Source organism: Microbacterium sp. CFBP 8801 (assembly GCF_014839455.1).
Classification (GTDB): Bacteria; Actinomycetota; Actinomycetes; order Actinomycetales; family Microbacteriaceae; genus Microbacterium.
Genome location: NZ_JACYNU010000008.1, coordinates 114,433 through 171,827, shown reverse-complemented (window position 1 = coordinate 171,827; position 57,395 = coordinate 114,433). Strand labels below are relative to the sequence as shown.

The 57,395-nt window shown below is 71.8% G+C and carries 51 protein-coding genes (2 of these 51 only partly in view); 20 read left to right on the top strand and 31 right to left on the bottom strand.

The features are described from left to right. Positions 1-813: part of an LLM class flavin-dependent oxidoreductase coding region (locus tag IFR11_RS11400; protein ID WP_191916225.1), annotated on the bottom strand (this coding region is incomplete at its 3' end). Its footprint begins 152 nt before the window's first position; the window shows 813 of its 965 annotated nt. Then, entirely contained in the window at positions 810-1,526 is a 717-nt protein-coding gene (locus tag IFR11_RS11395) for a GNAT family N-acetyltransferase (protein ID WP_191916224.1), read from the bottom strand. The genes IFR11_RS11400 and IFR11_RS11395, both read right to left, overlap by 4 nt. Before the next feature lie 203 nt (positions 1,527-1,729). On the opposite strand from IFR11_RS11395, the gene IFR11_RS11390 reads away from it, so the two are divergent. Further along, the gene (locus IFR11_RS11390; RefSeq protein WP_191916223.1) at positions 1,730-2,248 is read left to right on the top strand and encodes a GNAT family N-acetyltransferase; all 519 of its coding nucleotides are present in this window, start codon (positions 1,730-1,732) and stop codon (positions 2,246-2,248) included. Positions 2,249-2,406: 158 nt separating this feature from the next. Here IFR11_RS11390 and IFR11_RS11385 read toward each other — a convergent pair whose 3' ends face one another. The 10 genes from IFR11_RS11385 to IFR11_RS11340 all read right to left on the bottom strand — a co-directional run bounded on the left by IFR11_RS11385 (position 2,407) and on the right by IFR11_RS11340 (position 11,262). Beyond that, complete coding sequence (locus IFR11_RS11385; protein WP_191916222.1) at positions 2,407-2,970, bottom strand: GNAT family N-acetyltransferase; 564 nt, start codon at positions 2,968-2,970, stop codon at positions 2,407-2,409. A 59-nt stretch (positions 2,971-3,029) separates the two neighbouring features. Continuing rightward, complete coding sequence (locus tag IFR11_RS11380; RefSeq protein WP_191916221.1) at positions 3,030-4,004, bottom strand: ABC transporter substrate-binding protein; 975 nt, start codon at positions 4,002-4,004, stop codon at positions 3,030-3,032. 154 nt (positions 4,005-4,158) lie between these two features. After that, a complete protein-coding gene (locus IFR11_RS11375; protein ID WP_191916220.1) occupies positions 4,159-4,941 on the bottom strand; it encodes an amino acid ABC transporter ATP-binding protein in 783 nt (260 codons plus the stop codon). Next, positions 4,938-5,984: an amino acid ABC transporter permease gene (locus tag IFR11_RS11370; RefSeq protein ID WP_191916219.1), complete on the bottom strand. Its 1,047-nt coding sequence runs from the start codon at positions 5,982-5,984 to the stop codon at positions 4,938-4,940. The genes IFR11_RS11375 and IFR11_RS11370 overlap by 4 nt, the downstream gene beginning before the upstream one ends. Positions 5,985-6,341: 357 nt before the next feature. Then, positions 6,342-7,658: a M20/M25/M40 family metallo-hydrolase gene (locus tag IFR11_RS11365; protein ID WP_191916218.1), complete on the bottom strand. Its 1,317-nt coding sequence runs from the start codon at positions 7,656-7,658 to the stop codon at positions 6,342-6,344. 8 nt (positions 7,659-7,666) lie between these two features. Further along, entirely contained in the window at positions 7,667-8,020 is a 354-nt protein-coding gene (locus IFR11_RS11360; RefSeq protein WP_055935442.1) for a carboxymuconolactone decarboxylase family protein, read from the bottom strand. A 320-nt stretch (positions 8,021-8,340) separates the two neighbouring features. Beyond that, complete coding sequence (gene hpxO / locus IFR11_RS11355; RefSeq protein WP_191916217.1) at positions 8,341-9,525, bottom strand: FAD-dependent urate hydroxylase HpxO; 1,185 nt, start codon at positions 9,523-9,525, stop codon at positions 8,341-8,343. 8 nt (positions 9,526-9,533) lie between these two features. Beyond that, positions 9,534-9,854 carry a hydroxyisourate hydrolase gene (gene uraH, locus IFR11_RS11350; RefSeq protein WP_191916216.1) on the bottom strand — a complete coding sequence of 107 codons (321 nt, stop codon included), beginning with the start codon at positions 9,852-9,854 and terminating at the stop codon, positions 9,534-9,536. After that, positions 9,851-10,378, bottom strand: a complete 528-nt coding sequence (gene uraD / locus IFR11_RS11345) for a 2-oxo-4-hydroxy-4-carboxy-5-ureidoimidazoline decarboxylase (protein WP_191916215.1) — start codon at positions 10,376-10,378, stop codon at positions 9,851-9,853. The genes uraH and uraD overlap by 4 nt, the downstream gene beginning before the upstream one ends. Before the next feature lie 224 nt (positions 10,379-10,602). Beyond that, entirely contained in the window at positions 10,603-11,262 is a 660-nt protein-coding gene (locus tag IFR11_RS11340; protein WP_055832035.1) for a helix-turn-helix domain-containing protein, read from the bottom strand. A gap of 159 nt (positions 11,263-11,421) precedes the next feature. On the opposite strand from IFR11_RS11340, the gene IFR11_RS11335 reads away from it, so the two are divergent. From IFR11_RS11335 to IFR11_RS11300, 8 genes are all read left to right on the top strand, one after another. Continuing rightward, positions 11,422-13,194 carry an NCS1 family nucleobase:cation symporter-1 gene (locus IFR11_RS11335; protein WP_191916214.1) on the top strand — a complete coding sequence of 591 codons (1,773 nt, stop codon included), beginning with the start codon at positions 11,422-11,424 and terminating at the stop codon, positions 13,192-13,194. Then, the gene (locus tag IFR11_RS11330; RefSeq protein WP_342030291.1) at positions 13,191-14,069 is read left to right on the top strand and encodes an aspartate/glutamate racemase family protein; all 879 of its coding nucleotides are present in this window, start codon (positions 13,191-13,193) and stop codon (positions 14,067-14,069) included. The genes IFR11_RS11335 and IFR11_RS11330 overlap by 4 nt, the downstream gene beginning before the upstream one ends. 51 nt (positions 14,070-14,120) lie before the next feature. After that, the gene (gene allB / locus IFR11_RS11325; RefSeq protein ID WP_191916213.1) at positions 14,121-15,455 is read left to right on the top strand and encodes an allantoinase AllB; all 1,335 of its coding nucleotides are present in this window, start codon (positions 14,121-14,123) and stop codon (positions 15,453-15,455) included. Between the two features lie 101 nt (positions 15,456-15,556). Beyond that, a complete protein-coding gene (locus IFR11_RS11320) occupies positions 15,557-16,711 on the top strand; it encodes an acetamidase/formamidase family protein (protein WP_191916236.1) in 1,155 nt (384 codons plus the stop codon). 175 nt (positions 16,712-16,886) lie between these two features. Continuing rightward, a complete protein-coding gene (locus IFR11_RS11315) occupies positions 16,887-18,632 on the top strand; it encodes an AtzH-like domain-containing protein (protein WP_191916212.1) in 1,746 nt (581 codons plus the stop codon). 265 nt (positions 18,633-18,897) lie between these two features. Next, the gene (locus IFR11_RS11310) at positions 18,898-20,085 is read left to right on the top strand and encodes a pyridoxal-phosphate-dependent aminotransferase family protein (RefSeq protein ID WP_181016019.1); all 1,188 of its coding nucleotides are present in this window, start codon (positions 18,898-18,900) and stop codon (positions 20,083-20,085) included. Between the two features lie 76 nt (positions 20,086-20,161). After that, positions 20,162-21,445, top strand: a complete 1,284-nt coding sequence (locus IFR11_RS11305; RefSeq protein WP_191916211.1) for an allantoate amidohydrolase — start codon at positions 20,162-20,164, stop codon at positions 21,443-21,445. Between the two features lie 126 nt (positions 21,446-21,571). After that, entirely contained in the window at positions 21,572-22,429 is an 858-nt protein-coding gene (locus tag IFR11_RS11300; RefSeq protein WP_191916210.1) for a PhzF family phenazine biosynthesis protein, read from the top strand. 224 nt (positions 22,430-22,653) lie between these two features. Here IFR11_RS11300 and IFR11_RS16795 read toward each other — a convergent pair whose 3' ends face one another. From IFR11_RS16795 to IFR11_RS11285, 3 genes are all read right to left on the bottom strand, one after another. Continuing rightward, positions 22,654-25,599: a molybdopterin cofactor-binding domain-containing protein gene (locus IFR11_RS16795; protein ID WP_191916209.1), complete on the bottom strand. Its 2,946-nt coding sequence runs from the start codon at positions 25,597-25,599 to the stop codon at positions 22,654-22,656. 67 nt (positions 25,600-25,666) lie between these two features. Continuing rightward, positions 25,667-26,500, bottom strand: coding sequence for an FAD binding domain-containing protein (locus IFR11_RS11290; protein WP_191916208.1), 834 nt, complete (start codon positions 26,498-26,500; stop codon positions 25,667-25,669). A gap of 1 nt (position 26,501) precedes the next feature. Then, positions 26,502-27,116, bottom strand: a complete 615-nt coding sequence (locus IFR11_RS11285) for a pyridoxine/pyridoxamine 5'-phosphate oxidase (protein WP_191916207.1) — start codon at positions 27,114-27,116, stop codon at positions 26,502-26,504. A gap of 108 nt (positions 27,117-27,224) precedes the next feature. Between IFR11_RS11285 and IFR11_RS11280 the strand changes: the two genes are divergently transcribed. Then, positions 27,225-28,247 (top strand): methylenetetrahydrofolate reductase C-terminal domain-containing protein, encoded by a 1,023-nt coding sequence (locus tag IFR11_RS11280; RefSeq protein WP_191916235.1) that lies wholly within the window; start codon positions 27,225-27,227, stop codon positions 28,245-28,247. A 382-nt stretch (positions 28,248-28,629) separates the two neighbouring features. Here the strand turns inward: IFR11_RS11280 and IFR11_RS11275 are convergent, their stop codons facing one another. The 4 genes from IFR11_RS11275 to IFR11_RS11260 form a co-directional block, all read right to left on the bottom strand. Next, on the bottom strand, positions 28,630-29,625 hold the full coding sequence (locus tag IFR11_RS11275) for an antibiotic biosynthesis monooxygenase (protein WP_055935463.1): 996 nt from the start codon (positions 29,623-29,625) through the stop codon (positions 28,630-28,632). 2 nt (positions 29,626-29,627) lie between these two features. Then, positions 29,628-31,121, bottom strand: coding sequence for a guanine deaminase (guaD, locus tag IFR11_RS11270; protein WP_197978634.1), 1,494 nt, complete (start codon positions 31,119-31,121; stop codon positions 29,628-29,630). 104 nt (positions 31,122-31,225) lie between these two features. Beyond that, complete coding sequence (locus IFR11_RS11265) at positions 31,226-31,933, bottom strand: SDR family NAD(P)-dependent oxidoreductase (RefSeq protein ID WP_055935465.1); 708 nt, start codon at positions 31,931-31,933, stop codon at positions 31,226-31,228. A gap of 126 nt (positions 31,934-32,059) precedes the next feature. After that, positions 32,060-32,545, bottom strand: coding sequence for a pyridoxamine 5'-phosphate oxidase family protein (locus tag IFR11_RS11260; protein WP_191916206.1), 486 nt, complete (start codon positions 32,543-32,545; stop codon positions 32,060-32,062). A gap of 193 nt (positions 32,546-32,738) precedes the next feature. Here IFR11_RS11260 and IFR11_RS11255 point away from each other — a divergent pair, with 193 nt between their 5' ends. The 3 genes from IFR11_RS11255 to IFR11_RS11245 all read left to right on the top strand — a co-directional run bounded on the left by IFR11_RS11255 (position 32,739) and on the right by IFR11_RS11245 (position 36,399). Then, positions 32,739-33,770, top strand: coding sequence for an alpha/beta hydrolase fold domain-containing protein (locus IFR11_RS11255; RefSeq protein WP_191916205.1), 1,032 nt, complete (start codon positions 32,739-32,741; stop codon positions 33,768-33,770). A 184-nt stretch (positions 33,771-33,954) separates the two neighbouring features. Continuing rightward, positions 33,955-35,331, top strand: a complete 1,377-nt coding sequence (locus IFR11_RS11250; protein ID WP_191916204.1) for an amidohydrolase family protein — start codon at positions 33,955-33,957, stop codon at positions 35,329-35,331. Between the two features lie 273 nt (positions 35,332-35,604). Then, entirely contained in the window at positions 35,605-36,399 is a 795-nt protein-coding gene (locus tag IFR11_RS11245) for an alpha/beta fold hydrolase (protein WP_191916203.1), read from the top strand. Between the two features lie 75 nt (positions 36,400-36,474). On the opposite strand, the gene IFR11_RS11240 is transcribed toward IFR11_RS11245, so the two are convergent. The 11 genes from IFR11_RS11240 to IFR11_RS11190 all read right to left on the bottom strand — a co-directional run bounded on the left by IFR11_RS11240 (position 36,475) and on the right by IFR11_RS11190 (position 48,386). Then, the gene (locus tag IFR11_RS11240; RefSeq protein WP_191916202.1) at positions 36,475-37,698 is read right to left on the bottom strand and encodes an MFS transporter; all 1,224 of its coding nucleotides are present in this window, start codon (positions 37,696-37,698) and stop codon (positions 36,475-36,477) included. Between the two features lie 103 nt (positions 37,699-37,801). Further along, entirely contained in the window at positions 37,802-38,581 is a 780-nt protein-coding gene (locus IFR11_RS11235; protein ID WP_055935478.1) for a creatininase family protein, read from the bottom strand. After that, positions 38,578-39,909, bottom strand: coding sequence for an FAD-binding oxidoreductase (locus IFR11_RS11230; protein ID WP_191916201.1), 1,332 nt, complete (start codon positions 39,907-39,909; stop codon positions 38,578-38,580). The genes IFR11_RS11235 and IFR11_RS11230 overlap by 4 nt, the downstream gene beginning before the upstream one ends. Positions 39,910-40,051: 142 nt before the next feature. Beyond that, complete coding sequence (locus IFR11_RS11225) at positions 40,052-41,230, bottom strand: ABC transporter substrate-binding protein (protein WP_191916200.1); 1,179 nt, start codon at positions 41,228-41,230, stop codon at positions 40,052-40,054. Between the two features lie 146 nt (positions 41,231-41,376). Further along, positions 41,377-42,267, bottom strand: coding sequence for an ABC transporter permease (locus tag IFR11_RS11220; protein WP_055832005.1), 891 nt, complete (start codon positions 42,265-42,267; stop codon positions 41,377-41,379). Then, positions 42,264-43,040 carry an ABC transporter ATP-binding protein gene (locus IFR11_RS11215; RefSeq protein WP_055832004.1) on the bottom strand — a complete coding sequence of 259 codons (777 nt, stop codon included), beginning with the start codon at positions 43,038-43,040 and terminating at the stop codon, positions 42,264-42,266. Before IFR11_RS11215 ends, IFR11_RS11220 begins: the two co-directional genes overlap by 4 nt. A 29-nt stretch (positions 43,041-43,069) precedes the next feature. Then, positions 43,070-44,338 carry an amidohydrolase family protein gene (locus IFR11_RS11210; RefSeq protein WP_055832001.1) on the bottom strand — a complete coding sequence of 423 codons (1,269 nt, stop codon included), beginning with the start codon at positions 44,336-44,338 and terminating at the stop codon, positions 43,070-43,072. Between the two features lie 214 nt (positions 44,339-44,552). Next, positions 44,553-45,500: a PDR/VanB family oxidoreductase gene (locus tag IFR11_RS11205; RefSeq protein ID WP_191916199.1), complete on the bottom strand. Its 948-nt coding sequence runs from the start codon at positions 45,498-45,500 to the stop codon at positions 44,553-44,555. Next, positions 45,497-46,129, bottom strand: a complete 633-nt coding sequence (locus IFR11_RS11200) for an XRE family transcriptional regulator (protein WP_055935486.1) — start codon at positions 46,127-46,129, stop codon at positions 45,497-45,499. Before IFR11_RS11200 ends, IFR11_RS11205 begins: the two co-directional genes overlap by 4 nt. Continuing rightward, positions 46,126-47,424, bottom strand: a complete 1,299-nt coding sequence (locus IFR11_RS11195; RefSeq protein WP_191916198.1) for an amidohydrolase family protein — start codon at positions 47,422-47,424, stop codon at positions 46,126-46,128. Before IFR11_RS11195 ends, IFR11_RS11200 begins: the two co-directional genes overlap by 4 nt. Beyond that, the gene (locus IFR11_RS11190; RefSeq protein ID WP_191916197.1) at positions 47,421-48,386 is read right to left on the bottom strand and encodes an XdhC family protein; all 966 of its coding nucleotides are present in this window, start codon (positions 48,384-48,386) and stop codon (positions 47,421-47,423) included. Before IFR11_RS11190 ends, IFR11_RS11195 begins: the two co-directional genes overlap by 4 nt. 51 nt (positions 48,387-48,437) lie before the next feature. On the opposite strand from IFR11_RS11190, the gene IFR11_RS11185 reads away from it, so the two are divergent. The 5 genes from IFR11_RS11185 to IFR11_RS11165 all read left to right on the top strand — a co-directional run bounded on the left by IFR11_RS11185 (position 48,438) and on the right by IFR11_RS11165 (position 54,626). Continuing rightward, a complete protein-coding gene (locus IFR11_RS11185) occupies positions 48,438-49,007 on the top strand; it encodes a nucleotidyltransferase family protein (RefSeq protein WP_191916196.1) in 570 nt (189 codons plus the stop codon). A 193-nt stretch (positions 49,008-49,200) separates the two neighbouring features. Then, positions 49,201-50,322: a multiple monosaccharide ABC transporter substrate-binding protein gene (gene chvE / locus IFR11_RS11180; RefSeq protein WP_191916195.1), complete on the top strand. Its 1,122-nt coding sequence runs from the start codon at positions 49,201-49,203 to the stop codon at positions 50,320-50,322. Positions 50,323-50,511: 189 nt separating this feature from the next. After that, the gene (gene mmsA, locus IFR11_RS11175) at positions 50,512-52,041 is read left to right on the top strand and encodes a multiple monosaccharide ABC transporter ATP-binding protein (RefSeq protein WP_055831992.1); all 1,530 of its coding nucleotides are present in this window, start codon (positions 50,512-50,514) and stop codon (positions 52,039-52,041) included. 5 nt (positions 52,042-52,046) lie between these two features. Continuing rightward, positions 52,047-53,267: a multiple monosaccharide ABC transporter permease gene (gene mmsB / locus IFR11_RS11170; RefSeq protein ID WP_055831990.1), complete on the top strand. Its 1,221-nt coding sequence runs from the start codon at positions 52,047-52,049 to the stop codon at positions 53,265-53,267. Positions 53,268-53,414: 147 nt separating this feature from the next. After that, on the top strand, positions 53,415-54,626 hold the full coding sequence (locus IFR11_RS11165) for an ROK family protein (RefSeq protein ID WP_055935490.1): 1,212 nt from the start codon (positions 53,415-53,417) through the stop codon (positions 54,624-54,626). A gap of 74 nt (positions 54,627-54,700) precedes the next feature. Here IFR11_RS11165 and IFR11_RS11160 read toward each other — a convergent pair whose 3' ends face one another. Then, positions 54,701-55,804, bottom strand: a complete 1,104-nt coding sequence (locus tag IFR11_RS11160; protein WP_191916194.1) for a glycosyltransferase — start codon at positions 55,802-55,804, stop codon at positions 54,701-54,703. Between the two features lie 258 nt (positions 55,805-56,062). Here IFR11_RS11160 and IFR11_RS11155 point away from each other — a divergent pair, with 258 nt between their 5' ends. Together IFR11_RS11155 and IFR11_RS11150 are read left to right on the top strand one after the other, a co-directional pair. Beyond that, the gene (locus tag IFR11_RS11155) at positions 56,063-57,292 is read left to right on the top strand and encodes a glycosyltransferase (protein WP_191916193.1); all 1,230 of its coding nucleotides are present in this window, start codon (positions 56,063-56,065) and stop codon (positions 57,290-57,292) included. Next, positions 57,289-57,395: the 5' end (the start) of a glycosyltransferase family 2 protein gene (locus tag IFR11_RS11150; RefSeq protein ID WP_191916192.1), read on the top strand. The gene runs 889 nt beyond the window's last position; only the first 107 of its 996 coding nucleotides appear in the window; its start codon is at positions 57,289-57,291; the stop codon falls past the right edge of the window. The genes IFR11_RS11155 and IFR11_RS11150 overlap by 4 nt, the downstream gene beginning before the upstream one ends.

Genomic DNA, 57,395 nt, shown 5'->3' with positions numbered 1-57,395 from the left:
GCGGGGACCCTGGGGGATGCCGACGCGTCCGCGCCGCGACTCGGCGTAGGCCTCGTATCGCCGACGCTGGTCGGGGGTGGCGGTGTCGGTGGGGACCACCACGAGACCCTGTGACACGCGGGCGTTCTCGCCGTCGGCGTGCGTGTCGCGGTACAGGCGGATCTGCGCGTACTGCTCGGTGTCGAAGTCGGTCGACGTCGTCGATTGGATGACGCTGCTGGTGAGCAGGTGGAAGTCGTTCTCGGCCGCCCAGGTCGTCGAGGTGGGGCTCCCGGCGCCGTACCAGAGCCGGTCGGCGAGACCCGCGGAGTGCGGTTCGATCCGCTCGGAGTATTCCTCGATGCCCTCGGTGCCTGCGAACGGGCTGACGGCCTCGCCTGCGAGGAAGCGGCGGAGCCGCGCGAGGCGCCCGTACCCGAAGTCCTCGTGGTCGGACGTGTCGGGGTACAGCGCGGCGGCGATCTCGTCGAGCCGGCGCGGCGGACCCACCGAGAAGCCCGGCTCCAGGCGTCCACCGCTGAGCACGTCGACGGTGGCCAGGTCTTCGGCGAGGCGGAACGGGTTCTCGTAGCCGAGCGGGATGACCGCGGTTCCGAGCCGGATGCGACTCGTGCGCTGGGATGCCGCGGCGAGCACCGCGACGGGGGAGGACAGGCCGTACTGCAGGTGCCGATCACGCAGCCACGCACTGTCGAAGCCGAGGCGCTCGCCGCGCTCGATGATCGACAGGGTGGTCTCGTGCCCGGCGCGCGGGTCGTCGCGGTCGAAGAGGCCGATGGTGAGGAAGCCGAGGGAGCGGAGCGCGCGGGTCACGCCGGCGTCCGCACCGAGACGAACCGGTTCCGCCGCCGCAGCGCGAAACCCAGGCGCTCGTACGCCGCGATCGCACCGACGTTCGTCGCCGCCGCGTGCAGCAGTGCGCGGTCACCGCGCTGCTGGATGTGGAACGCCACGTCGAGCACGAGGCGCGAGGCGAGGCCCTGGCGCCGGTGATCGGCATCCACCGCGACGGCACTGATCTCGGTCCACCCCGTGGGGTGGAGGCGCTCGCCGGCCATGGCCACCAGACGGCCTTCGCGACGGATGCCGATGTATCGACCGAGCTCGTAGGTGCGGGGCCGGAAGGGGCCGGGCTGATTGCGGTCGACGATCGCGATCATGTCGGCCGCGTCCGCGGCATCCAGTTCGATCGCTTCGTCATCGGGACGCGTCCGCAGGGCGTCGGTCTCGACGAGCTGCACCCCCTCGCCCCCGCCGAGGTACTCCCACCCCTCGGGGAAGCCGCCCTCGTAGCCCGACAGGCCGACGTCGGCGCCCGGTCCGACGAGGTCGCGCAGGGCGTCCCAGACCTCGGGTTCGTCCCACGTGCGCACGGCGACGAACGGCGCGACGTCCTCGGGATACCGGCGGACGAGGTCGCCGCCGATGGCGAACGAGGAGTGCGGGCCGGCCAGGGAGTGCCAGGCGGCGTTGTCGAGGACGGTGGCGTCGGCGTGGGGGATGTCGAGGAGCGATGCGGAGGTCACCGGGACACTCTGCGCCGGTCGCGGCGGCCGTGCAAGCCGGGGGTCACGAGACGCAACGGGACCACCCCACGATGACGTGTGTGAAGACGTTCGACGCCCGGTGACGGTCGCCGACTCCGCGTTGCGAGTGGCGCCCGCCGAAGTGTTACCCGCGGTTTCCGGTGCCGGGGGAGAGTCGCGAGGAGCGGGGAGATACTGACGGGATGACGGCGGTGGACAGCACGTGGACGATCGAGCGGGTCGACTGGCACGACGAGCGTGCGGTGGCGTTGCGCGCCGCGATGGATGACGAGATCGCCCCGCGGTACGCCGACGCGTTCGCGGCGTTCGATGACCACACGCGCGCCCTGCTGGCCGAGGACTTCGCGGTCGATCCCGCCACGATCGTCGACGTGCTGCTCGTGCACGACGGGTCCGGCGAGCCGGTCGGCCACGCGGCGCTCCGCGCCCTCGGCGGCGAGCTCGAGGTCAAGCGCGTCTTCGTCGATCGCCGCGCCCGCGGGCAGGGGGCGAGTCGCGCGCTCATGGCCGAGCTCGAGCGCATCGCCCGGCACCGGGGCGCGTCCCGGCTCATCCTGCAGACCGGCGACCGGCAGCCCGAGGCCATCGCGCTGTACGAGCGCATCGGGTACCACGCCATCGACACCTTTCCGCCCTACGTGCGGTTCCCCGCCTCGCGGTGCTTCGCGAAGCCGCTGGCCGCGGGATCGTCGGCCGCGTGACCGACGAGACCCTCGACGTCGCCGTCATCGGCGCGGGCGCGAGGCGGCCCGCCCGAGCGCGGGGGTTCGGGGCGCGAAACGTGCAGTGGGGCGGGCACTGACCGCCCCGCTGCACGAACCCCGCCCCGGACGGTGCGGGGCGGGTCGCACCAGCGCCGTCAGAGGTCGTACGCGAACGCCCGCAGATCGAGGAAGCGCCCGGGCTCGACCTCGACCGGATGCTCGCGCTCGGTCAGCCGGCGGAAGCCGAGCTTGAGGTACAGCGCGTGGGCGCCGAGCATCTCGGGGCCGCTGTTCATCACGACGCGCTCCGCCCCGCGCGCCCGGGCCAGCCCGATCACGTGACGGGTGAGGGCCTCGCCCACGCCGCGCCCCCGGGCCGTCGGCGCAACAGCGAGCTGACGGAAGTCGAGCTCGCCCTCGACCGCGAGCGGAGACAGGCGTTCGCCGGGCCGGGGTGTCCAGACGGTGCCCACGATCTCGTCGCCGTCGAGGGCGACCCACACCTCGCCCTGCGCGACCCGGGTCGCAACGTCGGCGAGCGACGCGAGGTAGCCCGCGGTGAGCCCCTCGTAGCTGTGGCGGTAGGCGTCGGCGGTGAGGCGCCCGGCATCCGCGTGCTCGTCGGGCGCGACGAGGCGGATGGTCAGGGCGGGGGCTTCGGCCGGCGCGAGGGCGTCGCCGGCGCCCGCGGCGCGGTCGGCGGGGAGCGAGGTGGTCATGGCATCCCTTCGAGGAAGCGAGAACGCGGCCCGGTCTCGAGGACCGGGCCGCGTTCAGGTCAGGACTTCGGGAGTCCGGGCGGGTTGATCTGCGAGGTCTCGATGCCCTCGGACTCGAGGTTCCACACCTTCAACACGTCGGCGTACTTTCCATTCCGGATGAGCTCCTCGAGCGCGACGTTGACCGGCTCGACGAGCCCATTGCCCTTCTTCGTGCCCGCGGCGATGTCGGCCTGCAGCGGCCAGCCGCCGGGGACGATCCCGACGATCTTGGTCTCGCCGGTCTCTTTCGCTGCCCACGCGGCGGTGGCGTTCGGACCGAAGGTCGCGTCGACGCGGCCCGACTGCAGGGCGAGGGTCGCCGCGGCATTGTCGTCGTAGTAGTTCAGCTCGGCGGGGGCCTTGCCCGCGGCCGTCAGCTCGGCGTTCCAGCTCAGCAGCACCTTCTCTTGGTTCGTGCCCGAGCCCACGACGACCTTGAGGCCCGAGATGTCGTCGGCCTTCTCGATCTTCTCGATCGCGCTGTCGGAGCGCACGGCGAAGCCGAGCAGGTCCTGCCGGTAGCTGGCGAAGTCGTACAGTTCCTTGCGCTCCTCGGTCACGGTGACGTTCGAGGTGATGAGGTCGTACTTGCCCGATTGGATGCCGAGGGGCCAATCCGCCCACGCCACCACGACGGGGTTGTACTCGAGGCCGAGGCTCTCGGCGATGAGCGAGCCGATGTTGGGCTCGGTGCCGGCGGGCAGCGTCTCGCCGTCGGGCACGTAGCTGAGCGGCGGCACGAAGGCTCCGACGGCGACGGTGAGCTTGCCCGCCTCGATGGGCGTGAAGCCGCTGGCTTCGAGCGCGGCGACGGCGTCGGGGATCGGATCGGTGTGCACCCACTCGACGGCGGGGGCGGATGCCGAGGGCTCCGGCGCCGCGACCGCTTCGGCCGGGCGGTTGATGCCGAGGGCGACGCCGCCGCCGACGACGGCGACGACCGCCGCGGCGATCACGCCGATCGCGATGCTCTGCTTCTTGCTGAGGGCCATGCTGTGTCTCCTTGTGAGGGGTGGATGCCGTGGCGCCGGTGTCGCGTCACGGACGGCGGTGTGATGCGATGCCTCCGGCGGGCGCCGGACGGCGTTTCGGGTACGGGTCGGAGCGAGCGCGCGGGCGACGCGACTCGGGGGGCGGGGCCCGGGTTCAGCCGAGGACTTTGGCCAGGAACTCGCGTGTCCGCGGGTGCCGCGGGTGTTCCAGCACCTCGTCGGGCGTGCCCTGTTCGACGATGCGTCCCTGGTCGAGGAACACGACGCGATCGGCCACCTCGCGGGCGAAGCCGATCTCGTGCGTGACGATCACCAGCGTGGTGCCGAGCTTCGCGAGGTCGCGGATGACGTCGAGCACCTCGCCGACGAGTTCCGGATCGAGCGCGCTCGTGGGTTCGTCGAAGAGCAGCACCTGAGGTGTGAGGGCCAGCGCTCGAGCGATGGCGACGCGCTGCTGCTGGCCGCCCGAGAGCTGCCTCGGGTAGGCGTCGGCCTTGTCGGCGAGACCGACCCGGTCGAGCAGGCTCCGGCCGAGCCCGCGCGCCTCGTCTCTCCCCAGCCGTTTCAGGGCCAGGGGCGCCTCGGTGATGTTCTCGAGCGCGGTGAGGTGGGGGAAGAGGTGGAAGTTCTGGAACACGATCCCCACCCGCGTCCGCCGCTGCAGCACCTCGCGCTCGTGCAACTCGTGCAGCCTGCCGTGGCGCAGCTCGTAACCGATGAACTCGCCGTCGACCGTGATCGAGCCGGCATCCACCGTCTCGAGGTGGTTGATCGTGCGCAGCAGCGTCGACTTGCCGGAACCGCTGGGTCCGAGCAGCGCCACGACCTCGCCGGGCTCGACCGTGAGGTCGATGCCGTTGAGCACTTCGACGCCGTGGAAGCTCTTGTGCACGTTATGGATCTCGACGAGCCCGCGCGTCGCGGTGACGGCGGTCATGCGCGGCCCCCCGTCGACGTCGCGGCGGGCTCGGTGGCATCCGTTCGCCCCGGCGGCGCCGGGGTGTCGCCGAGGCGCGCCCACTGGACGCCGGCCCAGGTGCGCGCCCGCTGCACCGGGGTCGGCGGCAGGGCCCGAGCCGCGCCCCGGGCGTAGTGGCGCTCGATGTAGTACTGGGCGACGCTGAGGATCGTCGTGATGAGCGTGTACCAGACCACCGCCACCAGCAGCAGCGGGATCACCCGGCTGTTGCGGTTGTAGATGACCTGCACCGCGTAGAAGAGCTCGGGGATGGCGATCACGAAGACCACCGACGCGCCCTTCACCAGACCGATCACCTCGTTCGTGGCGTTGGGCACGATCGAGCGCATGGCCTGCGGGAGGATGATGCGGAACAGCCGACGGGATGCCGGGATGCCCAACGCCGCCGCCGCCTCGTGCTGACCGGGGTCGACCGAGACGAGACCGCCGCGGATGATCTCGGCCGAGTAGGCCGCCTGATGAAGACCCAGCCCCAGGATCGCCGCCGCGAACGCGCTGACCAGCTGCACCGTCGGGAACTCCACGATCCAGAAGTCGGTGGTGAACGGGGTGCCCAGGCCCAGCGTCGGGTACAGGTAGCCGAGGTTGTACCAGACGATGATCTGCACCACGAGGGGCACCGAGCGGAAGAACCAGATGTAGCCCCACGCCGCGGCGTTGAGCAGTGGCGACGCCGACAGGCGGCCGAGGGCGAGGACCGTGCCGAGCGTGAACCCCACGACCGTCGAGATGGCGGTGAGCGAGAGCGTGTAACCGATGCCGATGAGCACGGGCTCCGAGAAGAAGTACTGCGCGAAGGTGTCCCACATGTAGCGGTCGTTCGTGACGAGGCTCCACGCGAACTGCGCGACGACGAACACCAGCAGCGCGCTGAAGATCCAGCGCCACCAGTGACGCGTGGGGACGACGGCAATCGTGCCGAGGTCGATGCGGGCGGCGGCGGGCGCGCCGGCGGGCTCGGCGATCGGGCGGGCGGCAGACGCCGGCGCGGTGGTGGTCATGGGTGCTCCTCGGACTCCGGACCGGCGGGGACGCCGGTGGGTGACCGAAACGCTATGACGGGGTCGGAGGGCGCGTGCGGCGCGGTTTCACACGCCGCAATGCCCCGATACGCACCGCAACCCCGCGCCACGCGGGGTAACAGGCTGGCGCGTGACGGCTCGTCGAGGTACGGCGGGGACAGGCCGGGGGCGGGCTGGATTACCGGGCCGGTGCGGGCCGAACTCCTGAGGATCGCGACGGCGGCGCGGCGCGCGGCGCGGCCTTCCGCGGCGGAGTCGGCCTCGGCGTCCGGTTCCTCAGGAGTTCGGCACGCCGCAGCGGGGGCGCTGCGGCGACTCGCGGCCGCCAGCCCGGCCTCACGCCTCCCGCAGGATCCGAGCCGTCACCCGCGTGCCGAAGTGCAGGGCGTCGACGGGCACGCACTCGTCGGCGGCGTGGAACTGCCCGAACACGTCGAAGTCGGCGGGCACCCGCAACGGCACGAAACCGTAGCCCCGGATGCCGAGGTGCGCGAGGTGCTTGTTGTCGGTGCTGGCCGGCAGCAGGTACGGCACGACCGTGCCCTCGGGGTCCTCCGCGGTGATGGCGTCCTGCAGCACGTCGACGAGCCGCGCGTCGACGGGCGACTCGATCGCGTGCACCGCGCGTCCCCACGCGATCTCGATGTCGGGTCCGACGAGCGCCGTGAGCTCGTCGCGCAGGGCGTCGTCCTGCCCGGGCAGCACGCGGATGTCGAGGCGCGCCGAGGCCGACGAGGGGATGACGTTCGTCTTCGTGCCCGCCTCGAGCACGGTGGGCGAGGCCGTGGAGCGGGTGCTCGCGCCGATCAGCGAGGCGGCGAAACCCAGCCGCTCGAGATCGTCGTCGAGGTCGGCGCCGTCGAAGGGACGACCGCTGGCACGTCCGTAGACCTCGAGGAAACGCTCGAGGGTGGCCGTGCGCACGAGGGGGAAGCGGTGCGCGCCGACGGCGGCGACCGCCCGCGACAGCCGCACGATGGCGTTGTCGGCGGTGGGCCGCGAGCCGTGGGCCGCGTGGCCGCGCGCGGTGAGGGTGGCCCAGGTGACGCCCTTCTCGGCGGTGGCGACGAGGTAGGCGCGGCGGTCGTCGGGCAGCGGCAGCGAGAAGCCGCCCACTTCGCTGAGCGCTTCGGTCGCTCCGGCGAACAGCTCGGGGCGGTTGTCGACGATCCACCGTGCGCCCCAGACGCCCCCGGCCTCTTCGTCGGCGAAGAACGCGAAGATCAGGTCGCGCCGCGGCACGATGCCGTCGCGGCGGAAGGCGCGGGCGATCGCGAGCAGCATCCCGGCGAAGTTCTTCATGTCGACGGCCCCTCGGCCGTACAGGACGCCGTCGTGGATCTCGGCCCCGAAGGGCGGGTGCGTCCAGTTCTCGGCCTCGACGGGCACGACGTCGAGATGGGCGTGGGCGACGAGTGCTCCGGCATCCGGATCCGACCCCGCCAGACGCGCGATCACGCTCGCGCGTCCCGGCACCGGCTCGACCAGCGTCGTGTCGTACCCGGCGTCGCGCAGCTGCTCCTGCACGAACAGGGCGGCCCGGGTCTCGCCGTCGCCGATGGTCGCGGCCTCACCCGTGTTGACGCTGTCAATGCGGATCAGGGCGCGGATGAACTCGAGCGCCTCGGCCTCGAGGGGGGATACGTCGGCCACGGCGCGGGTCAGTGCTGGTGGTCGGGACGGGCGTCGTCGGCGAGTTTGAACGCCAGGCGTCCGTGCGCGTAGCCGCCGCCGGCGCGGATGGCGGTGGCGACCCACGCCGCCTCGGCGAGCTCGGCCTCGGTCGCGCCGGCCTTCACGGCGTTCTGCGAGTGCCCGTCGATGCAGTACACGCACTGCGTCGTGATGCCCACCGCCAGCGCGATCAGCTCGCGGTACTTCAGCGGGATCGCGCGCCCCTCGGGAGCGAAGACGGCCTGGTCGAAGGCGGCGAACGCGGCGAGGATGTCGGGCGTCTCGGCCTTGTAGACCTTGGTGTAGGTCTTGTCGGCGGTGCGGTCGAAGTACTCGGACATGGTGCCTCCCGAAGGCAGTGCGGGGTCGGTGTGCGTCGGTCCCACGGTGCCACGGCCCTCCGCGCTCGTCCCCGTCCCGCCGTCACGCGAGGTCACACGCCCGGTTCGGCTCCGCGTCTCGTCCGCGCGGACCGTGTCCCGCTTTTGGCGGACCGTGTTCCAGAAGTGGCTGCCTGCGCGGCTCCCAGGCCGCCGAAAGTGGGACGAGGTCGCGGGCGTCGGCGGCGAATCGACGTCCCGCTATTGGTGGACCGTGTCCCCGAAACGGCTGCCTGCGCGACTCCTAGACAGCCGAAAGCGGGACGAGGTCGCGGCGAGGCTCAGCCCAGCACGCTCGCCCCGAGTTCCACCGGGCTGCCCTCGATGTTGCCGACGATGCCGCGGATGACGCCCGTGCCGTCCTCACGGCGCAGGCCGTCGTACCAGGCCTGGGTCGCGTCGATGTCGAAGGCGTGCGTCTCGTGGGCGCGCCTGCGGGCGCGCAGCACCAGGTCGCCCGCCCGCTCGGTGCGGATGCGCTCGTACCGCTTCAACGCGTCCTCCACGCCGAGGGTCGAGGTCGCGAACACGATGCCCAGGGCGAAGCTGTCTTCCAGGGCAGAGCAGGCGCCCTGACCGATGTCGGGGGCGGTGTTGTGCGCCGCGTCGCCGAGGATGGCCACGCGACCGCGCACCCAGGTGTCGAACGGGTCGATGTCCCAGATCTCCACGCGGTTCAGGGACTCGTCGGCGTCGATGCCGTCGAGGAGCGCGCGCACCCCGGGGGCGCCCCACGAGCCGAACGCGGCCTCGAGAGCCGACATGCGGTCTTCGACCACGCCCGAAGGCCCGGGCACATCGACGAAGAAGTAGAAGCGGTCGCCGGCGACGGGCATGACGGCGCACCGTTTGCCGTCGCCGACGTAGGTCGTCCACTGGTCGAGGGGCCCGATGCGCTCATCGGCGGCGACGAGGCCGTTGTAGTTGACGTAGCCCGAGTACGAGCGTTCGGGGCGGATGCCGGTGGGCTCGGTGACGTAGTCCCGCACGATCGAGCGCGCCCCGTCGGCGCCGATGAGCAGGTCGGCGGTGTCGGTGGTCCCGTCGGCGAACGTGGCCGTCACCGTCTCGCCGTCGTCGGACACCCCGACCAGTTGACGGCCGAGGCGGATGTTCGCCGGGCCCACGGCATCCATCATCAGCTGCTGCAGGTCGGCGCGCGCGACCGGGTACGGACGCTGACCGGTCTGGGTGGTGACGGGGGCGAGGCTGAAGCGGCAGAGCTCGTCTCCGGTGTGGCCGTCGTAGTAGGCCATGTCGTCCATCTGCCCGCCGAGGGCGGCGACCTGGGGTCCGAGGCCGAGCCAGTTGAGCACCTTGACGCCGTTGGACCACAGCGACAGGGCTGCTCCGACCGGACGGTTCTCGCGCATGCGGTCGTAGACGACGACGTCGTGGCCGAGCTTCTGCAGGGCGAGGGCGGCCGAGGTGCCGCCGACGCCGGCGCCGATGACGATGACTCTCATGGTGCTCCTCAGCTGCCGCGGTAGGTCGAGTAGGCGAACGGGCTCAACAGCAGCGGCGCGTGCAGGTGGGCCTCCCCCGACACAGTGAAGGCGACGGCGACCACGGGGTGGAACGACGCCACACCCCGGCCGCGGAAGTACGCGCCGGTGGCGAAGGTCAGGCTGTAGTCGCCGTCGTCGAGGCGGTCGGGCCCGAGGGAGAGGCGGCCGTCGGCGTCGGTCTCGGCCGCGTCGATCGTCGCGCCGTCGAGATGGGCCAGCGTCACGGCGACACCGGCTGCCGGGGTGCCGGCCGTGGCATCCAGGATGTGGGTGGTGAGGTGGCTCATTCGGCGGCCTCCGGTTCGGTGGGGGCGTCGTCGGCGAAGGTCGTGCGCAGGCGCAGCAGGGCGATCTCGGCGAGCTGGCGCGTGGCTTCGATGGTCTCGCTGTCGGGGTCGCTGCCGAGGCGGCGCTCGAGCTCGGCCCGCAGCTCGCCCGGGGTGCGGCCGGCGGCGCGGATGAGGAAGACGCGGCCGAAGCGCTGCTCGTACGCGGCGTTGCCGGCGGCGATCGCGGCGACGTCGTCATCGGCGGCGGCGGCCATCGAGCCCTGTTCGCGACGGGATGCCGCGGCCTCGGCGCCGTCGCCGGAGACGTTCGCCCCGATGCGGGGGTGAGCGTGCAGGGCGGCCTCGAGGTCGGCGGGCGACCACGTTGCGGCGAGGTCGGCGGCGTAGGCGGCGAGGGCGTCGACGCTCGCGTACGGGCGGCCCTCGACGACGGCGGCGACCCAGCCGGGTACGTCGGCCCAGACGCGGACGACCGCCGTGGCATCCGCGTCGTCGAGGGCATGGAAGTCGTGCAGGTGCATGTCGGCCAGGTTAGGGGTGCTGCGTTACGGGGCTGTGGCGCGATGTGTCGGCGATGTTGCTGTGGGGAACATTCCGGTGGCGGAGGCGCGGGTCGGACGCCCCGCTGCGGGGCGCGTTCCGTGCACCGGGGCGCGCAACGACCGCCCCGGTGCACGCATCGCGCCCCGGACCCCACCCGGCCGCGCCCGAACCCGACCCGGCCGCGCCCGGCCGCGCGGCGGACTCAGCCGTGCACGATCAGCCAGTGCGCCACGGCATCCGCGTCGCCGGTGTTGTGCAGGCGGTGGGGGACCGAGCAGGGGTAGCTGATCGCGTCGCCGGCGCGCAGGATCACGCGCTCGGCCTCGAAGTCGATGGTGAGCTCGCCCGCCACGACCGTGCCGACCTCGTACCCCTCGTGATGGAAGAGGCCGTCGGCGCCGTGGGCGGCGGCTCCGGGCGGGTAGATCGATTCGAAGTAGTCGATGCCCGGTGACGAACCGGGGGTGAGGCGGCGGAACGACACCCCGCTGTCGAGCACGATGTCGGGCGTCTGCCCCGCGCGCTGCAGCGTGAATCCCGAGGGGCCGGCGGGTTCGACGGGGCGGTCGGATGCCGGGTCGAAGGCCGCCACGAGCGGAACCCCGAGGGCGTCGGTGATGGCGATGAGGCGCGAGACGCTCGGCTGCATCACTCCCCGCTCGATCTGAGAGACGGCGCTGGGGGAGATGCCGAGGGTCTTCGCGAGAGCGCGTGCGGAGATGCCGCGGGACTGGCGCAGGTCGCGGATGCGTCCGCCGACGGATGCCTCGGCGGGTACTCCCGCGTCCGTCGTGGGCGCGACGTCGGTGCGGGCGGCGGTGGGCGTGGCGCGGGCGTCGTCAACGGCGGCGGGCTGCGTCATGCCCCGAGTCTAAGGACGCCTCGCTCGTGAAGACCTGACTTCACATGTCTGTTACATGAGCGAAACCCAGCGCACGATGTGAACCCATAACTTCACATCAGAGGTCCACTCCGGCCGCGGACTCCACGTCGTGGCATCCATCGTCCTGAGAGGAATGACATGACCACGACGCCGCTCACCGGCCCCCACGATCTCGTGGAGGCCGCCGGCCACCCCCACGGCGGGGGCAACATGAAGCCGCACTACGACGACCGTCTCGCCAACGAGGACCTCGCGCCGCTTCGCAAGCAGAAGTGGTCGAGCTACAACATCTTCGCGTTCTGGATGAGCGACGTGCACTCCGTCGGCGGCTACGTCACCGCGGGCTCGCTCTTCGCGCTCGGACTGCAGTCGTGGCAGGTGCTGGTGGCGCTGATCGCCGGCATCGTCATCGTGCAGATCTTCGCCAACCTGGTCGCCAAGCCCAGCCAGAAGACGGGCGTGCCCTACCCCGTGATCAACCGCGTGGTCTTCGGCATCCGGGGCGCGAACATCCCCGCGATCATCCGCGGCCTCATCGCCATCGCCTGGTACGGCGTGCAGACGTTCCTCGCGGCCGAGTCGCTGAACATCGTGTTCCTGAAGTTCATCCCCGGCTCCGCGGCCCTGCTCGACGTGTCGTTCGCGGGTCTGTCTGCCCTGGGCTGGATCTCGTACGCCATTCTGTGGACGGCGCAGTTCCTGCTGTTCTGGAACGGCATGGAGGTCATCCGCCGCTTCATCGACTGGGCGGGGCCGGCGGTCTACCTCGTGATGATCGTGCTGGCGATCTACCTCGTCTCGCAGGCCGGCATCCAGAACATCTCGTTCACCCTCTCGACGACCCAGCTCGACTTCTGGGCCTCGATCCCCGTGATGTTCGCCGCGGTCGCGCTCGTGGTGTCGTACTTCTCGGGCCCGATGCTGAACTTCGGGGACTTCGCCCGCTACGGCAAGAGCTTCGCCGCGGTGAAGAAGGGCAACTTCTGGGGTCTGCCGATCAACTTCCTCTTCTTCTCGCTGCTGACCGTCATCACCGCCTCGGCGACCGTGCCGGTGTTCGGCTCGCTCATCACCGACCCGATCGCGACGGTCGAGCGCATCGACACCCCCTTCGCGATCCTCCTCGGCGGCCTGACCTTCGTCACCGCCACGGTGGGCATCAACATCGTCGCCAACTTCATCTCGCCCGCGTTCGACTTCTCCAACGTCGCCCCGAAGAAGATCTCATGGCGCGCGGGCGGCATGATCGCCGCCGTCGGTTCGACGTTCCTCATGCCCTGGAACTGGTACTCCAACGCCGACGCCATCCACTACTCGCTCGGCGTGCTGGGCGCCCTGATCGGTCCGCTCTTCGGCATCCTGATCGCCGGGTACTACATCGCCGCCCGCCAGCGCGTGAAGGTCGATGCGATGTTCACGATGGACACCGCCGGCCCCTATTGGTACCGCAACGGCTTCAACCCGAACGCGGTCAAGGCGGTCATCGCCGCGGGTGTTCCGACGGTCGCGATCGGGATCTTCCCGAAGCTGTTCGCCGATCTGGCCCTCTTCAACGTCTCGTGGATCAGCGACTACAGCTGGTTCATCGGCTGCGGCCTGGGCTACGTGCTGTTCCTGCTGTTCGAGCGTCGCGACCCCCGCATCCCGACGTTCGAGGGCGAGACGGAGGGCATCTCCGACGGCACCGTCGACGCGGTCGCCGAGGTCGCGGCATCCGAGGCTCCGGTGCTCGCGCAGACGGTTCCGGATGCCGGGACCGCAGCGTCGGCGTCGGGTGTGGCGCTCGCGCAGAACGCTGCGGCCGCGCCGGACTCGGCGCCGGTGCTCGCGAACGAGGTTCCGGATGCCGCGACCCCCGCGTCAGTGCTCCGACGACCGACCGCCGGCCCCTCCCGCGAGGCGCTCGCGTGAGGATCCTGCTGATCAACCCCAACACCTCCCGGGCGATGACCGAGAAGATCGCCGACGCCGCCCGGGAGGTGGCGGGACCCGACGTGCTCATCGAGGCCGTGTGTCCCGCCACCGGAGCCGACGCGATCGAGAGCCACACCGACGAGATCGCCGCGGCGGCGGCCGTCGTCGAGGCGATCGCGGCCGATCGCGACGGCCACGACCCGGCCGACGCGTACGTCATCGCGTGCTTCGGCGACCCGGGCCTCGATGCGGCGCGCGAGATCGTGGAAGTCCCGGTGGTCGGCATCGCCGAGGCGGCGATGCATCTGGCGGCGGTGTCGGGTCGGCATTTCGGGGTCGTGACCACACTCAGCCGCACGCTGGGCCGTGCCGAAGACCTCGTCGCCCGGTACGGCATGGAGCGCGCCTGCGTGTCACTGGCGGCGACCGGCATTCCGGTGCTCGATCTCGAGGACACGGGGTCCGAGGCGGTCACGACCATCGAGCGGTACGGTGCCCGTGCCGCGGCCGCCGGCGCCGACGTCATCGTGCTCGGCTGCGCCGGCATGGCCGATCTCTGCGCGGAACTCACGGCGCGCATCGGGGTGCCGGTCGTCGACGGGGTCGCGGCGGCTGTGGGCATGGCATCCGGGATGGTGCGCATGGGGCTTCGAACCAGCAAACGCGATGAGTACGCGCGGCCGCCGCGGGAGCCCCGCCCCGCGGGGGTGTCGGGTGGCGCGGGCAGCCGCGAACGGGGCGCGTTCCATGCACCGGGGCGGTCCGTGGACGCCCCGGTGCACGGCGAGCGCCCCGGTATGGCGGCGGACGGCGCGGCGGGGTCGGTCCCCGCCCCTTCTCCCCACGCGGGCGATTTCGCGGTTTTCGCATGAATGTTGATGACGGTTACATTCAGGAAATGCGGGGCGCCTAGCGTGAACGACATGAGCACACGGATCGCCGCCCGACGGGTCTACCTCGACGGCGCCTTCAGCCCCGCCACCGTCGTGATCGACGACGGCGTGATCACCGCCGTCGAGCCCTTCGACGCCGCCGCCGCCACCGTGCTGCCCGGCGACGCGGTGCTGCTGCCCGGGCTCGTCGACTCGCACGTGCATCTCGACGAACCGGGCCGCACCGAGTGGGAGGGGTTCGCGACGGGCACCGCCGCCGCGGCGGCCGGTGGGGTCACGACGGTGGTCGACATGCCGCTGAACAGCCTGCCCGTCACCACCACCCCCGAAGCTCTGGATGCCAAGCGCCGGGCCGCGGCGGGAAAGCTCGCCGTCGACGTGGCGTACTGGGGCGGCGCCGTCCCCGAGAACCTCGGAACGCTGCGCACGCTCTCCGAGGCCGGCGTCGTCGGGTTCAAGTGCTTCCTGTCGCCGAGCGGCATCGACGAGTTCGGACACCTCGACACCGACCAGCTCGAGCGGTGCCTCGCCGAACTCGCCGAGTTCGACGGCCTGCTCATCGTGCACGCCGAAGACCCCGCGCACCTGCACCCCGAGGGCGCACTCGGGCCCCGCTACAGCGACTTCGAGGCCAGTCGCCCCCCGCTCAGCGAACGGGCCGCGATCCGCCGGGTGATCGACGCCGCACGCCGCACGGGCGCCCGCGCGCACATCGTGCACGTCTCCGACGGCGGCGCGCTCGACGACGTGCGGGCGGCGAAGGCCGAGGGCGTGCGCCTCACGGTCGAGACGTGTCCGCACTACCTGACCCTCGAGGCCGAAGACGTGCCCGACGGTGCGGGGGCGTTCAAGTGCTGCCCGCCGATCCGCGGCGGCGCCAATCGCGACCTGCTGTGGGCGGGGGTCATCGACGGCACCATCGACGCGATCGTCAGCGACCATTCGCCGTCCACCGTCGAGCTGAAGGGCAATCCCGACTTCGGCCTCGCCTGGGGCGGCATCGCGGGGCTGCAGACCGGCCTGTCGGCTGTGCACACCACCGCCCGCGAGCGCGGGCTGGCCTTCGAGAGCCTCCTGCCGTTGCTCACGACGGGCCCCGCGCGTATCGCGGGCCTCGAGGGGCTCGGCGTCATCGAACCGGGAGCGCCGGCTCACCTCGTCGCCTTCGCTCCCGACGAGACCTTCGTGGTCGATGCCGCGGCGCTGGAGTACCGCAACCCCGTGACGCCGTGGCACGGCAAGACCCTCACCGGCGTCGTACGCGAGACCTGGCTGCGCGGTGAGTCGGTGTACCGCCGCGGCGCCGCCGTGACCGAGCGTGAGGGCCGCGAGATCCTGCACACCCCCGCGGCGGTGGAGGCGTGAGCGCCCCCGTGGCCGGGGTCCCCGCCGCGACCCGTGCTGCGGCCGGGGCCTACGCCGGGGCCAGGGTTCAGGCCGAGGTCCCTGAGCCTGTCGAGGCGACCGTGCCCGGTGCCGCGTCGCCGGTGCCCATCCTCCAGCCCGGCGTCGGCGCCGTCCCCGGCGACCACTACCTCCGCGCCACCCCCGATACCGTCCTGTGGGGGCGCCTGCCGTGCGCGGGCGACACCGCCGTGCTCGAGATCGCGTCGGGTGCCAGCGTCACGTTCGACACCGTCAGCCACGAGGGCATCCTCGACGACCAGGGCAAAGACCCGGCCGCCTACTTCGCGGCACACGGTGTTCCGCGGGAGCAGGTGCTCGACGACGCCGTCGAGATCGCGGCATCCGTCTCGCGCGATGCGATGGCCGACGGACCCCACGTCGTCGTCGGTCCCGTGCACGTGCGCGATGCGCACCCCGGCGACCTGCTCAAGATCACCGTCGAGACGCTCGTTCCGCGGGTGCCCTACGGCGTCATCTCGAACCGGCACGGCAAGGGCGCGCTCGTGGGTGAACTGCCGCGCGGCGAGCACAACGTCAGCGTCTTCGCCGCCGTCGCCGAACGCGATGGCATCCTGCACGGCACGCTCCCCGTCGTCGAGGGCGGCGACCCGGTCGTCGCGTTCCCCCTCGCGCCGTTCCTCGGCACGATGGGTGTCGCTGTCGCAGGTGAGCAACGCCCGCACTCGGTGCCGCCGGGCACGCACGGCGGCAACATCGACATCAACCTCCTCGTCGAGGGGACGATCCTCTACCTCCCCGTGCAGGTCGAGGGGGCGCTCGCGTACGTCGGCGACCCGCACTTCGCCCAGGGCGACGGCGAGGTCGCGCTCACCGCGCTCGAGGCGTCGTTGCGTGCCACGCTGCGCTTCGAGGTGATTCCCGCGGTCGCGGCCCGCGCGGCGTTCGGCGAGGTCGCAGGTCCCCTCGTGCGCACGCCCGACTACCTCGTGCCGACGGGGATGGATCCCGACCTCGATGCGGCCATGCGCGCCTGCGTGCGCTCGTCGCTCGCGCTCCTGCGCGGCCGCTGGGGCATGGACGAGCACCTGGGCTACGCCTACCTGAGCGCGGCGACCGACTTCGACATCTCGCAGGTGGTCGACATCGTCTCGGGCGTGCACGCGCGCATCCGCGAGGCCGACTTCGCGGGTGTCCCGGCCGTCGAGCCCGAGCCCCTGGCATCCAGCCCCATCCCCGACGGAGGCACCGCATGACCCCCGCACTGGCCGCCGCACTCGCCCGCGTCGAGTCCGCCCTCCAGCCCGCCCTCGACCCCACCCTCGAGCCTGCTGAGGGTCGAGTGTCCACCACACGCCGTGAGGCGCCGCCCCGGAACGGCGTGTCTCGGACACTCGACGGGCGCGACGACAGAGGGCGTGGGGTCGCACGATGACGGATGCCAGCAACCCGGCCACCGGAACCGGCGACGCCGGCACCGCGCCCGCCGCCCGGACGGCCGAGACCGCGCCCGAAGCCGCCGTCCCGGCCACTCGCCCGACCGAGACCGCGCCCGGAGCCGCCGGCGCCCCGCCTCTCCCCGCCGACCTCCGTGCGGCCTTCGACGCGTACGAGCGCGCGATCGTCGCGAACGACCTCGACGCCCTCGACGCGTTCTTCGCGCCCGGCCCCGACACCCTCCGCGGTGATACGGCGGGGCTCCTGATCGGTCACGACGCGATCAGCGGTTTCCGCTCGCTTCGCGGCGGCGTCCCCCCTCGCGACATCGCCGAGATCCACTACCGGCCGCTCTCGTCCGCGACCGAGGGGGAGAGCACCGATGGCGACGCCGCCCTGCTGATGTCGGTCTCGCACTTCGTCGGCGGTGGGCGCGGCCTGCAGACGCAGGTGTGGCAGCGGATCGACGGACGCTGGCTCATCACCGCCGCGCACGTCACCCCGCGTACCCCGGCGCTCGACCGCACGATCTGGCGCAGTGTCGGCGATCCGTTCTTGCAGGGCGCGTGGGAGGGGCCGCTGGCGGGGCTCACGGTCGCGGTCAAAGACCTCTTCGCGATCGCCGGGTTCCGCATCGGCGCCGGAAACCCGACCTTCCTCGAAGGGGCGCGCCCCGAGAAGGCCACGGCTCCCGCGGTCGCCGACCTGCTGCGGGGCGGTGCGTCGCTTCGTGGGATCGCCCGCACCGACGAGTTCGCCTACTCGATCGCCGGAGACAACGCGCACTACGGCACCCCGCCCAACGGCGCCGTCGTCGGCGCGCTCCCGGGGGGATCGTCGAGCGGACCGGCATCGGCGGTCGCCTCGGGACACGCCGACATCGGCCTCGCCACCGACACCGCGGGTTCCATCCGTGTGCCGGCGTCGTACCAGGGCCTGTGGGGTCTGCGCACGACCCACGACCTCGTTCCTCGCCAGGGGATGCTGCCGCTCGCGCAGTCCTTCGACACCGTCGGGTGGCTCACCCGCGACGGAGCGACGCTGCAGAAGGTGGCCGACTGGTGCCTCAGTTACGACGGCTCCGACTCGACCGAGAACGTCTACGGAGCTTCGGGTGCCGACCTGCCGTGGCGCTTCCTCGTGCCCGAAGAGATCCTCGACCACGTCGAACCCGCCACCCGCGCGGCGTTCTCGCGTCTGTTGGCCGCGCTCGCGGCATCCGATGATCCGCCCCCGTTCCGTGCCGTGCACACGGGCGATCTCGATGCCACATTCACGGCGTTCCGCACCGTGCAGGGCGCCGAGGCGTGGCGCAACGACGGCGACTGGCTGCGCGCGCATCCCGGCGCCGTCGGCCCGGCCGTGGCCGAACGTTTCGAGATCGCGTCGCGCATCACACCCGAGGCGGAGGCGGGAGCCCGCGCCGACCTCGAGCCCCTCGCCGAGCACCTCGCCGAGCTGGTCGGCGACGCCGTGCTGATCTTCCCCACGGTGCCGGGCCCCGCTCCGCTGCGGACGGCCGACGTCGAGGCCGTCCGCGCCGCGACGTTGCGCATGACGGCCCCGGCGGCGGTGGCGGGGCTCCCCGCCGTCTCGGTGCCGTTGCTGACGCTGCCGACATCGGCCGGTCCGGCGCCGGTCGGTATCTGTCTGGTCTCGCGCGCGGGCACCGACATCGCCCTTGTGCGCCTCGCGCGTCGGCTCGCCGCCCTGGTGGGCGCGGGCGTGGGCGCGTCGTGAGAGTGCGGGTGTTCTTCCATGACGGCGCCCCCTCCCGTGCGAAACTCCTGAGAAAACGCGTCGAGTTCAGCACCCGACCCCATGACGACGGGGCGCGAACCGCGGGCGCCGTCGGAAACTCAGGAGTTCTGCGCGGCGCGTCCCTCCGCCCCGGCCCCTCCCGCTCCCGTCGCCCCCGTCCCTCCCGCCTCTGCCGCTCCCGCACCATGGAGACCTCGTGAACACCCAGATCCCCGGCCCGATCGACCCGCCCGCGCGTCTGCTGATGGGCCCCGGGCCCATCTCGGCCTACCCCAGCGTGCTGCGCGCGATGGGCGCGCCGCTCGTGGGCCAGTACGACCCCTTCATGACCGCGACCATGACCGAGACGCAGGATCTGTACCGCCAGGTCTGGGGCACCGACAACGACGCCACCGTGCTCATCGACGGCACGAGCCGCGCGGGCATCGAGGCCGCGATGATCTCGCTGATCCGTCCCGGGGACCGGGTGCTGGTGCCCGTGTTCGGGCGCTTCGGCCACCTGCTCGCCGAGATCGCCGAGCGCGCGCTGGCCGAGGTGCACACGATCGAGGTGCCGTGGGGGCAGGTGTTCCCGGTCTCGACGATCCGCGAGGCGATCGAGCGGGTGAAGCCGCACCTGGTGGCCTGCGTGCAGGGCGACACCTCGACGACCATGCTGCAGCCCCTCGACGAGATCGGCGAGATCTGCCGCGCCCACGGCGCCCTCTTCTACACCGACGCGACCGCTTCGCTCGGCGGCAACGCCTTCGAGATGGATGCCTGGGGGCTGGATGCCGCCACCGCCGGCCTGCAGAAATGCCTCGGCGGCCCCTCGGGGTCGGCGCCGCTCAGCCTGTCCGATCGCGCGGTCGAGATCGTGCGGTCCCGCGCGCGCGTCGAGGCCGGGATCCGCGAGGAGGGCGATGCCGTGGCCTCCGACTTCATCCGCTCGAACTACTTCGACCTGGCGATGATCCTCGACTACTGGGGCCCTCGGCGCCTCAACCACCACACCGAGGCCACGACCATGCTCTACGGGGCGCGGGAGTGCGCGCGCGTGCTGCTGCTCGAGGGCCGCGACGCCGTGATCGAGCGGCACGCCCTGCACGGTGCCGCGATGCTCGCCGGTGTCGAGGGCCTGGGGCTCACCGTGTTCGGTGACGTGGCCCACAAGATGACCAACGTCGTGGCGGTCGAGATCCCCGATGCCGTCGTCGGCGACGCCGTGCGCAGCGAGCTGCTGAGCGACTTCGGCATCGAGATCGGCACGTCGTTCGGCCCGCTGCACGGGCGCGTCTGGCGCATCGGCACCATGGGCTACAACGCCCGTACCGATGCGGTGCTCACCACCCTCGCCGCCCTCGAGGCGGTGCTGCGTCGACACGGGGCAGCGGTGCCCGCGGGCGGCGGTGTCGAGGCGGCGCAGGGCGTGTACGCGGGGGCGGTGGCATGAGCCGCGCTCTCGTTCCCGGTGCGGCCGACGTGGTCGGCCGCGGTCGCCGCGGCCCTCGTTCGCGCGGGGAGCGATCGTGACCGCCGCCACGCGCCTCGCCGTCGATCCCGCGCACATCGACGCGGCCGCCCGGCGCGTCATGGGGCGGTGCGAGGAACTGGCGCGCATCACCGCGACGCCCGGCAGCATCACGCGCGTCTACCTCTCGCCCGAGCACGCTCGCGTCAACCGCCTCGCGGCTGAGTGGATGCGCGAACTCGGCATGACGACGCGACAGGACGCGGCGGGCAACCAGGTCGGCCGACTCGCCCCCGCGGGGGCGCCCGACGCCCCGGCGCTGTTGATGGGCTCGCACCTCGACACCGTGCCCGACGCCGGCCGTTTCGACGGCATCGTCGGTGTGCTGATGGCCCTCGAGGTCGTGCGGCTCGTGCGACGCATCGACGACGACGGCGTGGCATCCAGTCCCTTCCCGTTCGCTCTCGAGGTCGTCGCGTTCTCCGACGAGGAGGGCACGCGCTTCGGCAAGGCGCTGCTGGGGTCTTCGGCGGTGGCCGGCCAGTGGGATGCCTCGTGGTGGGAGCTGACCGATGCCGACGGCGTCACTCTGCGCGACGCGTTCCGCGACTTCGGTCTCGACCCCGGCCGTATCGGCGAGGCCGCCCGCGAGCCCGACCACCTCGTCGCCTACCTCGAAGCCCACATCGAGCAGGGACCCGAACTCCACCGCGCCGGGCAGGCGCTCGCCGCGGTGTCGTCGATCGCGTCGGCCAGGCGCTTCCAGCTCGTCGTCGAGGGCGAGGCCCGGCACGCCGGCGGCACGCCCTACGACCTGCGTCGCGACGCGCTGCTCGGCGCGAGTGAAGCCGCCCTCGCGGTCGAGCGCATCTGCCGCGGCGAGCACCACATCGTCGGCACCGTCGGGCAGCTCGAGGCGTTCCCCGGTGCGGTGAACGTCGTGCCCGGTGAGGCGCACCTCTCGCTCGACCTGCGCGGTGAGTTCGACACCACCCGCGACGACACGTGGAACGCGATCTCGGCCGAATTGGATGCCATCATGGGCCGCCGCGGTCTGCGGTGGAGCGCCCGCGAGGTGCACAGTGCGCCCGCGGTGTTCTGTGCCCCGCTGCTGCAGGACGTCGTGCGCGCGGGCATCGGCGGCGAGGCCCCCACCCTCTTCAGTCGCGCGGGGCACGACGCCATGGCGATCGGCGCCATCACCGATGTCGGCATGCTGTTCCTGCGCAATCCCGACGGCATCAGCCACCATCCCGACGAGGCGGTCGCGGGCGGCGATGTGGCGGCGGGGATCCGCGCACTCGCCGAGGCGGTGCTGCACCTGGGGGCGGAGCCCCGCTGAGGCGGTACGGCGATCGCGTGCGCGGCGAACGTCACCCGACGTGCGGCGTCGCCGGAGCGCGGCGACCGATCCACTCACCCTGGATTGGCTGTCAGACGATCGCTGGTCCTGCACGAGAATCGTGGCATGACCGACACCCCCGGCATCCTGCAGTTGCTCGCCTTCGCGGCCGAACCCGGCGGCGGCAACCCCGCGGGTGTCGTCCTGGACGCGACCTCCCTCGACGACGCGCAGATGCAGCGCATCGCGGCTGACCTCGGCCACCCCGAGACGGCGTTCGTGACCGCGCGCGAGGGCGACCGCGTCGCCGTGCGGTACTTCTCGCCCGACGACGAGGTGCCCTTCTGCGGCCACGCCACCATCGCGACGGCGGTCGCGCTCGCCGAGATCGAGGGTGCCGGCAGCTACGTCTTCGACACCGCCGCGGGCGCGGTCGACGTGGTCACCGAGCGCGACGCCGAGGGCGCCCTGGTCGCCGGGTTCACCAGCGTCGAGCCGCGGGTCATCGATCTGGAGCCCAAGGTGGCCGACCGCCTGCTCGGCCTGATGGGCCTCACCCGCGACGACCTCGACGAGCGGATGCCGCTGGCGCAGTCCTTCGCCGGCAACCTGCACCCGGTCGTCGCCGTGACCGCGCGCGAGGTGTTCGACACGTTCACCTTCGATCCCGGTGGGATGCGGGAACTCCTCGATGAACGCGGATGGAAGGGCACCGCCATCGTGGTGCACGTCGAGGGCGGCCTCGCCGACGGCCTGGTCGCCGAGGCTCGCAACCTCTTCCCCGTCGGCGACATCACCGAAGACCCCGCCACCGGCTCCGCCGCCGCCTCGCTGGGGGCGTATCTGCGCGACCGCGTCGGCGTTCCCGCTCCGTTCGGCTTCACGGTGCGGCAGGGGCGGCACATCGGCCGGCCGAGCGTGCTGAAGGTCGACGTCCCGGCATCCGGCGGCATCGTCGTGCGGGGCGGCGCGACGCCGCTCTGACCGCGGGGCGGGCCGCGGCGGTCGCGGGCGGCGACCCACGCCTCAAATGGGGCGGCAACGGTGCACCGGGGCGGGTCAAGGACGCCCCACTGCACAATGCGCGCCCCGAACCCCGCAAGCGCGCCACGCTGACCCTGCCCCAACGGCGAGCCCCCGTGTCCCACTTCGTGCAGGTTCCGGGGGCGTGAGTCGCACGAAGTGGGGCACGCCGAATTCGGCCCCGCTCAGGCCCCGCCCGCCAACCTCCACACCCGGTCACGCGAGAACGGCAGCTCGTACCCCCGGCGTCCCAGGGCCCGCGAGACCGCGTTGCCGATGGCGGCGCCGACCGGGTTGTAGGGCGACTCGCTCATCGACTTGGCCCCGAACGGCCCCAGGCTGTCGTCGGTCTCGGCGAAGTACACCTCCGTGTCGGGCACGTCGGCGAACTGCGGTACGCGGTACGTGCGGAACACCGGGTTCTGCACGACGCCGTCCTCGAGCAGCACCTCTTCGTAGAGCGCGCCGCCCAGGGCCTGGGCGGCGCCGCCCTCGATCTGCCCGCGGCACTGCGCCGGGTTGATGACCACGCCCGCGTCGGCGGTCTGGATCGACTGCAGCACGGCCACCGTGCCCGTCTCGGGGTCGACGGCCACCCGCACGGCGTGCACGTTGAACGCCAGCGAGCGCAGGTCGCCGAACTCCGCGCCGTCGGCCGTGAGGCCCTCGGCGTCGACGTGGTCGGCGGGGGCGGCCGCGATGATCCGCTCCCACGTGACGACCTCGTTCGCGACGCGAATTCCGGATGCCGTGAACTCCACGTCGTCGATCGCGTCGGCCGCGGCGGATTCCCCGCCCGCGAGCTCGGTCGCGAGGGCGATCATGCGACGGCGGAGCGCGGTGCACGCGCCGTGCAGGGCCTTGCCGGCCACGACGGTTCCGGCCGAGGCGAAGGCACCCGTGTCGTGGCGCACCGCGTCGGTGTCGGCGGCCCACAGCTCGAGGCGCTCGGGAGCGGCGTCGAGCACGGTCGCGGCGATCTGGCGGTGCACCGTGGAGGTGCCGTTGCCGAACTCGGCGGTACCGACGCGCAGCAGGTAGGTGCCGTCGGGCCGTAGCGTCGCCGTCGTGTGGGCGATGTGCCCGCGCGGGGCCATCGTCGCGATCATCGCGGCGGCCATGCCCTCGCCGACGACCCAGCCCGCGGGGGCCTCGACGCCGTTGCCGCGACGCAGGGCGTCCTGCGCGAGGTCGAGACACTGGTCGAGGCCGTAACTGCCCCAGATCAGGTCTTCCTCGTACTTCTCGTCGTCGTCGGGGTGCAGCGGGTCGCCCTCCTTCACCGCGTTGATGCGGCGCAGGTCGAACGGGTCGATGTCGAGCCGCTCCGCGAGCGCGTCGAGCGCCGACTCGACGGCGAAGACCACCTGCCCGAGGCCGTACCCGCGGAACGCCCCCGACGGCGGGTTGTTCGTGTACACGGCCTCGGCGTCGATCCACTTCACCGGAACGCGGTACAGCGTCGTCGACTCGGCGCACGAGTGGAACAGCACGCCGATCGCGTGGTTGCCGTACGCGCCGGTGTCGCTCAGCAGGTCGAGCTTCATCGCGGTGAGTGTGCCCCCGGCATCCGCCCCCACGCTCACGCGTACGCGCATCGGATGCCGGAGGGACGCCCGCACGAACTGGTCGGTGCGCGAGAACTCGTACGCGACGGGCCGGCCGAGTCTCAGCACGGCGAGGGCCGTGAGGTCTTCGGTGAACAGCTCCTGCTTACCGCCGAAACCGCCGCCGACACGGGTGGCGTAGACGCGCACGCGGTGCGGCTCGAGGCCGAAGATGTGCGCGAGTTCGTTGCGGGCGAGGAAAGGCACCTGGGTCGACGAGCGCACGACGAGGCGCCCCTCGTCGTCGAGCCATCCGACCGAGCCGTGCGTCTCGAGCGCGGCGTGCGTGACGCGCGACGAGCTCCATTCGCCGGTCACGGTCGTGTGGCTCGCGGCGAGGGCGGCATCGATGTCGCCGCCGTGCCCGGTGTGGAAGCCCGCGACGACATTGCGTTCGGCCGCCATCACGCGCTCCGCGGGCGTGCGGTCGGGGTGCAGCAGCGGGGCGCCGGGGCTCCGCGCCTCGTCGGGGTCGAAGACGGCGGGCAAGACGTCGTAGTCGATGCGGACGGCCCGGCATCCGGCATCCGCTGCTTCCGCCGTCTCGGCGACGACCGCGACGACGCGCTGGCCGACGTGGCGCACGACGTCGTCGAGCATGCGAGTGTCGTCGGGATCGTCGGTGCGGTGCTCGTGGCGCCCGGTGGAGTAGCGCACGTCGGGGACGTCGGCGTGGGTGAACACGGCGACGACGCCGGGTACGGCGAGGGCGGCGGCGGTGTCGATGGAACGCACGCGCGCGTGGGCGTGCGGCGAGGTGACGACGCGCAGGATCAGCGGCGGGCCGCCCGGCACGGGCTCGTCGAACGTGAAGGGTTCGCGGCCCTGCACGATCCGCCGCGCCGCTTCGGGGACGACCGAGGTGCCGATGCGTCCCGCTGCCGCGGCGTCGACCCCCGGCTCGGCGTGGGCGTCACGCGGCGAGGTCGCGCCGTGTCCCGCGCACGATCCGGCACCGGTCGCGGGGGCGCACGAGTCCTGCGCATGCGGCTGCCCCAGCGATCCCGGCACGGTCGGCGACGGTACCGCCGGAGTCGTGCACGTCGACCGCGACGCGCGCGTCTCGGCGACCCCACCCGTCTCGCGCACGGGACCCAGCACCGACGCCCGGATCGCTTCGCGGATCGGACGGTACCCCGTGCACCGGCACAGGTTGCCCTTCATCCGGCGGTCGAGGTCGGGGAGGTCGTCGGGGGTGAGCGTGGATGCCGTGACACTCATCCCCGGAGTGCAGAACCCGCACTGGAACCCGAAGCCGGCGGCCAGGGCCTCCTGCACCGGGTGGAGCTCGTCGCCGGGGGCGAGGCCCGCCGCCGTCGTGATCGACCGGCCCTCCAACCGCACGGCCGGCACGATGCACGAGTGCGTGGGCGCGCCGTCGAGCAGCACCGAACAGGCGCCGCAGTCACCCGCGTCGCAGCCCTTCTTCACCTCGACGTGGCCCGTCTCGCGCAGCAGCGTGCGCGCGCTCTGCCCCGGGCGGGGATCGGCCTCGACCGTCGCCCCGTTGACCTCGAATCTCACGCGCGGCCCCTCCGTCGAGCGATCGAAACCGTGACGGTCGCGCGACGCGCGGGCAACGCCCGGGCCCTCACGCGGCACCCGCCTGCAGATCCCGCGACAACGCCGTCCGCAGGCGCTCGGCGAGCACGACGCTGACCCCGCGCCGCCAGTCGGCGCTGCCGAGCGGGTCGGTGTAGAAATCGGGGGCGGAGGCCACGGCATCCCGCAGCTCTCCGGCGCCGGGCAGGCGGCCGAAGCGCAGCACGCGCGGTCGACGCACCGCGGCGGTCACGACGAACACGGCCGCCCCGTCGGGGTCGACGCGGGCCGTGACGACGGCGCCCGAGCGCCCGAGCTCGGCCAGGGCGATCTTCTGCAGCCCGACCCGCGAGCGCAGCGCGTGCGCGGGAACGTCGAGGGCGCGCACGACCTCGCCCGGTGCGAGCGAGGTGGCGGCGTTGTCGATGACGAGATCGGCCACGGCGATCACGCGCTCGCCGCCGTCGGGCGTCCACACCAGGGCCGTGGCATCCAGGGTCGAGAGCAGGGCGATCATGGCCCCCGCCGCGAACGCCTGGCACACGTTGCCGCCGACGGTCGCGGTGTTCCAGATCTTGAACGAGGCGAGAAGCGCGTCGGCGGCCGGGCGGGCGAGGGCGAGCGAGGTCCAGTCGAGCGGCGCTTCGTGCTCGGCCCACGCGAGCAAGCGCGCGATCGTGCAGGTCGCACCGATGCGCAGGCCCTCGGCGGTGATCTCGAGGTCGGGCCAGTCGAGGGTCGTGAGGTCGACGAAGCCGGTGGTGCCGGGCTGCGGCTCACTCATGATCCAGGTGCCGCCCGCGATGACGGCCTCGCCGGGGGCGAGGGCGAGGTCGGCGCGCGTGCGGGCGGGGCGGTACGAGGTGACGGTGGTGATGTCCATGTCAGCCCGCCAAAATCCGGCCCGACCAACGGCCGTCGTCGAGCGTGTAGTGCTGCCGGGTGCTCTGGCCGAGGGGATCGCCGCGCCAGAACGTGAGGGTGAGGGGACGCAGGCGGAATCCCACCCAGCGCGCGGGCGGCTCGAGCTGGGGGTGCGCCTCGTCGAACTCGGCCCAGAGGTGCCGGCGGGCGTCCGCGGGAAGGTGGGCGTTCTCGCGCGTGTTCACCCAGGCCAGCAGCTGCAGGTACCGCGAGCGCTGGGCGTACACGGTGGCGGCCTCGGCGGGCGTCACGCGCTCGACGATCCCGCGCACGACGAGCTGTCGACCGAGCTCGGGCCACGCGACCGCCATCGCGGCGACGGGGTTCGCGCCGATCTCGGCGACCTTCGCGCTGGCGGCGTCGGTGTGGAACGTCAGCCCCGCGGCATCCCGGTCGCTGATGAGCACGTGCCGCAGCGACGGGAGGCCGTCGACGCCGAGGGTCGAGAGGGCGGCGAGCGGACGCAGCTCGCTGTCGTGGGGAGGAAGCCACTGCACCATCAACGCGAGCGGATCCTCGACGAGCGCGTCGGTGTCGTCGACGTCGAAACCGAACGTGGTGCCGGCCGTGATCATGGGGTCCTCCGGGAGGCTGCGGGTATCGCCGAGCGTAGGCATCGCGCATTTCGGTGATGTTGCCGCCATGAACATTCGTGGAAACACGCGCTCCGTACACTCCCCGCCATGACCTCGCTGCCCCTCATCGACGCGTGTCCCAAGCGCATGGAGTACGGCCCGTGCGGCGGTGTCGGCTTCGACGGTTCGTGCGAGATCGACGCGGATCACCGCTGCGCGTTCCTGCACCGCCCGACCGTCCCCTGGACCGGCATCGACCGATCGACGGTGCCCGCTCCCGCCCCGCGCACCGCCGGAGCCCTCGCGACGCTGGACGCTCTCGGCACGCGGCCGTGGGTCGTGGCCGATCTTCCCGCGCGCGCGTTGAGCGTGGCATCCATCGACGCGTGCGCCGCCGTGCTCGCCGGAGAAGTGGATGCCGTCCTCGCCGGCGACGCGGGGAGCGCCCGGGTGCAGTTCCCACCCGCGTACCGCGCGTCGCTGGTGCAGCGCCGGGGACTGCGCGTCTGGACCGGGCTGAACATGCGCGACCGCAACCGCGTCGCGATCGAGGGGGAGCTGGCGGCGCTGGCCGTCGAAGGGGTGGCCGGGGTGCACTGCGTCACCGGCGACCACACCGAGACCGGGCATCGACCCGATGCCGCGCCCGTGTTCGACCTCGACTCGACCGAGGCGACGGCCCTCGCGCGTGCCGCCGGGCACGTGGTGTCGGTCGCCGCGTCTCCGGCCGCGCCGCCCGTCGAGCGCCGGGCCGCCCGACTGCGCGAGAAGCTCCGGGCGGGTGCTGACGTGTGCTTCGTGAACCACGCCGGTGGCGCGGCGCCCGTGCGCCGGTTCATCGACGAGGTCGCCGCGGAGGCGATGTACATCCCGTGCGTGCCGATGGTGGTCGATCACGCGTCCGCCGCGCTGCTGGAGTCGTTCACCACGCTCGTGCTGCCCGAGGACTTCCTCTCGCGGGTGCGAGACGCCCACGACCCGCGGGCCGAGGGCATCGCCCTGGCCGTGGCGCTCGCCGAGGAGATGCTGGCGCTCCCCGGCGTCGTCGGGGTCAACCTCTCGGGCGGTCGCGAGGGTGCCGAGGAGTCGTTCGCCGAGGCGATGGCCGAGGTGTCCCGGCGGCTGTGCTGACGCGTTCGTTCGCGCGGCGGCACGTCGCGGCCGCGCCGCGCCGCGGGCGACACCTCGCCGCCGAGCGCGCTTCGTCGCCCCGCTCCCGGGCGACACCTCTCTGTTGAGTGTCCAGGACACGCCGCGCCGACGCGCAGCGATGCGGCGTGTTCCGGACACTCAACGCCTGGGGGCGGGGGCGCGGCGCCGACGTGCGGTCCGCGGGCACTTCGCTGTCGAGCGTGCCGGCGCGGCCGCGTCGCCGTGCCGAGCGCATTGCCCCGGCGACACCTCTCGTCGAGAGTCCAGGACACGCCGCGCCGACGCGCAGCGATGCGGCGTGTTCCGGACACTCAACAGGGGGGAGACGCGGGAGAGGCGCGGGGTCGGCGCGGGGGTGGGACTACGCCGCGAGCGACAGCAACCAGGCGTAGAGCGCCATCGATGCGCCGTAGACGACGATCAGGATGCCGAACCCGAGGAGTTGCGCGCGCCAGCCCGGCTTCGGCTTCAGCCACCAGGCGAACATCTTGAACACCCGGGGCATCACGAACCAGCCGAGAAGTTGCGTGCTGACGAAGTTGCCGACGAACAGCGACAGCCAGAACGGGATGGCGTGGGGTCCGTCGAAGAGCGGGGTGCTGACGAAGTAGCCCCACCCGAACACGATCGGATACAGCGCCGCCAGCACGAGGAGGTTGTTCTTCATCACCGATTCGCGCGCGGTCTCGCCCTTGGGCGTCCAGAAGTCGAAGCCGAAGCTCGACGTGGCGACAGCGAGGTCGGCGTTGAACCGCTCGCCCTCGCGCAGCAGACGTTTCCGCTCGGGCGAGTCGATCCAGACCGCGAGATTCTCGGCCGAGTCGAACGTGAGGATGACGACCCACTCGTCCTGGACGCCCGGCACGGGGCGCTGGATGCGGTGCCCTCGAAAGCCCCGGAACTGCGCCTCGGTGTCGGAGATGCGTTTCTGCCACGCCAGGTAGTCCTGCTCGAGCGCCGCGGGAACGGTGGACGAGATGAGCACCGAGACCTCGTCGCCGTGCGTCGGGTCCTCCCGGAACAGCGTCACTTCTTCGTCGAGCACCTGTACGTCGGCGATCTGGGCGTAGAGCGAACGCCGAGCGGGGCCGTCGAGCCAGGCGCGCGCCGAGGCGGCATCGGTGAAGCGCTGCACGAGCGTCCAGTCGCCTCGCGCGTCGGTCGGCGTGATCACGGTGCTGCCGAGGTACCCGGGCGTGCCCGTGAGGGACCGACCCGACTGCTCGACCCATCCCTCGAAGGCGTCGACGTCGTGCGCCGCGACCTTCCGGTGGGTCACGAGAGTGACGGCGGTGTCGTCGGCGCCCGACACCTCCCCGGCGACCGGTCGGCCGTCGGTGACGGCGAGGCGCTCCACCCCTAGCTCTTCTTGTAGCGGCGGATGCCGGAGACCCAGGTCTCGTCGACGTTGCGGTCGTCGCCGACCATCATCACCGCGAACAGTGCGTGCGCGGCCTGTTCCATCGTGGTCGGGCCCTCGTCGCCGAAGAACAGAGACTGGTGCCACGGCATCGCGGACGGACCGGCGTTCCAGTCGAGCGCCACGAAGTCCGCGGACTTCCCGACCTCGAAGTTGCCGACCTGGTCGTCGATGTACAGACCCTCGGCGCCGCCGAGGGTGACCGACCAGAACGCGCGGTAGGGCGAGAGCTTGCTGCGCTCGGCCGCGGCCAGATCCTGGGTGATGCGGTTCGTCGTGCCGTCGAGCAACGTGTTGCCCAGCATCCCGACCTTGTAGGCCTCGTCGAGCACCTGGATCATGCTGAACCGGTTTCCGCCACCCATGTCGGTGCCGAACGACATCTTGACGCGCTTGTCGGGGTCGGTCGCTTTCGCCAGGCGGAAGATGCCGCTGCCGAGGAAAAGGTTCGAGCACGGGCAGAAAACCACCGCGCCGCCGCTGTCGGAAAGACGCCCGAATTCGTTGTCGGAAAGCCAGACCGCGTGCCCTCCCGAGAATTTCGGGCCGACCAGATCGTATTTCTCGTAGACGCCGAGATAATCCGTGCAGTCCGGGTGCGCCAGAAGAAGGTTGGAGATCTCCAACGGGTTCTCCGAGATGTGGGTGTTCACCCAGAGATCGGGGTGCTCCTGCTTGAGCCGCTGGCACGCCTTCAGCAGGTCCTTGCTCGCGCCGAGGGCGAACCGCGGGGTGATCGCATAGCGGTTACGGCCCACGCCGTGGTACTTGGCGATCATCGCCTTGCTGTCGTCGTAGAACTCCTCGGGCGTGCTCGTCGAGCCCTCCGGTGCGAACTGGTCGATACCGGTGACGCCGCTGATCACCAGCATGTCGCGCCGGGCGGCGGCCTCGAAGAACTCCTCGACCGCGACGGTGGAGGTCGTCGTGAAGGCCTGCACCGTCGTCGTCCCGCCCGCGAGCATGTTGTCGAGGAAGCGATCCGATCCGGCGCGCGCGTACTCGCGGTCGCTGTAGCGAGCCTCCTCGGGGAAGACAGTGTCGAGGAGCCACGGCAGGAGCTGCTGCCCGAAAGCGCCGAGGGCCCGCGTCTGCGGAACGTGCACGTGGCCGTCGATGAAACCGGGCGTGATGATGCGCCCGCTGATCTCGGTGATGTCGAGACCGGGGTACTGGGGCGAGATGTCGTCGAAGGGTCCGAAGGCGACGATCAGGCCGTCGTCGACCACGAGCAGGCCGTCACGGAGGAATCGCGCCGATTCCTCTTCTCTGCCCACGTGCTTCCACGGGTCGTCGATGAAATCGAAAAACGTGCCGCGGATTCCAGAACTGACGATGATCGCGCCTTTCAGAGAGGGCTGTTCAACGTCCGCGCCTCGGCATCTATACCGTCGGCGGGTCTTTATCGGACGACTGACGACATAGTGGCACAAAACAGTTTTGGTCCGAGGAAATTATCTGCGAACAGTCCGAGGCGGGTTATTCGGAGCCGAAAGGCCCTTTTTCCACGCCCGCCTCATCGGCGTACCCGCGCGGCTCAGTGCATGACCATTCCGCCGGTGACGTTGATGGCCTGTCCCGTCAGGTAGCTGCCGGACGGCGACGCGAGGAAGTGCGTCACTCCCGCGACGTCCTCCGGAATGCCGAGTCGTCCCAACGGAGACTTCGCGCTCCACGCGGCGACGTCGGCCTCGGAGCGGGTGTCGGCGCCCATGTCGGTGAGCACGTATCCGGGGCATACGGCGTTGACGGTGACGCCGTGGCATCCCCATTCCTGCGCTCCGGCACGGGTGAGGGCCACGACCGCGGCCTTCGACGCCGCGTAGTGCCCCTCGCCGCCACCGCCCTGCTTGGCCGCCATGCTGGCGATGTTCACGATCGCGCCGCTGCGTGCCTCGAGCATCGTCGGCGCGACCGCCTGCATGGTCACGAGGGTCGCGCGCGCGTTGATGTCGAGCACGCGGTCCCAGTCGTCGACGGTGATGTCGAGCAGCGACGCGTGCTGGAAGACTCCCGCGCAGTTGACCAGCACGTCGACGCCGCCGAGGGCCGCGACCGCTTCGCCCACCGCACGCCGGGTGTCGAGCGGGTCCCGCAGGTCGACGGCGAAGAAGCCGGATGCCGCGCCCTCGGCCGGGGCGCGCCGATCGAGCACGACGACCGCGGCGCCGTCGGCGGCGAACCGGGCGACGATGGCGGCACCGATGCCGCCGGAGCCCCCGGTGACGATGACGCGGTAGGACATGGCACTCCTTCTGGCGAGGTTCGGGTCGCCCTCGGGCGTCACCGTACGCGGAGCGTCGCACGCCGTGACGTCGGGGCTGTTTCGGCGGCGTAACGCTCTCGCCCACCCGCGTCGGCGGGCGTCATCTCACGTGAGTCGTGCCCAGACCGCGGCCGCGTCGACCTCCAGCCGCGCGTCGGTTCCGCGCGTGCGCCACGCATCGCGGTCGAACACGAACACGCGCTCCACCTCGAGCACGTACAGGCGCTTGTCGGGTACCGCCAGCACCGCGGCGGCGTCCTCGTCGGTTCCGGCATCCCTCGGCAACCGCTCGGCCAGCACGGCGCTGATCGCCGAGGCGTCGGCATCCACCTCGCTCGCTCGGAACGACAGCTGAACACCGTCGGCGTCGGCGATCGCGGCCGACGAGTCGTACACGACCCCGGATGCCACCCCCGACGCCGAGATCGCGCGGGCGTGCCGCGAGGCGCGGCCGGACTCCACGTACATGCCGCGCGCGAGCAGACGGTACTGCGCGGCGGCGGTCCACGGCCCGTCGGCATCGGCCGTGCCGATCACGACGTAGCGCTGCGCGGCGAGGATCGAGGCGGCGCGCTCTTCGGGCACGGTCATGTCGCCATCGTGCGCGTGGCGCGCGACGTCGGTGTTTCGGCCCCGTAACGCTCTGGCGAACCCGCCCTCGCCGCGCGATCGCGCCCCGTACTCTCGCTCTCGCCCGCATCCCCTCTCGTGAGTGTCCAGGACACGCCGCATCCCGCCGCACCGGCGCGGCGTGTCCTGGACACTCGACCTGCCTGGAGACCCCGTGACCGACACCGTGCACCCGGCCATCACCGACCCCGACGTGCGCGCACACCTGGCCCGCCTCGCCGCGAGCGCGGGCACGATCCCCTCGGGAGCGACCGATGCCGACGGCGACGACGCCGCGCGCATCGCCGAGTTGCGTGCCAACCCGTCGTGGGTACGCCTGCCCGACGACGACGTCGTCGAGTCGATCGACACGGATGCCGACGGCCTCGCGCTCCGCCTCTACCGACCCCGCACCGGACACCGGGGCACGCTCGTCTTCGCTCACGGCGGCGGCTGGGTCGCCGGCAACCTCGACAACAACGACGCCCTCTGCCGCGCACTCGCCGCGGCGACCGGCACCCAGGTGCTGAGCGTGGACTACCGACTGGCGCCCGAGCACCCTTTCCCGGCCGGTCTCGACGACCTCGACCGCGCCCTGCGCTTCGCCGCCGAGGGCGCGGGCGGTCTGGTCGACCCCGATCTTCTCGGCGTCGCCGGGCACAGCGCCGGGGGCAACCTCGCCGCGGCTCTGGCGCTGCGTTCGCGTGAGGGCCGGGCTCCCGGCATCCGGTGCCAGGTGCTGCTGTGCCCCGTGCTCGACGCGCCCGATCCCGACCGCCCGAGCTATCGCGCGCACACCGAGAACCTGCCGCTGACCTCGCGCGGCATGCAGTGGTACTGGGGGCTGTATGTGCAGGATGCCGCGGCCCCGGCCACGGCCGCGGCCCCGACGCCGCAGCCCGGCCCGGCGGCAGCGGTGCCCGGGGCAGTCGCCGCGACGACCATGTCCGCGGTCCCGGTCGAGGCCGCGCCGCTGCGCGCCCCCGACCTCACCGGCTCCGCGCCGGCGGTGATCGTCGCGGCGGGCGTCGACCCGCTGTCCGACGAGGCGGAGGAGTACGCGGGCGAGCTCTCGGCATCCGGAGTCCCCGTCGAGTTCCTCCGCCGCGAGGGGGTGCCGCACCTCTTTCTGGTGTTCCCGTCGACGCCCGCGCGCGACGAGGTGCTCGCCGCCATCGCCCCCGCCGTGCGCCGCGCCTCCGCCTGACGCGCGTCCCTCTCGCCCCCCGCCGCCCTTCCCGGCGTTGAGTGTCCACAACACGCCGCACGAGCCCGCCCCCACACGGCGTGTCCTGGACACTCAACGGGGCCGCGCGGCTCCACGCCGCGCGCACACAACCCGCTACCCGCTCGGAACACCGCGGAAACACGCCATTGTTACCGTCATCAACATGTCGCTTCTGGTAATCAACGCACGGCTCATCACGGTTCCCGCGGGCACCGACGACCCCGGTTACATCGAGCGGGGCTTCCTGCTCGTCACCGACGGCCGCATCGCGGCGATCGGCGCCGGCGACCCCGATCCGGGCGTCACCGCCGACGAGATCCTCGACGTCGACGGCAAGTTCGTCGCTCCCGGGTTCGTCTCGTCGCACAGCCACCTCTTCACGAGCGGCTCGCGCGGACTCGGCGTCGACCAGACGCTCTACGGCTGGTGCACCTCGATGTTCAGCGTGCTGAACAACGCCTCACCCGACCAGATCTACTGGGCGACGCTGCACGGCTCGCTCGACTTCCTCGCCAACGGCGTCACCACGGCGTACAACTTCACCGACCCGCTCCTGCCGTGGGAGCCGATGGTCGAGGGCAAGCGCAGCGACGGCGGCGGACTGCTCCGCGACCAGTCCTGGCACACGCGACAGGCCGATGGATGCCACGACGCCGGCCTCCGCTTCGTCGACTCGATCGCGTTGGATGCCACCGTCGGCACCGACGACGAGATCTTCGCGCGCTTCGAGGCGTCGCTCGACCACGTGCTCGCGATGGACCCCGACCTCGCCCTCGGCGCCTCGATCATGGGCCAGGTGCAGTGGTCGACGCGGCCCGACGCCGCCGAGATCGAGGTCGCGGTCATGGACCGCTTCGGCGTCACCAACCAGGCGCACTTCCTCGAGACCTACGAGGCGATCGAGCACCAGCAGACCAAGTTCCAGCTGTACAAGAACGCCGGTGCTCTTCGCCCGGGCATGATGTTCGGCCACTTCATCCAGACCACGCCCGAGATCATCCAGGATGCCGCGGCCGGCGGCGCGAGCATGTCGTGGCAGCCGGCATCTAACGGGCGTCTGGCGTCGGGCATCGCGCACGTGCCCGAGATGCTCGATCTCGGCATGAAGGTCGGCATGGGTCTCGACGACCAGGCCTGCACCGACGTCGCCGACCCCTGGCAGAACATGCGCATGGGGATGTTCATGCAGCGCGCCCGCACCCACGACCCGTTGTCGATGATGCCCGAGCGCGTGCTGCGCCTGCACACCCTCGGGGGAGCCGAGATCATGGGCGTCGACGACCGCGTCGGCAGCCTCGAGGTGGGCAAGTTCGCCGACTTCGTCGTGGTCGACCCGCGTACCCCCGACATCGGACCGCTCTGGAACCCCGTGCGCAGCTACGTGCTCGCCTGCGGGCTGCGCAACCTGCAGCAGGTCTACGTCGGCGGAAAGCTCGTCAACGACCGCGGCGTCTCGACCAACCCGCTCGCCGCCGAGGCATCCCGCGTGCTGCACGAGGAGCTGCCCGCGCTGGCCGACGAGTACGGCGTCATCCTGTAGCCCCACGGCGCGGCATCCCCCGTCCCTGTCCCCCGTCCCCCGCCCCCCAAAATCCCCCTGTTGAGTGTCCAAGACACGCCGCGCCCCGCCCGCCGGGGGCGGCGTGTCCTGGACATTCAACGTCTTTCGAGGCGCTGCGGGCGCGCATGAACACGCTGAGCGTCCACAACACGCCGTACGGCCGCCCCGTCATCGTCCGGGTTTCGGCGCACTGCTTCGGCAGGCGGCGGTCGCACCCTCGCGCTCGCGAGGCGGGCGTGCCAGCGTAGGCGCATGCAGAGGACCATCGCGGGGCTCGACGTCCACACGTCCCACGCCGACATCGCCGGACGCGACGTGCTGCTCTGGCATCACGGTTCGCCGCAGACGGGGGCGATCCTCCCCCCGGTGCAGCGCGCGGCCGACACCCGGGGTCTCGCGGTCGTCTCGATCGCCCGTCCCGCCTACGCCGGTTCGCCGCGGATGCCCGGACGCACGGTCGCCGACGTCGCTGCGGGCACCCGGCCGGTGCTCGACGAGTTGGGCGTGGCATCCGTCGTCTCGGTCGGAGCCTCGGGTGGCGGACCGCACGCCCTCGCGTGCGCCGCGGCGATGCCCGACCGTGTCCGCGCGGTGATCACGTTCGCCTCGCCCGCGCCGTTCACCGGCGACGACGACTGGTTCGCCGCAATGCAGGCGCCCGGCGGCCTGCGCGCCGCGCTGAAGGGCGAGGCCGCCCGGCGCCGCTTCGCCGAGACCGATCAGTTCGATCCGGCGCAGTTCGTGGATGCCGACTTCGCGGCGCTCGAGGATGAGTGGGCCTCACTCGGAGCCGACGCCGGAGCGGCCGAGGAGTTCGGACCCGACGGTCTGATCGACGACGACCTCGCTTTCACCCGGCACTGGGGTTTCGAGCTCGCGGAGGTCACGGCATCCGTCCTCCTCGTCCAGGGCGAACGCGACCGCGTGATCCCTCCCGCCCACGCGCGGATGCTGGCGGTCGCTCTCCCGCACGCGAGGCTCGACCTGCGTCCCGACGACGGCCACGTCTCGGTTCTCCGTCACCTCGGCGCGGCACTCACCCGTTGAGCGTCCAGAACACGCCGCTCGCGAGCGGTCGGGGGCGGCGTGTCATGGACACTCAACGGGGGTGGGAGTCGCGCGTCAGGGCGTCGGGTCAGACCGCCCCACCCGCAGCACCGCCTCGCCCACCGCGGCAATCCCCGCGGCCAGCGCCAGCGACACCGCGATCGTGACGAGGGCTACGGCCGGGCCCGTGGCATCCAGGGCAGCTCCGGCGATCACACCGCCGATCGGCACACCGAGCGACATCGCGGCGGTCGGGTAGGCGAGGGTTTCGGTGACGCGTCCTTCGGGGGCGCGGGCCGAGGCGACGAGGATCCCCGACACCATCACCGGCGACACCGCCAGCCCGAGCAGCAGGATGACCCCGAACAGCACCGGCACGGAGCCCTGCGCGAACGGCAGGCCGACGGCGACCAGGGCCGCCAGAGCCGCGAAGCCGATGTAGCGCGCGGCGGGCGAGAGACGCCACGTGCGCGCGCCCGTGACGACCGAGCCGATCGCGATCGCGACGGCCAGGGCGCTGAACGCCGGTCCGGCCAGCCACGGGTGCCCACCCACCTCGGCCCAGCCGACCAGGCCCACGTCGAACGCGCCGAACACGCCGCCGAGGGCGACACAGGCCAGAGCGATGGGAATCACCCCGGCGGGCGGCAGCACCACACCGCGCCGCTCCGTCCGCGGAGTCGACGCGGGTTGCGTGCCGCGCTGCGACGCGAGCCACACGCCGCCGATCAGCCCGAGTCCGAGCGACCCCAGCACCGCGACGGCCGGATCGAGAGCCGCGGCCACCGCCGTGATGGCGGGGGGACCGGCGATGAACACCATCTGGTCGGCGATGGTCTCGAGGGCCAACGCGGCCGTCCGCTGCGACGGCGGGGCCAGCACCGTCCACCGTGCCCGCACGGCCGAGGTGAGATCCGGGGTCGCCGCCCCCGTCACGAACGCCGCGATCAGCCACGTCCAGAACGGTGACCCCGTCAGCACGAGGGCGAGGAATGCGGATGCCGCGAGCACGAGGCATCCGAGCGACACCAGGATCACGCGCGACTGCCCGTGCCGATCCATGCGCGACGACCACAGCGGGGCCGCGATCGCCATGCCGACCACGAGCGGTGCCACGACGAGCCCGGCCGAGGCGAAGCTGCCGGTCGCGGCCGAGACGAGGAGGATGATGCCGAGCGACAGTGTCGCCCGGGGGAAGCGCGCGAGGATCCCGGCGGCGACGAACGTCCGCGCCCCGGGCAGGCGCAGCACCTGGCCGTAGGCCCGGACGCCCTGGCCGGTTTCGGCGGCGACGCTCATGCGCGTCCCTCGGGCCGCGCACGACTCCTGCGGGCCGGTCGCCCGCCCGGGCAAAGCGACCGCATCCGCCCGTCGTGCAGGAGTCGTGCGCGCCTCGCCCGCATCACGCGGTGTAGTCGAAGCGGCTGATCTCCTCGAGCGCCTCGACGACGAACGACACGCTCTCCTCGAACATCCGCGCGCCGGCCTCGGCGTTCGCGCCGGTCGGGTCGCCCAGCACGCCGGTGGGACCGAAGTCGTTCGACAGCCAGCCGAAGGTCACCGGCTTGGAGTTGAAGCCGATGTGGCGGAACTCGCCGATGTGCGCGGGCACGGTGGCGTGGAATTCGGCCGGGTCGACCAGCTCGGGGCGCAGGTGCATGATCATGCTCGTCTCGCCGTAGCCGGCGTGGATGCCGGTGCCGTGCTCGTCGGGGGTGCCGTCGGTGCCGTCGAACGAGGGCACGCGGGCGGCGGGCATGAAGAAGGTGCGCAGGCCGAAGCGGCGACGCAGCTCGCGGTTCGCGACGTTCAGCAGGGCGACGTTGCCACCGTGCCCGTTGAGGAAGACGAGCGTGCGGGCGCGGGTGGTGAGGATCGAGCGGCCGATGTCGACGACCGTCTGCATCATCGTCTCAGGCGTCAGCCAGAGCGTGCCCGGCGCCCACGAGTGCTCGTCGGACTTCGTGATCGACAGGGTCGGCAGCTGCCAGACGTCGAGGCCCTGGGCGGCGGCCCGAGCGACGGCCGCCGTGGCCGAGGCCTCGGCGACGATGGCATCGGTCGCGAGCGGAAGGTGCGGACCGTGGTGCTCGATGGCGCCGGTGGGCAGCACGAGGATCGAGTCCTCGGTGAGGGCGGCCGCAGCGGCGGGGCCGCTGAGCTCGGCGAGAAGGCGGGTCATGAGATGATCGCTCCCTTTCGGGGTCCGCCGTAGGCGGGGTCGAGCTTGCCGGGGTTCAGCAGGCCGTTCGGGTCGGTGAGGCGGGCGGTGGCGGCGGTCTGCTCGACGTTGAAGTCGACGTTCCACTGGTGCGGGTTGTGCACGCCCACCCCGATCGCGTTGAGGTCGGCGATGCCGCGGTACACGTCGTCCTCGCTGACGTAGGGAGCGGCGAGCATGCCGATGGGGTACTCCTTGGTCGACTCGATGTGCAGCTTCCCGCCCGGGAACACGGCCTCGACGGCGTCGACGTCGTCGGCCAGGGGAGCGCCCGCGACCTCGAGGTGGAACACCTCGTGCGGCTGGCTCTTCTGGTACCACTCGATGGGGTGGTTGTAGCTCAGCATCGACAGGCGGATGCTGGCCTGCGGTCCCTCGCGCACGGCTTCGACCCGGCCGCCGGCGCCCTCGATGATCGCGGTGACGGTCTCGATGAGCGAGGCGTCGATGATCGCGCGCAGGCTCGACCGGCCCTCGGGGATGGCCTCGTCGGCGGGGAGGGATGCCGAGATCTCGGGTCCGTCGCCCGACACCAGGCGCGGTGAGGGGTCGAGGTTGCCGATCGTCTGCAGCACCGACAGCGTGCCGGCGTAGTCGGGGAAGCTCGCCCAGAGCCCTCGCCACTCGCGCAGCGGTTCGAGGCGCACGGTCGCACGCACGATGACGCCGGCGGTGCCGTAGTTGTGCACGTACTTCTGAGCCTCGTCGCCCTCGAAGTGGTGGATCTCGGCGCTGCCGTCGGCGTGCACGACGTCGAGGGCGGCCACGAAACCGCGGTCGTTCGAGCCGTGCGCGATCGAGCCGGTGCCGCCGGAGCCGCCCGAGAGGAATCCTCCGATGGTGGACTGCGCCGTCGAGGGGTACATCCACAGGGCTTGGCCCGCGGCCCACGCGGCCTGTTCGAGCAGCACCATCGGGGTGCCGGCCTCGGCCGTGATGTAGCCGTCGCCGACCTCGACGATGGCCTTGGCGCGGGTGGTGTCGATGACCAGGCCGCCCTGCATCGGAATGCCCTGGCCGTAGTTGCCGGTGCCCTTGCCGCGCACGGTCACGGGAACGCCGTGGCGCGAGGCCGCGGCGACGGCGGTGGCGATCTGCTCCGCGTCGGCGGCGAAGACGACCAGGTCGGCGAGGCCGAGGGGGAGCTTGGCGGCGATGATCGGCGACATCGGCGAGCCGTCGATGCTCGCGCGCTCGCGCACGCGCGGTTCGGTGCTGACGGCGGCGGGACCGAGCAGGTCGAGCAGCTCGTCCTCGAGGGAGAGGACGCGGGTGGCGGTGTCGCTCATGGGTGTGTCTCCGGGTGGAACGGGCGGAAGGGATGCCGGGGGTGTGGGGGAGGAAGTGGTCGGGGTCCCGTTGCCGAGCTCGGGGACCGGGGCGACCCGACCGAACGGCCCGGCCCGCGCGAAGCGGACCGGGCCGGGGCGGTCAGAACGAGATCGAGGTGTCGATAAACTCGTTCGTGTACAGGTCCTCCGCGGTCTCGCCCGAGGCGGGCGGGGTGCCGAGGTCGGAGTAGACCTTGCTGGCCTTGGTGTAGAAGTCCGCGAAGCGGGTGTCGTCGAAGTTGCCGTAGGTGGAGTCGGGGCCGTTGCCCACCAGGCCCAGGTCGACCTGGGTCTTGACGGAGTAGTCGGCGACGCCCTGCGTGTAGGTCCAGCCGGTGGCGTACTCGTCGACGAGCTTCAGCACGAGGTCGTTCGCCGCCGAGGGGTCCTTGTAGTACTCGACGCCGGCCTTCTGCAGCACGGGGACGAGCTTCGACAGGCACGGGGACAGCTCGTCGAACTTGTCGGACTTCACCGACACCGACGACTGGTACGTCTGCCATCCGGCGTCGTGGATCAGGGCGAAGTCGACCGGCTTGCCCCAGGCCGAGACCTCGTTCTGGTAGACGTACGGCTCGGCCGAGGCGAAGCCCTGCTGCATGTCCTTGCCGCCGGCGGCGACGAAGTTCGAGGGCGTCCCGTCGTACGAGCCGTCGAGGATCGAGGCGTCGGCCAGGCCGGCGCTCTTGAGGTACTCGATGTAGGCCGAGCCGTCGAAGTAGCGCCACACGCCGCCGTTCGACGACAGCGCGCCCTTGACGTCGTCGATCGTCTTGACGTCCGGGTAGGTGGCGGGGTCCCACATGACCATGGTGGGGCTGATGTCGAGGGGAGCGAAGACGGCCTTGGTGGGCGTGGTGGCCGACAGCTGGATCGCCTCGTCGGTGCTGATGTAGCCGAGGGTGATCTTGTCGTCCTGGTACATCTGGGCCGAGACCGTCTGGAAGCCGATCGCGGGACCGCCGGCGCGGATCTCGAGGTTGACGCCGGTGTACTCGCCGTCCGACATCAGCGGGCCGGTGACGGCCTTGGTGTTGGCGTCGATCGTGTAGTCGTCCTTGATCATCTCGTAGAGGTGACCGTGCTCGGCTTCGGGGTTCCAGTCGGTCTGCACGACGACGGTCGCGGGGCAGTCGGCCGAGAGGTCGACGGCGCCGATGGGCATGTCGGTGGCGGGGGCGGCCTGCTCCCCGGCGCTACCGGCGCAGGAGGTGAGGGTGAGGGCGATCGCGAAGGCGCCGGTGACGGCGGTGCCGCGAAGAAGGGTGGAGCGCTGCATGCTGGTTCGCTTTCTGTGACGGGTGGAGCTCTCGGGTGCGGGTGTTCGGGTGCGGGTGTTCGAGTGCGGGTTTTCGGGTACGCCGGATGCCGCTCCCCACCCGTTGCGGAGGGGGGAGCCGTGGCATCCGGAATGCGGGGAGTCGGTCAGAGCGTGCTGTCGTACCAGCGGCCGACGGCCGCCTTCGACAGCCAGCCGAAGAAGACGAAGAGTGCGACTCCGAGCAGGCACGCGGCGAGGATGGCGGCGAACAGCTCGGCGCTCTGCAGACGCGACTGGTAGTTGGCGATGAGCGAGCCGATACCGGGCTCGCCGCGTCGGAAGAAGTAGTCGCCGACGATCGCGCCGACGACCGACAGGCCGGCCGAGGTGCGCATTCCGACGAACATCGAGGGGAGCGCGGCCGGGAGGGTGAGCTTGGTGAGCACCGTCCACTTGTTGGCCTTCTGCAGGCGGAACAGCTCGCGCTGGGACTTGTCGACCGACTGCAGGCCGAACAGCGTGTTCGAGACCATGGGGAACAGGGCGATCAGCACGCAGACGATGACGCGGGCGAGGAATTCGTAGCCGAACCAGAATCCGACCAGCGGCACGAGCGCGAGGATCGGGATGCACTGCAGCATCACGGCGTAGGCGTAGGTGGAGCGCTCGACCCAGCGGGCGAGCGACATCGCGATCGCCCAGCCGATGCCGAGGACCATGGCGACGATCAGTCCGGTGAGGGCGACGCCGGTCGTTCGGAAGAGCGCGATCCAGATGTCGGCGCCCACCTGCGGGTCGAAGAAGCCGAGGGTAAACATCTCGTGGGGCATGGGCATGAGGAAGCCCTTGCCCGAGGCGCTGAGCCCGATCGAGATGGCGTACCAGACGCCGAGCAGCACCACCAGCACCGCGAACGGCGGCGCGATGACGGCGAGGCGAGCCCCGAACCCGCGACGGGCGCCGGTCGCGCGCGGGCGCGGTGGCGTGGGCGGGGGAGTGGATGCCGTGGGCGCGGGCGACTCGACGGCGACCGGCTCTGCAGAAGTGGTGCTCATGAGTGTCCTTCCCGAAGGGCGTGGGAGACCTCGCCGACGAGCTTCGCGTACTCCGCGGTGTAGCGGATCTCGGGGTCGCGCGGCATGTCGAAGGGGATCTCGAAGGTGTCGACGAGGTGTCCGGGTCGCCCCGACATCACGACGACCTTGGTGGAGAGGTAGATGGCCTCGGAGACCGAGTGGGTGATGAAGAGACCGCCGAACTTCTGCGCGACGAAGATCTTGATGAGCTCGTCGTTCAGGCGTTCGCGGGTGATCTCGTCGAGTGCGCCGAACGGCTCGTCGAACAGGAACAGTTCGGGGTCGAGGGTCAGGGAGCGCGCGAGCGAGGTGCGCATCTTCATACCCCCCGACATCTGCTTCGGCAGGTGCTTCTCGAAGCCGTTCAGGCCGACGAGGTCGATGGCCCACTTGGCCTTCGGCACGCGCACGCGCTTGGGCTGCCAGTTCAGCTCGGCGAGCAGTTCGACGTTCGACTGCACGTCCCGCCAGGGCAGCAGGGTCGCGTCCTGGAAGACGTAGCCGATGCGGTCGGTGTTGACGGTCGCGGTGCCTTCGCTGGCCGTTTCGAGGCCCGAGGCGATGCGCAGCAGAGTCGACTTGCCGCAGCCCGAGGGGCCGACGACGCTGACGAACTCACCGGGATGGACGGTGAGGTCGACGCCGGAGAGGGCGGTCGTGCCGTTGGGGAATGTCAGGGCGACGTTGCGAAAGTCCAGGATCGGCGCGGTGGGATCCGCGACGGATGCCGGGGCGGGAGAGGCCAAGGTCACGGGGGCGCTCACTTTCCGTTGGGGGCGGGTTACGACGCCGTCGCGGGTGCGGCGGAGCGGGTTCGGACGGGCAGGGCGACGGATGCCGCGGTCTCGGTCGAGACGGTGGTGCGGCTGACGAGTCGGCCGCGGTGCAGGACGACGCGGTCGGCCGACGCGAAGGCGACGGCGTCGCCGAGCGAGTCGGCGCGCACGGCGACGAGGTCGGCGCGGGCGCCCGGCACGGGACCGGCGACGGGCAGGCCCATCACGTCGCGGGCACCGGTCGTGACGGCATCCATCGCCGCCTCGGGTGCCAGGTGACCGGCCGAGACGAGCAGCGAGGCGGTCTCGAGGTGGTCGCAGCGGCCCACGGGGTTGAAGGGGTCGCGCACGTTGTCGGCACCGGCCGCGACGCGCACGCCGGCGGCGCGGAGGCGGCCGAGGGGCGCGATCCCGCGGGGCACCGCGTGCGCGGCATCCCATCCCTGCAGGTACAGGTTGGTGATGGGCAGGGCGATCACGCCGATGTCGGCGGCGCGGATCTCGTCGGCGAGCAGAGCGAGGTCGGCGGCGGGCATCATGCTCAGGCGGACGCAGTGACCGGCCGTGCGGGGGCGGTGCCACCCGGTGACGGCGCGGGCGTACGCGGCGAGGGTGTCGGCTCCGGCGAGGCTCTCGTCGGTGTGCAGGTCGAGGCCCACGTCGCGGCGGCGCGCGAGGGCGATGAGGCGCTCGAGGTCGGCGAGGGGGTCGTCGGCGAGGTGGGGCGCTCCGCCGACGAGGTCGACGCCCGCGTCGAGCGCGGCGTCGAACACCGCGTCGGGCACGGTGGGGCCGCCGAGGGCGACGAGCTCGATGTCCATCAGGCCCTCGAGCTCGTCGCGCAGGCGCACCAGGGCCCGCACGCCGATGAGGGGGTCGGAGCCGTGCAGCAGATCGACGTGGGTGCGGATCGACGTGATCCCGGATGCCAGCATCCGCAGTGCCGTCGACCGGGCCCGACCGAGCGTCTCGTCTTCGTCGAGGGTGACGGCGAAGGCCTGCCAGCTCTCGATGGCGCGCACGAGGTCGCCGAACGGGGGCTGGATGGCGTCCCACGACTGCGACTTGTCGAGGTGGGCGTGCGGCTCGGCGCCCGCCGCGGTGACGAGGTACCCGGTGAGGTCGAGCGTCTCGCCGTCGGTGTCGGGGAGGGGGCTTCCGGCCGGCACGACCGCGAGCACCTCGTCGCCGTCGAGCGCGATGTCGACGACGGCGCCCGAGGTCAGGCGCACGCCGCGCAGCGCGGCGATCGAGACGGGTGGAACGGCAGACACGGGGTCCTCCGGGGAGTCGGGCAGACAGACTTCGAGACAGGGGCCACGGCATCGGGGCGGGCCACCGGGAGTGGCCGGCCAGTGTTGGTGTGACCAACATCCGGCGATGTTCCGATGCTAGGAACCGCGCGTTTCCGCTGTATTTCCTGGGCGTGACCCTCGTGACAAACCTTGCGCGCAGCCCCGTCGGCCGCGGCGAATGCCCGTCCTGCTCCTACAGCTCCAGCGTGATCCGCCCGCACGCCGCCCGTGACACGCACACCATCATCGACCGGTTGGCATCCTGTTCCTCCGGCGAGAGGACGGAGTCGCGATGCTCCACCTCGCCGTCGACGACGGCGACCTCGCAGGTGCCGCACGTGCCCACCCGACAGCTCGAGGGGACGACCGTGCCGTGCTCCTCCACCACGTCGAGGATCGATCGCTCCGGGGGCACGGTCACGGTGAGGCCCGACATCATCAGGTCGACCTCGAACGGCTCGGCCCACACCGGCGGGCCGAGCACCTTCGCCTCGAACCGCTCGACGTGCAGGCTCCCGCGCGGCCACCCCGCCATCGCGGCATCCAGGGACTCCAGAAGGCGCGCGGGTCCGCACGAGTAGACGACGGTGCGTGCGACGGGGACGCCGAAGTACTCCGCGAGGTCGAGCCGGCGTCCCTCGTCGGCGGCGTACACCTCGACGCGGTCGCCGTACTGCGCGACCAACTCGTCGACGAAGGCCATGGTGCGTCGCGACCGGCCGGCGTACAGCAGCGTCCACGCCGCCCCGGCGGTCTCTGCTGCCTCGATCATGGGCACGATCGGCGTGATGCCGATGCCCCCGGCGACGAACACGTACGCGCGGCCGGCGGTGGGGGCGAACAAGAAGTGGTTGGCGGGACCGCGCACGCGAAGCGGTGCACCGACGTGCGCGTTCTCGTGTAGCCACACCGAGCCCTCGCGTTCGCGGAGCACCCCGATGCGCCACGTGCCCCGCTCGGTCGGCGACCCGCAGAGCGAATACTGCCGCTCGACACCGTCGGGCAGCACGACGTCGATGTGCGCGCCGGGCGACCAGTGCGGCAGCGTGCCACCCGTGCGCTCCAGGTCGAGCACGACCACGCCCTCCGCCGCATCGCGACGGGCGCGGACGACGGCTTCGAAGCTGACGCCTCCGGTCATGACTCTCCTTCTGCGGTGTCGTCGACACCGCCGCCGTGCACGAGTTCCTTCACGATGAGCAACCGATACGGCAGCCCGCCCGGCGAGTGCCACCGGTGCGGGGTCCCCGAGCGGCAGTAGACCGAGTCGCCGACCCGCAGGGTGCGCTCGCCGAAGTCGCCGAACGAGATCACCACCGACCCTTCGAGCACGGTGAGGAACTCGTCCTCGTCGTGCACGTAGTGGTCTCCCGGGTCGGGGTTGGCGCCGGTGAACTCGAGGGGTTCGAAGCGTCGGGGGCCCTCCGCGAGCAGACGCGCGGTGCCTTCCGCGTAGGGGCCGATCACGCCCTCGTCGGCGCCGACGAACGAGGGGTGCGCGTCGTGGTCGGGGCGGGGCGGCTCCGAGGCGGCGATGAGTTCGACCCGGCTGGTGCCGAGCGCTCGCGCGAGTCGTTCGAGGCTCGCCATGCTGGGCCGCGCGAGACCGCGTTCGAGCTGGCTGAGGAAGGGATGCGACAGCGTCGCCGCCTCGGCCAGCTGCGTCAGCGTGAGTCCGCGCGCTTTGCGCAGTCCGCGCAGGTGCGCGCCGAGCCGTTCGTCGCCGGTGGGGGTTTTCTCGGCGGGGATCGCGGGAGCCATGGTCGTCATCGTCCCACCCTCTCGAACAGCCGGGCGACGACCTCGTCCTCGTCGGCGGTGACCAGTCGGCCGCCGGCGACGACGACACGGCCACCGACGACGACGTCGCGCGGACGCCGGCCGGGTGCGGCCCACAGCAGTCCCGCCACGGCATCCGCGACTCCGGCGTCGGCGACCCCCGAGACGTCCCAGAGGCACAGGTCGGCCGCGGATCCCGGGGTGAGCCGCCCGAGCTCGGGGCGGCCGAGCCCGTCGGCCGAGCCGGCCGTGGCCATCGCGAGCACGTCTGCGGCGGGCAGCTGCGGCCCGACGAGCGCCGAGACCTGCATCGCCAGTCGGGCGTCGGCGAGCAGATGCCCCGCGTCGTTGCTCCCGCCACCGCTCGTGCCGAGCCCGACGGAGATCCCGGCGTCGAGCAGTCGTCGTACGGGGGCGACGCCCCACCCCATCGGCACGTCGCAGCCGGGTGCGTGGGTGGCGGAGGCCCCGGATGCCGCGATCCGGGCGATCTCGTCGTCCGACACGTCGCACAGGTGGGCGAGGGTCACGTCGGCGTCGAGCCAACCCCACTCCTCGAGCAGGTCGAGCGGGCGGGCACCGTAGCGTTCGAGGGCGATGGCGACGTCGACGACCTCGTTCGCCTGCGTGCGGCGGCGCAGACCGTGCACGCGGGCGACCTCGCCGAGCGCGTCGAACGTCTCACGGGGATCGCTGTGCACTCCGGCCGGGCCCACGGCGACCTGCAGCGCACCGTCGGCGCTGATGCCGCCGGGCGCCCCGGGAACGAGGGCGCGCACGATCGCGTCGGCCGAGGCCGCCGCCTCGGCGGGATCGTCGCGCGCGGCGCCACGCACGAACACGAGTCGGGCGCCGAGGTTGCGGGCCGCGGCGGCCGCCGCGCGCGCCATGCCGACGGTGTCGGCGCCGCTCGGCCAGGTCAGGTGGTGGTCGGCGACCGTGGTCACCCCGCTCAGCAGGGCTTCGGCGAGCCCCGCCCGCGCGGCGAGCCCGGTGAGCTCGGGGTCGACGCCGGCGGCGGAGTACGCCGCGGCCATCGCCGGCAACCAGTCGCGCATGGGGATGCCGCGGGTGCCGGGCAGCGTGCGGAACGCCGTCTGCAGGAGGTGGTGGTGCGCGTTGACCAGCCCGGCGGTCACGACGCACCCGGTGGCGTCGATCACGGTCGCCCCCGAAAGATCGGCCGAGGCGACGATCGTGCCGTCGACGCTCACGACGTCGCCGGTGTGCACGCGCCCCGTCCCGTCGACGACGGCGACCGCGCCGCGCACGACGAGCACGCTCATGCGCTCCTCACCGCGCACGATGCGTCGAGGTCCATCCCGTGCAGGCGGGGGCCGCGCCGGTCGCGCAGCGGACGGGCGTCGGCGGCGTTGCGGGATGCCACGATCTCGGCGATCACCGAGAGCGCCGTCTCTTCGGGGGTGACGCCGCCCAGGTCGAGGCCCAGGGGGGAGTGCAGGCGGGCGAGCTCGGCATCCGTGACCCCCGCCGCGCGCAGGAGCTTCGCGCGGCGCGCGACGGTGGCCCGCGCCCCCATCGCGCCCACGAACCCCACGGGCAGACGCAGCGCCGCGCGAAGAGCGGGCACGTCGAGCCGTTCGTCGTGCGTCAGCACGCAGACCGCCGTGCGCGCGTCGGGTTCGTCGAGGGTGGCGAGGTAGTCGTGGGGGGCCGCGACGACCAGCTCGGTCGCGTCGGGGAAGCGTTCGCGCGTCACCAGCAGGGCCCAGTCGTCGCACACGGTCACCGCGAATCCGGCGGCGGCCCCCAGTCGGCAGAGCGCCGCGGCGTGCTCACCCGCGCCCAGCACGATGAGCCGGGGCGGTGCCGGGCGGTGTAGCACGAGGGCCTCGCCGTCGAGGTCGAGGCGCAGGGTCGCCGCGCGGCCGGTGCGCGCGTCGTCGAGGGCGGCGCGCGTGGCGTCCGCGTCGATCCGGTACGCCACGACGTCGACCGCACCCCCGCAGGCGAGCCCCGCGGCGATGGGGGTGACCGTGCCGTCGTCGCCGAAACCGAACCGCGCGCGGCGCACGGTGCCGGTGCGCAGGGCATCGAGCCCGAGCATCACGGCGTCGCTCTCGACGCAGCCTCCCGAGATCGATCCGATCACGCGGGCGTCGCGGGTCACGGCGAGAGTGGCCCCCACCCCGCGCGGTGCGCTGCGCACGACGGCGGTCACGGTGACCGCCGCGACGGGCACTCCCGCGTCGAGCAGGGGCACCAGGTCGGCGGCCAGTTCGAGCATGGACGCGACGGTAGTCGGGGCGTGTTTCGCGCACGCTACGCTGTCGTGACCATGCCCGCCGACCCCCTCGTGCCCCCGTGCGGACTCGTCCTCGCCGCGGGCGCCGGGCGTCGTTTCGGTGGTCCCAAGGCCCTCGCCCGCACCCGCGCCGGCGTCCCCTGGATCGCGATCGCCGTGCGGGCTCTGCGCGCGGGCGGGTGCGGCGACGTCCTCGTCGTCGTGGGCGCGGCCGCCGATGAGGCGGCCCTCCTGGTGCCCGCCGAGGCGACGGTGGTGCGCGTCGCCGACTGGCGGACGGGGGTGGCCACGTCGCTGCGCGCGGGCCTCGAGGCCGCGGCATCCGGACCCGCATCCGCCGTCGTCGTGCTGCCGGTCGACACCCCCGACGTCGTCCCGGCCGCGATCGCCCGCCTCGTGCGGCGGGCGGCTCCCGACGCCCTCGCCCAGGCGGCGTACACCGGCGAGCCGGGGCATCCCGTGCTCATCGGGCGAGCGCACTGGGCGGCCGTGGGGGCGTCGGTGCGGGGCGATGTCGGGGCGCGGCCCTACCTGATCGCTCAGGAGGCGGAGTTCGTCGAATGCGGCGATCTGTGGTCGGGCGCCGACCGCGACGAGCGCTGAGTCACGGTCTGATCACGGCCGCGGGGAATTTTGACGTGCCTCTAGACAAAACCCCCCTCGATGGATAATTTTTCGGAGCCGTCATAATTCGACGGACCAGAGTGCCGGGACGACGACGTACCCGATCCGACGCCGGGGAGGGCGCGGGTGCGGACCACGAGGTCCCTGCTGTTCAGAGAGGAACGCAGATCACATGCTGAAGAAAATCCTGACCGGTGCGGCTATCGCCGCACTCGCCGTCGGCCTCGGAGCGTGCAGCTCCACCCGTCCGGCCGACGGAGGCGGCGACGCCGCCGGCGGTGGCTCGACCGAGTGCAACGTGGGCATCGCGATGCCGACCCGCAGCCTCGAGCGCTGGATCAACGACGGTGAGCAGCTGCAGAAGAAGCTCACCCACGCCGGGTGCACCGTCGACCTGCAGTACGCCGACAACAAGACCGACCAGCAGATCAGCCAGATCCAGAACCAGATCTCGGGGGGCGCGAAGATCCTCGTGATCGCCGCGATCGACGGCTCGACGCTCGGCCCGGTGCTGCAGGAGGCCAAGTCGCAGAACGCCACGGTCATCGCCTACGACCGCCTGATCAACGGCAGCGAGAACGTCGACTACTACGCCACCTTCGACAACTACAAGGTCGGCACCCTGCAGGGCCAGTACATCGAAGAGCAGCTGGGTCTGAAGGACGGCAAGGGCCCCTTCAACCTCGAGCCCTTCGCCGGCAGCCCCGATGACAACAACGCCAAGTTCTTCTTCGCCGGCGCGTGGGACGTCCTGCAGCCGTACGTCGAGAAGGGCCAGCTGGTCGTCCCCAGCGGCAAGTCGCCCGCCAACGACGACGCGTGGGCGTCGATCGGCATCCAGGGCTGGGCATCCGACAAGGCGCAGTCCGAGATGGACAACCGCCTCTCGTCGTTCTACGGCGACGGCAAGAAGGTCAACGTGGTGCTCTCGCCCAACGACAGCCTCGCCATCGGTATCGAGGCGTCGCTGAAGTCGGCCGGCTACACCCCCGGTGCCGACTACCCGATCATCACGGGTCAGGATGCCGACAAGGCCAACGTCAAGGCGATCCTCGACGGCGCGCAGTCGATGACGGTCTGGAAGGACACCCGCGCCCTCGGCGACCGCGTGTTCACGATGGTGCAGGAGATCAAGGACGGCAAGACCGTCGAGGTCAACGACGAGAAGACCTACGACAACGGCAAGAAGGTCGTCCCCTCGTACCTGCTGACCCCCGAGGTCGTCGTCAAGGACGACGTGCAGACGAAGCTCATCGACTCGGGCTTCCTGAAGGCGTCCGACGTCGGACTCTGATCGATCACCGACGGGGCGGGCTCGCCCGCCCCGTCCTCTTCTCGCGGCGGGGCGGCTCAGCCCGCCCCGCCGCTCGATCCTTCACCGCCCGGTGGAGGGCATCGGTCGCCTCCGGCGACGATCACACGAGTCGCTTCGGCGGCCCACTTTTGCGTCGCCCCCGGCGACGGTGAAGGGACGACACACACCATGACCGAACCGATCCTGCGCATGGCGGGGATCTCGAAGTCCTTCAACGGGGTTCCGGCTCTCGCCGACGTGTCGATCGACGTGCACCGCGGAGAGGTGCACGCCATCTGCGGCGAGAACGGCGCCGGCAAGTCCACCCTCATGAAGGTGCTCAGCGGGGTCTACCCGGCGGGCAGCTTCGAGGGGAGCATCACCCTCGAGGGTGAGCAGATGGCGTTCCGCTCGATCAACGACAGCGAGGCCGCGGGCATCGTCATCATCCACCAGGAGTTGGCGCTCAGCCCTTACCTCTCGATCGCCGAGAACATCTTCCTGGGCAACGAGAAGGCCCGTCGCGGCGTCATCGACTGGAACGCCACGAACACCGCGGCCGCGGAGCTGCTCAAGCGCGTGGGGCTGCGCGAGAACCCCGCCACCAAGATCTACGAGATCGGCGTCGGCAAGCAGCAGCTCGTCGAGATCGCCAAGGCCCTGGCCAAAGAGGTGAAGCTCCTCATCCTCGACGAGCCCACCGCCGCGCTGAACGACGACGACTCCGCCCACCTGCTCGATCTGATCGACCAGCTGCGCGACCAGGGCATCACCTGCATCATCATCAGCCACAAGCTGAAGGAGGTGCTGCGCATCTCCGACCGCATCACGATCATCCGCGACGGCCGCACCATCGAGACGATGCACCGCACCGACGCCGACACCGACGAGGGGCGCATCATCCGCGCCATGGTCGGCCGCGATCTGAACAGCCTGTTCCCCCCTCGCGAACCCGACATCGGCGAAGAACTCTTCCGCGTCGAGAACTGGACCGTGCACCACCCGGTCGACACCGAGCGCGTGGTCATCGACGACGCCTCGTTCATGGTGCGCGCGGGCGAGATCGTCGGTTTCGCGGGCCTCATGGGCGCCGGTCGCACCGAGCTCGCCATGAGCATCTTCGGCCGCATGTACGGCACGGGCATCTCGGGCGAGGTCTACAAGAACGGCCAGCAGATCGACGTGCGCACGGTCGACGCGGCCATCAAGCACGGCATCGCCTACGCCACCGAGGACCGCAAGAAGTACGGTCTCAACCTCATCGGCGACATCCAGGTCAACGTCTCGGCATCCGCCCTCTCGCGCCTCGCCCGCCTGGGCGTGGTCGACCGGTACCGCGAGTACAAGGTCGCCGATTCGTACCGCTACAAGATGAACATCAAGGCCCCCAGCGTCGCGGCGATCACCGGACGGCTGTCCGGCGGGAACCAGCAGAAGGTCGTGCTGTCGAAGTGGATGTTCACCGGTCCCGACGTGCTGATCCTCGACGAGCCGACCCGCGGCATCGACGTCGGGGCGAAGTACGAGATCTACGGCATCATCAACGAACTCGCGGCCCAGGGTAAGGCCGTCATCGTCATCTCGTCGGAGCTGCCCGAGGTCATCGGCCTCTCCGACCGCATCTACACGATCTCCGAGGGACGCATCACGGCAGAGGTCAGCCGCGACGACGCCACGCAGGAGACCCTCATGCGGCACATGACCGCCGGAAGGAACTGAAAGACATGGCCACCGCATCCACCCAGACGGTCGAGGCGCCCACGCAGCCGGGACCGCGCCGCCGCGGCATCCTGTCGCGCATCAACTTCCGGCAGTTCGGCATCCTCGCCGCCCTGGTCATCATCATCGTGCTGTTCCAGGTGCTGACCGGCGGCCGACTGCTCATGCCCGGAAACGTCAACAACCTCATCCAGCAGAACGCCTACGTGCTGATCCTCGCGATCGGCATGGTGATGGTGATCATCGCGGGGCACATCGACCTGTCGGTCGGCTCGGTGGTCGCCATGGTCGGAGCGATCGCGGCGATCTCGATGAACTCGTGGGGGCTGCCCTGGTGGGCCGCCGTCATCCTCTCGCTGGCCGTCGGCGCGGTCGTCGGGGCGTGGCAGGGCTTCTGGGTGGCGTTCGTCGGCATCCCGGCGTTCATCGTCACCCTGGCGGGCATGCTGTTGTTCCGCGGACTCACCCTGGTGCTGCTCACCGGTGGCACGATCGCGGGTCTGCCCGACGGCTTCACCGCCATCGGCGCCGGCTGGCTGCCCCCGGTGCTCGGCTACATCGGCAACTGGGACTCGCTGACCGTCGTGCTGGGTCTCGTCGCCGTCGTGGCGCTCATCGCCCAGCAGCTGCGCACCCGCGCGACGCTCCGTCGCCTCGAGCTGCCCCGTGAGGTCGCGTGGTCGTTCTGGCTGAAGAACCTCATCGCCGCGGTCGCGATCATGGCGATCGCCCTGACGCTCGCCACCTACAACGGCACACCGATCGTTCTGATCATCCTCGCGGTGCTCGTCCTGGCGTACACGTTCGTGCTCAACCGCACGACCTTCGGCCGCCACGTGTACGCGATGGGCGGCAACCTGTTCGCCGCCGTGATGAGCGGTGTGAAGACGAAGTGGGTCAACTTCTTCATCTTCGTCAACATGGGCGTGCTCGCCGGCCTCGCGGCGGTCGTGAGCACCGCGCGCGCCGGCAGCGCCGTGGCGTCCGCCGGTCAGAACTACGAGCTGGATGCCATCGCCGCGGTCTTCATCGGCGGCGCCGCCGTCCAGGGCGGCATCGGCACCGTGGTCGGTGCGGTCGTCGGTGGACTGGTGATGGGCGTGCTGAACATGGGGCTGTCGATCCTCAGCGTCGACGCCGCCTGGCAGATGGCCATCAAGGGCATCGTGCTGCTGTTGGCCGTCGCGTTCGATATCTTCAACAAGCGGCGCAACGGCGGTGTCTGACCGGATGGGGAGCGCGGCCCCGGGGCCCGCTCCCCATCCGCGTCCCGGGGCCGCGGCGTCGACCGTCGGCCCCGCCCCCGTCCTTCTCGACGGCTGCGCGTACCGTCCGTTCCTGCGCGATGGGATGATGGGGGAGGTGCCCCTCTCATGACCCCTGCCGTGTTCGAGCCCGCAACGCCGCTCGCACCCCCGGTCGGTCGTACCACCAACGACCTGATCCGCCAGCAGAACCTCGCGTCGGTGCTGTCGTTGCTCCATTCCCGGGGAGCGCTCTCACGCGCGCAGCTGGGCGCGACGACGGGACTCAACCGCTCCACGGTGACGGGCCTGGTCATGGAGCTCACCGAGCTGGGCCTCGTGCGCGAGGCGGCCAGCACCGAGCGCACCGGCAAGGTCGGGCGCCCGACCCTCGACCTCGAGCCCGAAGACCACGTCGCCGCCCTCAGCGTGCGGGCCGAACCCCACGCCGTCACCGTCGCCCTGGTCGGGCTGGGCGGGGTGGTGCACGCGCGACTGCGCCACGACACGGCCAGTGCGCCGTCGCCGCGCCGGTTCGTGCAGATCGTCGCCTCGTCGGTCGAGGCCATGCGCGCCGACATCGACCGGCACTACCGGGTGGTGGGTGCGGGCCTCGCGGTGCCCGGACTCGTCAACGCCAACGGCTCGGTGCTCGTCTCGCCCACCCTGGGATGGAAGCGCGACCCCGTGTCGGCGCGCCTGAGCGACGAGCTCGGCATGCCGGTGGCCGCCGGCAACGACGCGAGCATCGGCGCGCTCGCCGAGTCGCGCTTCGGTGTCGGCGTCGGTGTCGGCAACCTGCTCTACCTGGGCGGGGCGATGCACAGCATCGGCGGCGGTCTCATCATCGACGGCACCCTTCTGCGCGGCACCTCGGGCTACGCCGGCGAGCTGGGGCACACCGTCGTCGACCCCCGTGGGCGCGCCTGCGTGTGCGGACGCCGAGGATGCCTCGAGGCCGAGGTGAGCCTCGACCTGCTCGAGCCCCTGCTGGGTCGGCGCAAGCTCGACGAAGACGAACTCGACGTCGAGCTGGGCGTGGCTCGCAACCCTCGCGTGATGGCGGAGGTGACGCGCCAGGTCGAGGTGCTCTCGATCGCGCTGACCAACTTCGTCAACGCCTTCAGCCCCGAGACGGTCGTTCTGTCGGGCTACCTCGGCGCCCTGCTCTCGGTCAGCCGCGAACGACTGGCCGATGCCGTGCGCGTGCATCCCCTCGGCGCCGAGGGGCGCACGATCCGCCTCGAACGGGCGCACCTGCGCTCGCGCCTCATGCTCGTCGGCCCCGCCGAGCTCGCTTTCGCCGACCTGCTGTCGAACCCCGGCGGGTTCCGCGGCTGAGGGCGGCGGGCTTCAGGGTCCGGATGCCGTGACCCCGGACGCCCCCGCGGTCGCCGTCGCCGCCGGTCGGTCGCTCAGGACTCCAGGGCGTCGCGGTAGGCGTCGAGCGTGCGCGTCGCCATCCACCGCCACGAGAACATCTCGGCGCGCGCGCCCCCGCGCTCCCGCAGCGTCTGTGCGAGCGCGGGGTCGGTGAGGACCCGGGCCACGGCATCGCGCATCCCGGCGGTGCTCGTGGGGTCGAAGTAGATCGCGGCGTCGCCGTAGACCTCGGGCAGGCACGTCGCATCGCTGCTGACCACGGCGCACCCGTGGCGCATCGCCTCGAGACCCGGCAGTCCGAACCCCTCGAAGAACGACGGGAACGCGTACACCGCCGCCGCCTCGTACAGCCCGCGCAATTGCGCGTCGGTGACGAAACCGGCGAAGTGCACGGCGCCCCGCTCCTGCTCGTCGAGTTCCCGGATCAGGCGCGCCCCGTCGTCGTCGATCTTTCCGGCGACGACGAGGCCGATCTCTTCGCCGGCGTCGCGCAGGTGCACGACCGCGCGGATGAGCCGTTTGAGGTTCTTGTACGGCTCCTGCCGGCCGACGTACAGCACGAAGCGCGGGAACGGCGTCTCGACCGGGATCGCGGCATCCGCGATCACATCGGCCGCGGGCGAGGTGACGTACAGGCTCGACGCGCGCACGCGGGTGTGGGCGACGAGGTCGCGGCCCCCGTGCGCGCTGATGACGAGGTTCACGCGGGAGCGGTGCGCCGTGACCACGAACGCCCCCGCGCCGATGACGCGCTTCACGGCAGAGACGGCCCAGTGCTTCTTGCGGTTGCGCACCTTCAGCAGCGTCATGTCGAGAAAGGTCGTCACGCGGCGCGCGCCCAGGTAGAGCGGCTGCTGCGGCATCGCGAAGTGCACCAGATCGGGGCGGAGCGCCCGGAGCTCGCGCCCGAACGAGGTCTGCTCGCGCCACGAGAAGTACGGGGTCTCGGTGGCGACCTTCCCGAAGAGCGGACTGGTCGGCGTCCAGTCGTCGAACCGGTCGCGGGGGAGCACGATCGTGTAGCGGTGCGCGGTGTCGATCTGCTCGAGGTGCGCGATGAGGTTGCGCGTGTAGCGCCCGGTGGAGGTGAACATCGAACGGGCGTCGATCACGATGTGCGGCGGGGATGTGGGCACGGAGTCCTCTTCTCGGGCGGGGTCCGCCGCCGAGTATGACCGCCTCCGGCGCCGGGGTTCTCGGCGGTCGGCGCGAGCCGCGACGAGGCGCTGGGGGTGAGGCGACGGGTGAGGTTCGCCTCCGGAGCCGCCCGTCGCCGCCACCGGCGGGGGATGCCGTCGAGCCGGTTGGTACGTTCCCCGGGACACCCGTCTCTCCCCGCGTCGCCCGTCCGGGCGCCCGAGGTCGCCCGTCGAGAGCGGGACCGGAGGAGAACCGTGCGGATCGTCAGTCTCATGGCCCACGTGCCGTACCCCGGCATCCCCCACGCGGGCGGACAGTACGTGCTGTCGCACCTCCGGGGCCTGCGCGCCCTCGGTCACGAGGTCACTGTGGTCGCGCCCGACTGGCGGGGCAACGACGAGGGAGCCCGGCGCCTGCGGGAGGCGATGGACGTCACGGTCCTGGTCTGCCCGCCGCGTTCCTTCGGCCGTCTCGCGGCGTGGCTCGACACGCAGCAGATCCGGCTGTTCCCCGTGCGGCCGCCGCTGCGGTTCCGGCGGGCGATCCTCCGCGCGGGCGCCGTGCGAGACGCGGCGGCGCACGCCGACCTCGTCGAAGCGCACTGGAGCGAGATGGGATGGATCGCCCGGGCGCTTCCCACCGGCCCGCGCGCCCGTCGCGTGGTCGTGGCGCAGGACCTGATCGTCCAGACCTACGAGCGGATCTTCGCCACGACGCGTCGATGGACGGCGGCGCGGCTGCTCGGCCGGTGGCGGAACCACAGCGTCGCGCGCGACGAGGGGCGGCTGTACCGCGACATGGATGCCGTGGTCGTCTTCAGCGGCAAGGACGCCGGCTACGCGCGGCGCCTGGGGGTCGCGGCCGACGACGTCGTGGTCCTGCGGCCGCCGTTCTCGCCGGACGGCGGCGAGGTGGTGACCGCCGACGGACCGCCGGCCGGGGTCGCGACGGTGCTGTTCGTGGGGGCGTTCTTCCGCGACGTCAACGTCGAGGCGGCCGACTGGCTGATCGACGAGATCATTCCGCGCGTGCGGGCGGCGCGGGCCGATGTGCGGTTCGTGCTCGCGGGCGCGGGGCCCACGGCGCGCATGATCGCCGCGGCGCAGACCGACCCGCTGCTCGAGGTGACCGGGGAGGTCGAGTCGCTCGACCCGGCTTATCGGGCGGCCACGGCCGTCGTCGTCCCGCTGCGCATGGGCGCCGGGCTGAAGTTCAAGACCGTGGAGGCGTTGATGCGGGGGATCCCGGTGGTGGCCACGACCGTGGGCGCGGAAGGACTGGTCGGCGAGGGAGAGACGGGCGGTCTCGTCGTCGCCGACGACACCGAGGCGATCGCGCGGGCACTCCTCGCGATCCTCGCCGATCCTCGTCGGGCCTGGAGCGATGCCACCGCGACGAGGGAGTGGGCGCGATCGGTCTTCTCGGCCGAGACTTATCCGTCGCGACTCGAGGACGCCCTGTTCGGACGGGGGGACGAGCGATGACGTCGGCGGTCGTCATCCCGAACTGGAACGGCCGGGAGGAGCTCGCCGCGTGCCTCGACTCGCTCGCGGAGCAGACCGAACCGGTGGAGGTGATCGTCGTCGA

Excerpts from the sequence above, each read along its gene's own strand:
- IFR11_RS11370 (WP_191916219.1), bottom strand. The coding sequence starts at position 5,984 with ATGACCACCACCGCGCCGGCGTCTGCCGCCCGCCCGATCGCCGAGCCC.
- IFR11_RS11310 (WP_181016019.1), top strand. The coding sequence starts at position 18,898 with ATGGGCCCCGGGCCCATCTCGGCCTACCCCAGCGTGCTGCGCGCGATG.
- IFR11_RS11380 (WP_191916221.1), bottom strand. The coding sequence starts at position 4,004 with ATGGCCCTCAGCAAGAAGCAGAGCATCGCGATCGGCGTGATCGCCGCG.
- IFR11_RS11375 (WP_191916220.1), bottom strand. The coding sequence starts at position 4,941 with ATGACCGCCGTCACCGCGACGCGCGGGCTCGTCGAGATCCATAACGTG.
- IFR11_RS11200 (WP_055935486.1), bottom strand. The coding sequence starts at position 46,129 with ATGACGACCATGGCTCCCGCGATCCCCGCCGAGAAAACCCCCACCGGC.
- IFR11_RS11225 (WP_191916200.1), bottom strand. The coding sequence starts at position 41,230 with ATGCAGCGCTCCACCCTTCTTCGCGGCACCGCCGTCACCGGCGCCTTC.
- IFR11_RS11340 (WP_055832035.1), bottom strand. The coding sequence starts at position 11,262 with ATGACGCAGCCCGCCGCCGTTGACGACGCCCGCGCCACGCCCACCGCC.
- chvE (WP_191916195.1), top strand. The coding sequence starts at position 49,201 with ATGCTGAAGAAAATCCTGACCGGTGCGGCTATCGCCGCACTCGCCGTC.
- IFR11_RS11300 (WP_191916210.1), top strand. The coding sequence starts at position 21,572 with ATGACCGACACCCCCGGCATCCTGCAGTTGCTCGCCTTCGCGGCCGAA.
- allB (WP_191916213.1), top strand. The coding sequence starts at position 14,121 with ATGAGCACACGGATCGCCGCCCGACGGGTCTACCTCGACGGCGCCTTC.
- IFR11_RS11205 (WP_191916199.1), bottom strand. The coding sequence starts at position 45,500 with ATGACCGGAGGCGTCAGCTTCGAAGCCGTCGTCCGCGCCCGTCGCGAT.
- IFR11_RS11195 (WP_191916198.1), bottom strand. The coding sequence starts at position 47,424 with ATGAGCGTGCTCGTCGTGCGCGGCGCGGTCGCCGTCGTCGACGGGACG.
- IFR11_RS11280 (WP_191916235.1), top strand. The coding sequence starts at position 27,225 with ATGACCTCGCTGCCCCTCATCGACGCGTGTCCCAAGCGCATGGAGTAC.
- IFR11_RS11240 (WP_191916202.1), bottom strand. The coding sequence starts at position 37,698 with ATGAGCGTCGCCGCCGAAACCGGCCAGGGCGTCCGGGCCTACGGCCAG.
- IFR11_RS11220 (WP_055832005.1), bottom strand. The coding sequence starts at position 42,267 with ATGAGCACCACTTCTGCAGAGCCGGTCGCCGTCGAGTCGCCCGCGCCC.
- IFR11_RS11235 (WP_055935478.1), bottom strand. The coding sequence starts at position 38,581 with ATGACCCGCCTTCTCGCCGAGCTCAGCGGCCCCGCCGCTGCGGCCGCC.
- IFR11_RS11250 (WP_191916204.1), top strand. The coding sequence starts at position 33,955 with ATGTCGCTTCTGGTAATCAACGCACGGCTCATCACGGTTCCCGCGGGC.
- IFR11_RS11190 (WP_191916197.1), bottom strand. The coding sequence starts at position 48,386 with ATGCTCGAACTGGCCGCCGACCTGGTGCCCCTGCTCGACGCGGGAGTG.
- IFR11_RS11165 (WP_055935490.1), top strand. The coding sequence starts at position 53,415 with ATGACCCCTGCCGTGTTCGAGCCCGCAACGCCGCTCGCACCCCCGGTC.
- IFR11_RS11265 (WP_055935465.1), bottom strand. The coding sequence starts at position 31,933 with ATGTCCTACCGCGTCATCGTCACCGGGGGCTCCGGCGGCATCGGTGCC.
- IFR11_RS11385 (WP_191916222.1), bottom strand. The coding sequence starts at position 2,970 with ATGACCACCTCGCTCCCCGCCGACCGCGCCGCGGGCGCCGGCGACGCC.
- IFR11_RS11290 (WP_191916208.1), bottom strand. The coding sequence starts at position 26,500 with ATGGACATCACCACCGTCACCTCGTACCGCCCCGCCCGCACGCGCGCC.
- hpxO (WP_191916217.1), bottom strand. The coding sequence starts at position 9,525 with ATGAGAGTCATCGTCATCGGCGCCGGCGTCGGCGGCACCTCGGCCGCC.
- uraH (WP_191916216.1), bottom strand. The coding sequence starts at position 9,854 with ATGAGCCACCTCACCACCCACATCCTGGATGCCACGGCCGGCACCCCG.
- IFR11_RS11285 (WP_191916207.1), bottom strand. The coding sequence starts at position 27,116 with ATGATCACGGCCGGCACCACGTTCGGTTTCGACGTCGACGACACCGAC.
- IFR11_RS11245 (WP_191916203.1), top strand. The coding sequence starts at position 35,605 with ATGCAGAGGACCATCGCGGGGCTCGACGTCCACACGTCCCACGCCGAC.
- IFR11_RS11185 (WP_191916196.1), top strand. The coding sequence starts at position 48,438 with ATGCCCGCCGACCCCCTCGTGCCCCCGTGCGGACTCGTCCTCGCCGCG.
- IFR11_RS11360 (WP_055935442.1), bottom strand. The coding sequence starts at position 8,020 with ATGTCCGAGTACTTCGACCGCACCGCCGACAAGACCTACACCAAGGTC.
- mmsB (WP_055831990.1), top strand. The coding sequence starts at position 52,047 with ATGGCCACCGCATCCACCCAGACGGTCGAGGCGCCCACGCAGCCGGGA.
- IFR11_RS11260 (WP_191916206.1), bottom strand. The coding sequence starts at position 32,545 with ATGACCGTGCCCGAAGAGCGCGCCGCCTCGATCCTCGCCGCGCAGCGC.
- IFR11_RS11335 (WP_191916214.1), top strand. The coding sequence starts at position 11,422 with ATGACCACGACGCCGCTCACCGGCCCCCACGATCTCGTGGAGGCCGCC.
- uraD (WP_191916215.1), bottom strand. The coding sequence starts at position 10,378 with ATGCACCTGCACGACTTCCATGCCCTCGACGACGCGGATGCCACGGCG.
- IFR11_RS11230 (WP_191916201.1), bottom strand. The coding sequence starts at position 39,909 with ATGAGCGACACCGCCACCCGCGTCCTCTCCCTCGAGGACGAGCTGCTC.
- IFR11_RS11315 (WP_191916212.1), top strand. The coding sequence starts at position 16,887 with ATGACGGATGCCAGCAACCCGGCCACCGGAACCGGCGACGCCGGCACC.
- mmsA (WP_055831992.1), top strand. The coding sequence starts at position 50,512 with ATGACCGAACCGATCCTGCGCATGGCGGGGATCTCGAAGTCCTTCAAC.
- IFR11_RS11390 (WP_191916223.1), top strand. The coding sequence starts at position 1,730 with ATGACGGCGGTGGACAGCACGTGGACGATCGAGCGGGTCGACTGGCAC.